Here is a 57,671-nt window from a genome sequence, read left to right on the forward strand (position 1 = left end):
CACCGAAGGTGCGTTGCCGATGGATGAGCCTGAACTGTATCAACGTTGGTATGCAGATCACGATGCGGAGTTTCAGAACCTCGACGCCGAAGAAAGGATGGAGCTGAGCAGGTGGTACGGAATTTGCTCCCGCGACGCAACGAACGAATCCCGCGCGACGGCAATAGTGAAACAACTTGTCTCCGCCCGGAATGAATTCGAGAACGGACCGGGCCGACCTCCCGCGCCGGAGTATTCAGCGGCGATGACCGCCCTGGGAGATCGCGAGCTGGAGGAAACCATCCTGCTCGCGAAAATGGTTCTCAGGAAACCGTCATTCCTTGGACGCCTTAACCCCATGCGCTGGTCGCGCGCCCGAGCGCTCGTACGCCAAATCTCAGGTCTCCACCTCGACCCAAGGGAAGTTCAAACGTTCTTCGATGCGGCCGTGTGGGAGCTGTGGCTAAGACCACAGAGACTGGCGCTCGCTGATATCCTTCGCGAGATCGGCGAAGATGGACTTGTCACCGAGAACATACCCGCGTCTGGGCTGGCGGCGATAGCCGCGCAAAAGGCCACCGCCCTGTGGAAGGTCCAATCGCTCTCGGATGCTATCAAGACCTTTCCCTCCCGGACGCGGATGGAGGCCGTTGTGAAGGCCTCATCGCTTCAGGAATATCAGAACCTGAGGAGTAGCGCCGAACGCGCCTACGAGCGATATGAGGCCAAACAATTCAATCACGCGGCACTCTCAAATGCCGAACAGTGGTTTGAAATCAACTGGGTCGGTGAGCGTGAGGCCGCCATCAATCTTGATGGCACTAACGCCTACGAAATCGGGAAAATTTCCGAGGCGCTGCCGGTGCTTGAACCCTTCCAACGCTTCCGTCTTCGGCAGAACGCGATTCCCGCAAAGGCGATGGAGGTCTTTGCACATTTACGTGGTGTCGCGGATGCGCTCGCGTCGCTACCGGCGCATCAGCTCGAAGAGGATGTCCGACGGATCATTCGGCGAGAAGCCCTTCTCGCGACGAAGGTCCGCCTTGAAACGGAGACCCCTTCCCTGCTGTATGAATCTACGGAAATCCAGAACAAAGTCAGATCGCTCGCGGAAGCCGACGTTCAAATGAGGCGCGTCAATCGAACTCTACTCACAAAGGGCATCGATTTTTCGAGGATTGCGTCTGAACGGGAGTGGGAACCGATAACGAGACTGCGCGGCCAGAGGGCTCAGCGCCTTCGTGAGTTCCTGGAGAAGGGCACGGACCTTGGTCTTATGGAGCTTCGCCCGGTTTGGCTAATGAACCCCGATGTCGCCAGCCGCGTCCTTCCTCTGCGAAAGGGCATGTTCGACATCGTCATCTACGACGAGGCGTCTCAGATGCCTGTCGAATACTCCCTACCCTCATTGTATCGTGGCCAGGTCATGATAGTCAGCGGCGATGAAAAACAGATGCCGCCGACCGCCTTCTTCAATAGCAAGGTCGAGAACGACGAGGCGGATGCATTTGACGAGGATATCGAAGACGATGCCTCGGAAGCGGAGCGTGATTCCTTTAACGAAACCTGGAACCGCCGCGAGATCAAGGATTGTCCGGACCTTCTGCAGCTCGCGAAATCGGTGCTCCCAACCACGACTCTTCAAATTCACTATCGATCCGCGTATCGCGAACTTATCGGCTTTTCAAACGCCTCGTTCTACGCCAACCGATTGAACGTACCGGTTCGCCATCCCGATGAGGAAATCCAGCGCGCCAAGCCAATCGAGGTGATCCGCGTTGACGGCGTCTACGAGAACCAGACGAACAAGGCTGAGGCGGAAAAGGTCGTCGAAACCCTGGCTGAGATATGGAACAGGGGTGGCAAGACACCGACAGTGGGCGTCGTGACGTTCAATCGAAAGCAGGCTGATCTAATCGAGGACGCCCTGGAGGAAGAAGCGGAGCGCGATTCCTGGTTCGGAGGAATGCTCGCGAAGGAACGAGACCGCGTCGAAGGAGGCGAGGACGTCGGTTTCTTCGTCAAGAACGTCGAAAACGTCCAGGGTGACGAACGGGACTTTATCATCTTCTCGTCCACCTTCGGCCGAAACGCGCAAGGCAGCTTCCGCCGCAATTTTGGTGTTCTCGGCCAGAAGGGCGGCGAACGTCGCTTGAATGTCGCTGTCACCCGGGCCCGCTCGAAGGTGGTAATGATCACTTCTATTCCCGTTGGCGATGTGTCCGATATGCTTTCCAGCAGACGACGCCCATCGATTCCACGTGACTACCTGCAAGGCTACCTCGAATATGCAAGAGCCATGTCGGCGGGCGAATTTGAAACGGGACGCGGGCTTCTCGGACGGCTTGTCACGGAGAGGAGTGGAGCGCAGCGGGCTGAGGACGATTCGCTCGACGGTTTTGCTGTTTCAGTCGCCGAATATCTTGATGAGCTGGGTGTGAAGGCCAGCTCCGTCAGCGACGGCAGCGCGTTCGGGCTGGACTTTGCGATTGAAGACCCGATAACCGGTCTATACGCGCTTGCAATCGAATGCGCCGCGCCGCGCCACCACATTCTCGCAAACGCGAGGGCTCGCGAGATATGGCGACCTTCAGTGCTATCGCGTTCAATCCCGCATGTTCACCGGGTGTCCTGCCACGGATGGTATCATTCCAGGAATGAGGAGAAGCACAGACTTCGCGCGGCCGTGGAAGCCGCCCTGCGTCGGGAGGCAGCCGAATGAGTGGGCCAAAGGTCGTCAAGATCATCACGCGAGAGGAACTCATCGCTATCTGCGAGGGGATGATCGCGGCATTGGAGGCGTGCCAGACGCGATGGCTCAAGATCGGCCAGCGTAATGACGTTATCGGCGAGGCCGATGCTTCCGCGTCCGCCGAACGGGTAGAGGCAATCCGTGCACTGTTGTCGTCCGACCGCTTCGAGGAGGTCCAGAAGCAGGTTCCGGCTGAGATCGCGTTCCTTGAGGACGACATTCAACGGCGTATCACGAAAGCGGCAGATGCGGCGGTGAAGGCCCGGATATCCCGTCGCCGGATGGAGGCCACCGCGTATAGCGTTGGATCGAAGCTTAGGGAGCGCGGGTTCGCGCCATCAGACGTCCTGGATTCGCCGGAGAAGCATTCCTCGGATGACCTGTCGTTCGCGATCTCGAAGGCCTTCTCGGTCCTCGCTCCTCCTGACGGTGATCGCGGGATGAGTGAGCGGCAAATCGAAATCGCCCGTGATCTCGGTGCAGGCGAAGCCCGCCAGACACTGTCCGAATGGCTTAGTGCGCAAGAGCAGGACAATGCGGACCCGGAGCTTATCGCGTTGGAACGCATCGTTGAGGAACTTCGAGCTGTCGATCAGAGTGCGGCAAGCGCATTCGACGGGCGAGTGGCCGCCCTCTCCAGAGAAGAAAACCCCGCGCGCAAAAGGCTCGTACGGGATAGCTTTATGCTGGATGCGTCAGCTGCGCGAACCGATGCTCTGCTGAAGGCAAAACTCATGATGAAGCTCGACGCCATGACATCGCGGCTCAGGGCAACAGGCGACCTAGCGGCGCTTACCTCGGCGACGACAATCGCGTCTGCCTTGGAAACGCCCGCGACTCAGGCCGCGCTGAATGATCTGCTTGCCGCAGCTGAGGTCGTTCTAGTTGAAGCGGAAAACCGCAAGGCGGCCGATTACAGGCGGAAGTCGCTTCTGACCGGGCTCTCGCAGCTCGGCTACGAGGTTCATGAGGGTATGGAGACAGCATGGGTCCGAGACGGAAAAGTCGTTTTGAGGAATAGCGCATCGGATACGTATGGTGTGGAAGTTGGCGGAAACCCGGAGAACCTCGTTCAAATCAGGACTGTCGCCTATGACCGCCCGGGAGCTAACCGCACTGCAGAGCAGGATCGGGCGGCAGAAACGACTTTTTGCGATGCATTCTCGTCCTTGCGGGCCGAGCTTGGTGAAAACGGCGGCAATATCACCATCGTTCGAGCCTTGGGTGTCGGCGCTACACCGGTGAAATCAGTGGCGATTGAAGGTACTAGAACGGTCTCTGAAGAAGTTGATCTCCCAGTGGTTCATGGCCGACATCTTTGATCTATAATCGGCTACAAAATTAATTCATTCATATTAAGGGCCTTGCTGTGTGGATGCCTGAGCAGCGGGTCAAATTGATTCCGCAGAAATTTCTGCGAATTCAGAACTACGAAGGTGAAACGGCCTGAAACGCCTTTGTTTTCCGCCACCTCCACCCAATCGGAATATTTGGCTAGTCATATCTGGCCATTGAAGTTGTTGTCAGCGCGAAGTGCTTGAACAATCGCCGTCGCCCGGGCGAGCGATGCCTCAGCGGCACCCAGTTCAATGGATACCGTAAATAGGTCTCGTCCGGACAAGCGTAGAAATTCCCGCAGAATAGCCTCAGAATTTCGGGCGAGCAAAATCAGCTGTGAGCCGTTCGGCCCACGAGAACCAGACAACCAATATTTTGCGGCCCGCTCACTGGCCCCGGTCCACTTCATTATGGTTTTTGCAGCGCGGCCACTTTGACCTAGCTCGAAATTCAAAGCACGCGAGATTGACGGAGCATACTCGCGCCGAATTTCTGCAGCCGTGAACGGAACATCTGTGCCCTTATTCTGAACCATCTTGCCCTCCTCTTCGGGATATACTCCGCGCACTCAGGACACCATAGAGGCAATATTTGACATCTCATGGTCATCGAATGGGGCAAAAAAACAGGCCATGACGGCACCCCCGGTGCGAGAACTCCGGCTGCAACCTATGTTCGGATGTCTACTGAACATCAGAAATACTCGACCGATAACCAGCTTTCGGTAATCCAACGATATGCCGATAGAAATGGCTTCGAGATTGTCCGCTCTTATGCTGACCAAGGAAAAAGCGGGTTACGTTTAGTCGGTCGCGACGCATTGCAGACTCTGCTGGCCGATGTGGAAGGAGATCAGGCGAGTTTCAAAGCAGTGCTCGTCTACGACGTTAGCAGATGGGGGCGCTTCCAAGACCCTGACGAAGCCGCTGAAGTCGAGTTGCGCTGCAAGAGGCACGGAATTCTGGTCCATTATTGCGCTGAGCAATTTGAGAATGACGGCAGTATGGGCTCGTCGATCATCAAAACCGTCAAGCGCGCGATGGCCGGTGAGTACAGCCGAGAGCTATCGGTGAAGGTCTTTAATGGGCAGGCCAATCTTATCCGCCTTGGCTACAGGCAAGGTGGCGCTCCTGGTTACGGGCTTCGTCGCCAGTTGATTGACCAGCATGGCAATTTTAAAGGGGAACTCACACGCGGAGAACATAAAAGTATCGCGACTGACAGAGTTATTCTCGTTCCTGGCCCGAAGAATGAGATTGAGGTCGTCAAGACGATTTACGACCTGTTTGTCACCGAGCGGCGGAGCGAGTTGGAAATCGCATCGCTCCTGAACGGGCAAGGAATCTCGACCGACTGGGATCGGCCGTGGACGCGAGGCACCATCCATCAGGTGCTGATCAACGAAAAATATGTCGGAAACAATGTATGGGGCCGCACCTCATTCAAGCTTAAGCAATCCCACATAAAGAATCCTGAAACGGAGTGGATACGCGCTGACGGTGCATTCACCGGCATCGTCTCCCCCGCGCTTTTCCGACAGGCTCGCGGCATCATCGCCGCAAGGTCTGACCGTCTGTCGGACGAGGCCATGCTTCAAAAACTCGCCGAGATATTCCAACAGCAAGGTTATCTGTCTGGTCTGATAATAGATGAAACAGAGGATTGCCCATCCAGCAGTTCATTTTCTCATCGGTTCGGCAGCTTGTTACGAGCTTATGCGCTGGTCGGCTTTGTACCGGAGCACGACTACCAGTACCTTGAGATCAACCGCGCGCTACGCAGAATGTATCCCAAGCTACTGAAAGAAGTGCTTGAAGGCCTTCGTTTAGCAGGCGGCACGGCTGATCAAGACATACAAACAGACTTGCTGACCATCAACGGAGAATTCACGGCTTCAGTTGTCATTGTTCGCTGCATTCAGACCTCTGCAGGGTCTCTCCGATGGAAAGTGCGATTGGACAGCGCGCTCAAGCCGGACATCACGGTGGTGGTTCGCATGGGACCAGGCAACGCCGAGCCGTACGACTTTTACCTGTTGCCGCTGCTGGACATGCACGAGGCTGTATTGCGACTTTGCGAATTCAATGGCTTATCGCTTGACGCGTATCGCTGCGAAGACCTTTCACGTTTCTATGCGATGGCGGCACGTCGGGTTTTGATGGAGGTAGCGTGATGACCGCGATTCCCGCTCAGAAGGTCGAAATGATCCCCATTGCGCGGATCACAGTCGTAAATCCCCGCATTCGGAATAAGAAGCACTTCAAGGAGATAATCGCGAACATCGGCCAAGTTGGGCTTAAACGTCCCATCACGGTGACGCGCCGCATGGAAGCAGGCGGACCTTTCTATGATCTCGTCTGCGGACAGGGACGGCTCGAAGCCTTCAAGGCGTTGGGACAGCAAGAAGTTCCGGCCCTTGTCGTGAACGCGAACAAAGAAGATTGTTTGGTTGCCAGCATTGTTGAGAACTGCGCTCGACGGCAACACAGAGCAATCGATCTCCTTCAAGACATAGGAGCAATGAAAGGTCGAGGACATAGTGTCCCGGAAATTGCCCGGATGACAGGTCTATCCGGCGAGTATGTATACGCGGTTGTTCGCCTTTTGGAAAATGGAGAAGAGCGTCTGTTGCGCTCCGTTGAAACGGGACAAATCCCCTTCAGCGTCGCGGTGGAAATCGCCGAAGCTGACGACCAGGACATTCAAGCTGCTCTTCAGTCCGCATATGAGAAGAAGCTCCTGCGCGGCAAAAAGCTGATGGCTGCCAAGCGGATTGTCGAACAGCGACGACAACAGGGTAAGGGGTTGAAATACAGCATCAAAGCGAAGTCCCGACCTCTATCATCAGACGCTTTGTTAAAAGCATTTCAAGAAGATGTTGATCGCAAGCGGATTCTGATACGCCGGGCCGAAACTGCCAAGGCGCGTCTTACTTTCATCACCGAAGCTGTTCGAAAGCTCTTAGCCGATAGGCAATTCTCCGACGTGTTGGCTGAGGAGGGTTTGATCTCGCTGCCAGCGGCGCTTGTTTCGAGACTCGAAGGTCAGAGAGGATCAACGCCATGACAGCCTCTCGTGGCGATGCCTCCGTTCCCCTATCATTTGAGAGCACCAGCCTCCGGATTCCGATTGCCGAAATTCTGCCACTGAAGCAACTCTCCGTCTCTGTGCTGAAATCGGTAAAGTATTCCCAAATTGCAGCCTCAATTGCTGAGGTCGGTATTATCGAGCCGCCGGTCGTCATCCGAGATCGCAGCGAGTCCGACAAGTTCCATCTCCTGGACGGGCACATCCGATTGGACGTACTCGCAAAAAGAGGCGAAATAGAAGTGGTCTGTTTGGTTGCCACTGAAGATGAAGCCTACACCTATAATCGGCGAATAAGCCGTTTGGCTACGATCCAAGAACACAAAATGATCCTGAAGGCCATCGAAAAGGGTGTGCCAGAAGAGCGCCTAGCACGCGCACTGAACGTAAATATTTCCAGCATTCGGCACAAGAAGAGTCTGCTCGAAGGCATGTGCAATGAAGCGGTTGAGATGCTCAAGGAGAAGCACGTCCCCCTCAATACAATTGGCCAATTGAAAAAAATGAAGCCGATGCGTCAGATCGAGGCGGCGCAGTTGATGATCGCGATGAACAAGTTCACCGTCTCGTACGCACAATCGCTCGTAGCGGCAACACCTGACGCGATGCTCGTCCGCCCCAAAAAGAAGATCGGCGGCCTAAGCGAAGAACAGATCGCCCTCATGGAGCATGAGGCCGCAATCCTTGATCGGGAATTCAAGACCATTGAACAGGACTACGGAGCTGATCATCTCGACCTCGTCCTTGCCACCGGTTACCTGACACGATTGCTAGGAAGCGTACGGGTCGTGCGCTATCTGGCTCAATTTCATCCGGATATCTTGTCGGAATTTCAGAAAATCGCAGACCTACGCAAGGCTGCTTGATGTCAGATGCCCACCCTATTGCTGCTTCAGCTGTCCCCTTGAGTACCCTCACTATCGGGCAGGCACCGTCCGGCTATTGGATATTCATGAAGAGTGGCAATTGACACCAAAGATGAGCTATCTGGCCGACCATGGCTCAAAAAGACGAAGTCGCGAGTTTCTGGCGAGGGTTGTTCAGACACTTGGAAGCGTAGATGATCCCCTGACAAGGGCATCGAGCAATATCATCAACTCGCGTCCTGGAGGAAGTTCGGGGTGAACCCCAGACAACGGATCGGCAACGATTGGTTTGATCAATAGTGCAAGAAACGCGACGAGACAGCTGAAAGCTGAGGCCGACTTGCTAGCCAAGGACCAAACTCCGAGATAGGCCACAGAAGTTTGGCCCACTTGAGCTATGATGATAATGGCCCAACTGGGCGCTCGCTCGCGGATACATTTGACATGACAAGAGCGGCTATCAGCCTCATAGGGCCAGTCCCTGTGTCAAAACTGACGATCTCAGCCCTCATCCACGCCAATTGTCGGCCCGCTTTTTGAAATCGATCTTCTTCCATTCCTCCTTCCAAAGCGTCAGGTATTTCACGTCACTGGACGAGGGTTCGGGATCGCATTTCTCCACATACACGACGCACGGCATGATGACGGCGTCCCCGATGAGAAGCGCTTCCCCTTGCTCAAGCGCAGGCATGCCCTCGGTGAGATTGCCAAGGGTATCCGGCAATAGTCGGCGGACATAGCTTTGATCATCGGGATTGGTAAGACGCATTGCCAGGAAGTTGGAGCATTGCGAAAAAATAGTCTCTGAAATTTCAGAAGGTCGCTGGCTCGAAATCAGGAGGCTGATGCCGTACTTTCGGCCTTCTTTGGCAATGCGTTCGATTGCAGCCAGGGAAGCCTTGTAGCGGGCAAGACCGCTCTTTGGTGCGTATTTGTGTACTTCCTCATACACCATGAGGAACGGTTGCTCTGTTTTGCTTTCAACGCGCCGGGCATAATAGCAAAAATCGAACATTAGACGGGAGATCAGGGAAACGGTAATGCTGAGCAGTTCAAAGGGGATGCCGCTGAGGTCGATAATCGTGACATTGGTCTCGCCCGCGTCATTGTAGCCAGTGAACTGCCTGAGCACGTCCTCCAATGAGGCCTTCTTTGCCTTTTCACCGAAAATGAACCCAAGCCGCGTGTTCGCAATTTTTGATCTGACCCGTCGTTCGAACTTGTCGATAGTACCGTCGGCATATGGCCCTTTATTAATCTCACTACGTTTGGTCGGCGCGAATTCGCGCAATTCCATGCAGTAGTGCTCGATCTGGGCATCGACGTCAGGGAAATCGATTTCCGTGTTATCCTTAAACTTTATCAGCAAAGAATTGTCAGCGTTCTTTGTCTCTCTGGTGAGATTTCTGAAGGCATTTGCGACGTGATCGATCTCATATGGAAGCGGGCTGTCGAAATTGACCTTCTCTACCTCGGGATTACTGATCTTTTTTGCGATGGTGACAACCTGCCGGAGCAATGCCTCCTGATTGTAGTTGTTGTTGTCCCCTGACTCCAGGAACATGTCCTCCATCTCGTCTTCGTTGAGAAGCCAATATGGCAGGACGAGGTCATCGACCGTGATGACATTCGCCTTCGGAAACGCCGTGGCATATTCTGAATGAAGATCGAATATCAGGATATGGGAGTTGTTGAGGCCCTGGTATTCGCCAGTTTTGGCAGATATCGCCTTCTGCAGAACTGACGACACGCTCGACGATTTGCCCGATCCCGAAGCACCGACAACGGCAATATGTTTGTTGAAGAACCGGTCGCCGTGAACAGGTACGACGATATCACGTTGCCTCGTCAGTGAAGAAAAGCAAAAGCGGTCTTCAGCCGCATAGCAGTCTGCATATATGGCCGCGATTTCCGCTTTCGTCGCCGGGACGACCTTCTTTGGTGGAATGGCCAGTTCGTCACCGCCGCGATTGAACTTTCCGTCCTTAAGGGTCCCGAGAGGATACGCATCGATCATATAGACGCGCTTGTAGTCACTGCCACCGTCGCCTTTCACCTCTTTCATCTCGATTGAAAAGCTTTCGATGATGCAGATGAGGGAAACGTTGTCATTGTCCGAGACTTTGAGAAAGGACCCAACGCGAAGAGATTCACCCGCCGTCTGGAAGTTCAAAAGATCGTCGACGGCCACTCGAACCTTGTTGGGGTAAACGGCGACAACCTCGGCATTGGCGATTTCCTCAGTCATTGTTCGTCCTCAGATAATTTTCGTGATTGTGGAGATGCTGCTGACGGGGATCGAATACATCCGACTCTTTGGACCCGGCAGAGCCATGGCTGCAGGGCGTTCAAGGAAGAAGTCGTAGATGTGGCACAACTTCCGTCCCACCCCATCGAGGGCCTCCAGCAACTGGTCAACGTCGTCGACAAAACGAATTTCGATCTGGTGCTCTTGGGTCTGCGGGCTCTGAACGTGATCGTTGCGGAAGGGCGATCCGCGATATGGGTAACCGTCTACGAAAACGGTTCCAGTATCGAAGAGCTCGTTCTTGACTTGCATGATGAGTTTTTCATCCGCGCCGCGTAGCAGGATGAATGGCGCGTAGCGCTCGGAATTCTGGATGCGGCGCTTCTTAGCCGAACTCCACTTGTTGCCGATTGCCCTGAGCTGGTCGCAAACGACCGAACCCTCTGTTGCCGCATCGCATTCAATGATGAAAGCACGGACAATTCCTGCGCCGTTTGTGGGCGAGAAATAGAGGCGTTTCATATGCTTCGCGTACTCGCTTGCATCCTTCTCTCGGAGAAGCCAACGATTATGGACAGCTTGGGTGCCCTTAAGCAGTTCCTGCAGGGCACGACGGGTTGTCTTGCGGTCGTTGTGATCTTTTTTCGTGGCAAGTGTGGCAATGTAGTCGAAGGCCATTGGATAGTGAAAGCCTTCGGCCTCAAACGCGGAGACATTTTGGTTTTTCCGTATTTCCTCGATAACGATGTTGCGATGTTCAGAAAATTCCTTCGAGATTTGTATTTTGAAGCTCTTGCAGAATGCCTCGATAAGTCCATCTGGCGCGGCCATGTCGTCGAGTAAGGACTTCTTTTCGTAGGATTTCGTACCGTCAGCCGCCTTCACTTCCTTCCGGTATTCCATCACCGATTTGAAGCGCTCGACGGAAAGCTCACCAGTATCGATCTTAACTTCCGCAAAGTGCCCGTACAGCAGGTATTTTCTGCCTGCGCGTTGTGCTTCTTCGAGCCCCTGGAAATGAACAAAGAGCTTATGCAGGGGATCACGCAGCACCGAGTCTGTCAGGTTCTGCTCCGCGTAGTATTTTACCTGGCTGTAAATAACGCCTTCGTCCGTGTAGCGGTCAAAGTCTTCAATGCCCTCAATGACGACGTTTTCGTCTAGGCCCGCATTCAAGATTTCAAGCAAGGCAGCGTCGAGCTGGTAAAAATAGCCCCTGATCGAAGCTGTTGCTTCGCGTTTTTTGTCGACCTCCAGCATCGCGCACCCCGAATCAATCCCCGATTGGGATCATAGGCTAAAGGCCGCGAAAAACGCGAGTGCAGCTATTTGCGCCGATGAGAATCTGTTTGACTATATCAGTTGCACCGCAGTGAAATCCGCTCGGCCATTCGCGATAGGAAATTTGATGCATTATGAACATTTGAATGTCATTCGGGAGGAAATTTGTGCCCAAATCTTGAAGTCAAGTGGGCAAGGCAACCTTAAGCGCGTGTGGAATTTACACATAGACATGGTAATAAGCTTCATAGTGGCTGGTGATACGAAAGGCTTGGCACTTCGTCTGAAGCGAATCGCTGAAATGGACGAACTTCTCCTCTCAACTGAACACCAAAGAATTGTCTCAGCCGCAGAATATATTCTGACTTCTTGGGTGATGCTTGAGCAGACGCATGGCGCTGGCTCCCTGCTCAACTACAGGGACATATTAAAGTGTTCAGCGCCATGGGTGTATGGCGTATCCAACATCGAGAATGCTAAAAACTTTCAGTCCACTAACGTCCGGGACCCTTCTGACCCATTCTGGGCGCTTCAATTTGTGCAAGAGCCTTCGATAGATCGCGCAGCTTGACACCTCTGAAGAAGGTTTTCCTATCTACCTGGACATAAAGTCCTCGGCCTTCTTCGAGGATTTCAGTAAGAATCACAGCACTCGAAAATTTATTTTCGATATCCTTGAGGTTTTCTTTCCATTCATCCGTGGCTTTAGAAAGCTCTTCACCGCTGGGTGTGGCGGAATCCTTGTATCTATCCAAAGCCAACAGCCCAGCAATTTTGCCAGAAAGGCCAGGACCTTTCAGGTGAACCTGGCCACCAATGAGCACTGTATAGACGCCTTCTTGGTCTTCAATTCCTTCGTAAATAACGATCAGTGACATATCGAGTACCCTGCAATTGCACCGTTTGCGGCATCTATCGCAAAACAGTTACCGTCTCGTTCTCACTGAAGGCCGTCATCACCTTCATAAATGGCTAAAAACTAAGCGTCCTGCGCAAAACGTTTCTCACCACACAATTTCGAGCCTCTCATCCGGCGACATGCTCCTATATCTTGCCGCGTACGTGCAGCGGCCATTGGCCCATACCGGTTTTAATACCAGGGTAGCGGTCATCGCAAATTCCTATTAATCGGGGTGGTGAACCGGTGTCGATGATCGCCAAAGCAGGCTCGCGGCGGCGTCTGGCGGAAGGCTAAAGTTCGATCACGAAGTCGGGCCTGAAGCCGTTGATCTGTCGTTCCTGTCGATAGCCCCGAGGATTACAAATCACGCGCGTTTTTCCTTTGGCGTAATCGAAGAATTCGTGGACGTGTCCGTGAATCCAGAAGTCTGGCTTGCCGCGATGAATTATTTCCGACAGATCGGACGCAAAAGCCGCATTACTGGGATGGCCTGCGAAACGCGCCAGCAACGAGCGTGGCGATGGCGCATGGTGAGACAAGACGATGGTCTTTCCGCTCCACGGCTTAGCCAACTCAGTAGCAATAAACGCTCGGCTCTCGTGATGCCGCTGAATCAGTTCACCACTGGTGACGAGCCCGGGCATCCCGTCGCTGAAAGGGTTCGACCGATAGATTTCACGGTAGTCGAGCATGTAGCGACGGCAAAAATTGACGGCGAAATCCCGGCGTTCATTGGCTGACATCTGTTCCGCTTCGACGTCGAACGGAATCTCGTAATCGGTCCAGAGCGTCGCTGCGATGACACGGATGTCGCCGATCTGGATGACCTCATTCTCCAGAATCCGAATATTGGTCCCAACGGTTGCCCGTCGTGCCGACTTCAGAACCTGTTCAATCGAACCGCCGTAGAAATCATGGTTGCCGAGCACTGCGATGATCGGCATTGAGGGAGCAATTTTCTTCTTCAGAAAATCGAGGCTCATTTCAAGGAAGTCGGAAATGTCCCCGGCGCAAAGGCAGATATCGCCTTCTGGAATATCGAATGGTACTGAACTCAAGTCGGCATGCGTTGCATGCAGATCGCTGACGATCCACGCTTTCATCTGTGGTGGCCTTTTTGAGATGTGGGGAATTGGTTGCTGGCGTGGATGCCTGCATCCACTTGAACACGGCGGTCAGGCCGCCGCGTCTATGTCCTTTGGACCGTCAGATGCTCCCGCCATCTTGGCAACTTGCTGGGCTGTGACTTTGCCCTTGGCTTCCAGCTCGTTGGCAATACGCTCGACAAGGTGTCGGTTGTCCCGCATAAGCTGCTTTGCCCTCGCAAACTCGGCCTGGAGGACCTCTTCGACCCATGTGATCACGGTACTATCGACCTGGCGAAGCTTTTCCAGCTCTTCGTCCTTTTTCGCCATGCTATGCCGAAGGCGGCTTCCGAGACCCATGTAGGTCTGCAACAGGGTGGCGATCCGTGTCGCTTGTGCCAGATCGGAATTTGCACCGGCCCCTGCCCCGTCGCTGACGGCACCCATGATGACCTCCTCGGCCGCGATACCGGCGAGCAGGACAGCGATCTGGTTTCGGTAGGTCTGAACGGTACGATAGGCCACCTTCGGAAGCTCGAAATAAGCACCCCCGCCCGGAACCGTCTCGGCGTCGTTGCGGGTATGATCGATAATCATGGCACCATGAAACGTGCCATGTTCAAGAACGGTAACGGCGGTCGTGTGTCCGGCTTCATGAACCGCAAGCGCCCGCCGGAGCTTACCTGTGATCGGGACTAGTTCCGGCAATGCCTCGACAACATCATCCATGGTCACGTTACGTCTCGCTCGTCGTGCAACTCGTTTTGCGTCGCGTGCGACCTTTGCAAGATCGGCCCCGGAAAAGCCGCTGGTCGCGGCGATTAGCCTCGAATGATGCTTCTTAGGAAGTTTTTGGCCAAGCTGCTGTTGAAGGATGGCGATCCTGTCCGTGGCGGTCGGCAGTGGGATGGCAACATGTCGATCCAATCGCCCCGGTCGCAGGATGGCGGGGTCGATCCGGTCAATGTCATTGGTCGCACCGATCATGACGACACCCTCACGCCCGTCGATGCCGTCTAACTGTTCCAAGAATGCATTGACCACTTGGACACTGTAATCCTTGTGGTCGTGCGTGAAGGAGTTTCGGTCGCCAAAGCTATCCAACTCATCCACGAACAAGATGCATGGCGCGCTGTCTTTGGCCTTGGCGAAATCCGCTCGCATTGCCTTAAGCAGGTCACCCAGGTGCCCGTTAGACTGCCATCGAGCCAGCGATGCCGCGATAATCCGAATACCGCATTGTCGGGCGAGCGCGGCAGCAAACTGGGTTTTGCCGACACCTGGCGGGCCGGATAATACAATCCCTGTGTCGACCTCAGACCAATCGATAGTGCCTCGTTGCCAGTCTTTCAGGTCTTGAGCAAGTTCAAGGCCCCAGGTCTTTGCAGCTCCATAGCCGTACATCGCCTCCAGGAGCGGCAACTCGCCCTTGTCCTTCGAGTCGTTGCCATCGAGTTTCGACGCTTTTTCCAAACGAGCCAGAGCAGTCTTGATCGGCCGTCCTCGACGAAGTGCCGCCCAGACATGGTCCAGCGGATATTTCATGGCGACTTCCGCTTCAGCAGCAGTAGCATCGATCTGATAGGCAACTCGGCAACCGATCCGAAAATCCATTACCGAGATCGGCGCAAGATCGACTTCTACATCGATGGCCAAAGACACCTGGAGCGGAAGGTCAGCACCCTGTTCCTTAAAAATAAGGAGTCGGCGCTTATTGTTGTGGTCCGTTTCCAGCCGTTTGATGATTGCCCTCGGCTTATCGGCAGCGGCAATCATCACATAGGCGATGTCGTCTCGATCAACGGAAAGACGCAAGAGTACGGCGGCTGCGCAATTATCGTAGTCTTCACCAGATCGGTCCCGGGGCACGTTCAAAAGGACCACACTGTCATACCCGCCGATAAAATCAGGAGCCTTTCGCAGCGCACGTTTGAGTGTGCAATACAGGGCAACATCCTGCGGGGTTTTCAGATACTGGGATGATTTGGACACGGGTTCTCCTCGCGGTCAGAGCCGCAAACGCAGAGCAAGATGTTTGAGGGGGTCAGCCGCGATAGCGGCGAACTACGGTCTCGGGGGAGATCAGAGCATCGTCGAGGTCGACGGCGACGGCACGGGAAAGGATCAAGCTGGCCAGACCAGGTATCGCTGGAACGCTTCGAAAAGCGGGAAGGCATTCAGCAACGGTCAGAGTGCCCTGATCTTCCAGAGCGGCCAATAATCGCACACGATCATCAAGGCCTACTTCGTAACCTGCGTAGCGGAGGAGTTCTTTTGCGTTTCGAAGCCGAATGGCGGGCAGATCATCACGCTTCAGGACTTGAAATTCGTGACCAGCCGAGCGAGCGCCGTCCGGGAGCCAGGTTGGCATCTCTTCAGATTGTTCATTGGCTTGGATAATGGTTCGGCACCCTTCCCGTTCCGCAATCAGATCGGGAAAATAGGTCTCGCCGTCATGATGGAACGATTCACCGAGACAAGACCACGATGTGACGCTGTCGTCGACATCCAAAAGGCAGGCGATGTCGCGCGCCAGTTGGTTGCGAAACGCGGCGGGGCCGGAACACCGAACCGTTTGCCGGGGATAGAAGATTTTCGTCGGAATTGATGACGCGCCACGGGCGACAATCGGCAGGATTTCCATCGGACCACTCGAATACGGTAAATTCACTGCCTCCAGTGGAGGCGGCGGATCAGATCGATATTCGTATGGTGCGAGCCGTTTTCATCATGGACAGAACGTTTAGTGAACATGCTTCGACGGGTCAAGTGGCAAATCCCGAAAACTCGCTTATTGCCAATCTCTGAATTAGTCATGTCGCGACTGAGCGCGGTGCAGAGGGTCACGAGATATCGGTAATTTTCATACCTGCAAGAACTTGGTTTTAAGACATGATGTAACGGAACCGTACAAATCGCGCGGTCGCGTCGTCGGCGTTAACCATGTTTCTGGGAAAAAGCGAGACAGATCGGCAAAAAGCCGTCGGCCTCTTCCCGACGGTACCGGCGGTGTGCATTATTGAAGCATCGAAACGAACGCGAAAGCGATACTGATGCGCATAGGTCTAGAAATAGCAGGAAGGGTGCGGGTTTACCGCGACAACCTCTAGCTCGGCCTAATCTGCCGAGCCATAGGCTGCGGCAAATCCCTCCCATAGGCGCAAGGTCGTCAAGGAGGTCGTTCGTGTCGAAAACTTCACCTACGGAAAATCGGCTCAGCTTGTCTGGTGACAAGGCTGCCGATCTCGTGCCCGCTGCAGGTCTTTTCGGCTTGCCGGTGGTCGCGCCTTTCTGTGCGATTGTGCGAGCTATTGTCGACCATGTGCCTGACAATAGCGGCCTCCGCGTGCAGCATTCTTCCTTCGTCATCACCCCGATAGCGGGCTTCCACCTATCTCATTCCCGCTGATTTTCAGCGTTGAGCAGTGGTTTCCAGAATCGAAATAGCAGCGCAATTGCGCGCGGACGGGTGTTGAAATGAAGACGAAGCGCGTCTTGCGTTACATGATCGAGGTCGATCATGGCATCGACAATTATGTCGAGGACCTTCCCTCCTCCGACCACCAGGAGTTCATTCCTGCCGGTCGTATGGTGCAGATCGAGTTCCGCGACGAAAATGGCATGATCCAGACCGATGAGGTCTGGCTTCCTCCTGGTCCGTCGACGGCGACGCATCTTCCGCCCGCCCGCACGAAGGGCCATAGCCGTGGCTACCTCGTTGATACACGCACCAACCGTGCGGTAAGCTTTGCCAGCACCTACGAGTTTCACTGTGCGCTTGATCTCCTCATCAATAAAGCGGTCGTGGATATCGAGGATCAGCCCCCTGCCCTGCATTACATCGACGCGGAAGGGGTCAAGAGGCATCATCGCTTCGACTATCGCGCAACGCTCATGAACGGCGTTCAGCTCGCTTTTGCGGTCAAGCCGCTCGACCAGGTCGAGTCGTCAAAGATTGAAGATATCCTTGAGCGGCTCAAGCCAAACCTTCCGGGTTTTGCGAACGCTGCCTTCCTCGTGACCGACAGGACCCTGACCCGAGACCGGGCCTGGAACGCGAAAGCAATCCTGCGGGCGTTGAAGGTGCGTGATGAACGGGATTGCACTCGGATGCTGGCAATCATCGCGAAAATCCAGGGTGTGTTTAGCGCCTATGCAGTCGCTCGAACCTTTGAGCGTTTCGCTGACGGTCTGAACGCGATCTGGTGCCTGATCTACGACGGCATCATCGAGTTGGCCGAACCCGACCGGAAGCTCGTCGATGCGCCCTGGGTTCGCTTCTGTAAAGCGGAGAGGTGAGCTTCTCATGCTGGACAGTAAATCACGCCGACCCCGCCCACCGTAACGCGGTGACGTCGTCCCCGGTCTGAACGCCGGATTTGCTGAAATAGCTGAGTGAATTTGCCCGTCTCTGCGCGGAACGGACAACTGCGTCCAAAAAATGGAAAATGACATGAATATGTTGGTTCGCCAGGATCAGACCTACCAGGTGAAGTTCTTTGAATTCAAGCGTGGTGATCGCATTGAAGACAAACATCGCATCTTCAGCTGGGTCAGCACGTCGACCACCGGCTATTGGTTTCAGCGTGTCGATGACGTGGCTCCGCCGGAATTTTATTCGTTCGAAGAAATTTCCCGGGGCTTTGATCGCAAACGCGATCCGATGGGATATTTGCCGTGCCGCCGATCCGCGCCTGAAGGGGACGGTGCGGCGAACGAACTTCTCAGTGGCCTGAAGCCGCAGCAGCAGACCGAAGTTCTTGAAAAGCATGCCTGGTGCATGCGGTTCCTGGCAGCTGAAGCCGCCGACCCGCAACTGTCGCGGTCGGACGCCAGCCTGGAGAAATACATCGCCGAGACCCAGGACAAGCTTGAGAAAGAAGCGGATGCGGCTCACAAGGCGCAAGGGAAAACCCATCGGACCAAGGTTGCGCTTCCTTCGCCGCCGTCGGGTCGTAGCTTGCGCCGCTGGGTTCAGCATCTGGAAGAAGGAAATTTCGACCCTGTCGCACTGCTGAACAAGAACAGTGCCGCCTACCGCAAGGACTACTTCACGCCCGATGAGCTTGAGCACATCAACAAGTATGTCCGGATGGCGGGGTCGAGTGACCGGTTGCCGATTAAGGAACTGCATCGCCTGCTGGGAGAGGCCATCGACGCGGCGAATGTCGAGCGCAGGCTCAAGAACAAGGAATATGGGGCTGTTGTCCTGAAGGACTTGCGCATCCCGAACATCGACACGTTCAGCGACCGCATCCACAAGCTTCCTCGCTCACACGTCGCTCTTGGGCATCGTGGTCGGGATCACGCCCATAAGCATTTCAGTGTGATCATGGGTGGCGTCGATGTGCTGCGCCCTCTCGAACGGGTGGAAATCGATGAGTGTATCATCGATCTGCAGACGCCCTTCATCCAGGCTGAAGAGTGGAACCGTCTCACGCAAAAGGAACGGGACCTCATTGAACGCATTCGGCTCTATGCGACGGTCGCCTATGATGTCGCGACGAAGTGCGTCGTAGGACTTCGTTTTCACCATTCGGCACCCAGTGCGGCGAGCGCCGTCGCTACGCTGGAAATGGTAACCCGCGACAAAACCGAACTGGCGAAGAGTATCGGGTGCGTAACCCCTTGGGACATGGATGGAGTTCCCGACGAGGTGCCGGTCGATTCTGCGACCTGGCTCGCCAGTGCCGAGCTTCGCATTGCTACCAACGACATCGGTGCCGCGCTCTTTCAACCCAGGGCTGGTGACGCATCCGCGCGTGGATCGCTTGAACGTTTTATGCGCACGCTTAATCGCCAAGCCCTGTTGTTCTTCACCGGCCGCACCTGGGGATCGTCGCAGGAAAAGGGCGACTACGACGCTGTGAAGGAAGCAAGCATTGCTTTCGACCAGGCCGCCGAGCTGATGATGCGGTTCGTTGTCGATGTCTATCATAACACGCCGCATGACGGCTTGAACGGAGAGAAGCCACGCGATGCATGGCTGCGCCTGCGCAAGTTTCACAAGCCGACACCACCCTTGTCACCGCGTGTTCGCCGCAGCGTCTTTGGGATCAAGCTCAAACGCAAGATTTCCCGGAGCGGCGTCCGCGTCCTGGGCATTCAATATTCGTCCAGCAAGCTTCAGTCGTTTTTCCGCGCCTGTGACCAGGAGGTCGAAGTCAGGTTTGACCGGTTTGATCTTGGCGCAATTTCGGTTCGTCTCCCGGAAGGCTGGGTGACAGTGCCTGCCGTGCACGACGAAGTTGCCGGAATGACGCTCTGGAAATGGCTCGCGTTCAATCAGCGACTCAACCTCGTCAATAAGAAGAACGCCGAAGTGTCGTCGGAAATTGTCCGAGACACCAAGAATTGGCTTCGCGAGCAAGCGTTGTTGGCCCGAGCTGAAGCCGAACTCGGCAGCGCCGTCCTGACGGAGCGCGACATCCTCCGCTTTGAGAAAAAAGCGGCATGGTCGGTCACAATTGTCGAGCGTCAACGCGAAGAGGCGCAACAGCCCGGACCTGTCGAAATGGACGTCTCTTCGCTGATCAAGGCGTGGGACCTCCACGGCATCCAGCAGGCAGCGCAACAGGCCGCCAAACCCGTTCCTGTCGTCGAAAACGCTCCGAAGCCTTCTGGTCGCAACAAGCTCGATCCCAGTTTCGATCTCTGATCATCGCCGGGCAGATTGCACCGCCCGGCTGTCATTTCCGATCTTGTCAACATTACTGTTCTGAAGGAGAACGCCCATGAATACTTCGCAAACTCAAAAAGCGGCAATCGCCCGCGTCCGGGCGTTCATGTCGCAAGAAGCTCTGTCGAAGGCAGACCGTGTCGCCAGGATCAACGGCCGTTATATCGGTCTGTCCCGCGACCAGAGGCTCAATAAGGCGTTCAACGCGCTGGTGGAGAGCATTGCCGTCGTCGATCTGGACGACGTGGCGAAGCCCGATAAACGCCGGATCGTAGCGATCTGTGGTGATTCCGGCGCGGGCAAGACGACGGCCCTCTTGCGCCACATTGCAAATACGCCTGCGATGCAGCCATATATCGATGAGGAAGGTAACACCCGGTCCCCGGTCCTGATGATGACTGCGCCGAGCCCGTCTACACCCCGGCTAATCGCTTATGAAGGATTGCACAAACTCGGCTACCCGATCCGCAGCACCGTGAGCGAAAACGAGATGTGGAAGGTTTTCCGGGATGTCCTGAAGGCTCACGGTGTGATGTGGCTCGTAATCGACGAAGCCCAACATGCTGTTGATGCCTCGAACATCCTTGAAATCACCAAAATTGCCAACAGTCTGAAAAACCTTGTTCAAATGCCGGACTGGCCGCTGCGCATCGTCCTCGCTGGTGTCGAGCCGCTCCAGCAATTCCTTTCCATGAAGCAGTTGGCCAATCGGTCAACGATCATCCATTTCGACAAGATGGCCGGTTCCTCGGGCGAAGAGATCATTGCCGAGGTTATTCGGACAATCGTGTTCGACCACGCCGAGTTGACGACAAAGCTCCTCGATGAGAGCGATCTTCGCGAGGATGGTGAGGGTGAGGCGAATGACTTTGTCAAACGCCTGATCCATGGGGGAGACCAGGACTTTGGAACGATTGTGCAGATGATCCGTGGTGCCGTCGAGGAGGCAATAAGCGCTAACGGCAACGAAATTGCTAACGATCACTTTGCGAAATGGTTCGAAAACAACACCGGCTGCGAGGATGACAAAAACGTTTTCCTCGTAAAGAACTGGAAAGACGTCGAGCCGTACGAGCCAGCCCATCGTGAAGTGGACGCACGTGTGAAGAGGTTCTTGAAGTTCCGCAAGCGGTAGGACATGTGCTGTGAGTAGCCTCTTGTTGAAAGTTCCCCTTCACCCTCACGAGACATTGGCAAGCTATTGCTCCCGGATCGCGGCTATGAACGGAATGGAGAGCGCGACTGAGTTCGCCTCTCATTTTGGGTTTAACTTTGGTCGATTGGTCGACGGTTATCAGGCAGATATTGGGGTGTTTTCTCGGCTGGTCGGAAGCCCCCAGGGCAATCTGGAAACCGGGGTGGTGATCCAGACCAAAGGTTTTGTGAAAACCTCCGGCGGGACTTTTTCGCGGGAATTTCTCGATACGGATCGGTGCCGTTTCTGCCCCACCTGCGTTGCAACCGATGTAGGGCCGACATACCGACTGCATCGCGCCTATGGCCGGGTTGAGTGGATGTTGAAGTTCATCCATACCTGCCCCGATCACGGGATTGGTCTGAGCAAAGTTTCCGGCCATCGGCTCAAGGCAGCCGACTTTTCCGCACAGTTACGGACTCGGCTAGACGATCTTGAGCGCCTTGCCAGAAAGCAATCGTCTCGAAGACCGATGCGGCTCCAGAACTACGTCATTAACCGATTACGAGGGGGCGAGCCCGAAGGAATCTGGTTGGACGAATTTCCTTTGCAGGCGGCGGCGCATTTCACGCAATTGCTTGGAGCCATGTCTCGTGACGGTCGCGAACCGGACCTTGAGGAATTTGAGGACAAGGATTGGATCGAGGTCGCCGAGATCGGATTCGACATAGTGTCTCGCGGTCGTCAGGCGGTCGAAACGACACTTGAGCCGTTTTTCGATTTTAAAACCGTTCGCCGGAAAGTCTCGCTGTCCATGCTTTTAGGTCGGCTTCCCGTCGAGCTTCTTCAGCGGTTGGAGCAACCGGGATATCGGGACCTTATCAAGGTTTTGGAAAACGCAGCTCGATGGCGATATCCGACGCTGATCTCGGAACTTCCGAACTGATTACATTATAGGAAATGTCATGAGCCGGGTCTGCGACCCGGCTTTTTTTGTGCCTGAAATTCTGGGCCAAGCTACGTTCCGGTTCGGGCCACGGGCGTTCTGTTTTTGGCTGGAAACAAGGAGTTTTCAGTGCTCGTTGGGCCATAACTCCTTCCGTTTTTACAATAAAAGTGCGAACGGCTCTGGCAGTAGCCTGCGGCGCATTCGATGCTGCGCGAAAAACGGCACCGTGGTGAGACGATACCGCCGTTAGCAGCGAGATAGTTAGGCTGCAGATGCCGATGCTGTGGTCGCGCGTTGAACCGCCACTTGAAGCTGTTCTTGGGTGAACGGCTTTGTCATGCGGCACAGTTTCGCGAGTCCATGATCGTTCGGCAGCTCGGCATAACCGGACGCAAGGATCACCGGCAGGCCGGGAAACGAAGAAAGGATGAGACGCGCCAATTCCGCACCGGTCATGCCAGGCATGGCGTGGTCGGTTATGACGAGATCGAACCTCTTGTCCGAAGCGAGCATTTCGAGCGCGATCGCCGCTGACCCCGCCTCAACAGTGGCATGTCCCAGATCCTCCAGCATCGCCGACGTACCCATGCTCACCAGCAAATCGTCGTCGACCACAAGCACTCGTAGAGTAGATGACGGACTGGCGGCAGATTCCTGCCGGTCGGATTCTGCAGAAGATGCGGCTTCAACATTTTGGGCGACCGGCAGCCACAAGGAAACCGTTGTCCCCTCTCCCTTGATGCTCCGGAGGTCGAGAACGCCTCCGGATTGCGCAGCAAGACCGTGGACCATAGACAGTCCGAGTCCCGTTCCCTTTCCAAGGCCCTTCGTAGTGAAAAATGGTTCGGCCGCGCGAACCGCGGTGGTTTCGTCCATGCCTTCGCCGTTGTCCGATACCGAGATACGCACATAACGACCGGCAGTCAGACCGGCCGGACGCAGATCTTCGTTCTCCTCAGCCGACACCACGACCGTCCCGCCTCCCGCCATCGCATCGCGCGCATTTACGAAAAGATTGAGGAGCGCGAGTTCGAGCTGATTGCCATCAACGACCAACCGGGGGAGACCTGTCGGAATTTCTTTTCTGATGTCTATGCTGGGACCCAGCGCTTTAGTCAGAAGGTCTTCGATGTTCTCGAAGAGCTGACTGAAATCGATCGCTTGCGGCTTTAGCTCCTGGCGACGAGCAAATGCTAGCAGACGCTGCGTCAACGCGGCTCCACGTTCGGCGGCTTGCAACGCGTTGCCGATAAGGCGCTCGCTCTTTTCGTCAGGGGCCAGCCGCTTCCTCAGCAGGTTCAGGCTTCCGAGCACCACCATGAGTAGGTTGTTGAAGTCGTGGGCTACACCACCGGTCAGCCGACCTATGGTATCAAGCTTTTGCGCCTCGAAAAGCTGTGCAAGCGCCTCTTCCCGCTCGCGTGTTCTTTGTTCGATCCGCTGCTCCAGCTCTTCGTTTAGCTGGCGCAGTTGTGTCGAGGATGCCTCGAGTTCTGCCGTCCGTTGGTGGACCCTTGCCTCCAGATCGGCGTTCAGGAGTTCCAGTTCATGGGTCTTTCGATAAAGATCGATGAAAACGCGGACCTTTGCACGCAATACCTCCGGGACGATCGGCACGGAGACGTAATCCACCGCGCCAGCTTCATATCCCCGCAGGCGATCCGGCTCAGCCATCATCACCGCCGAGACGAATATGATCGCGGTGTTTTGGTAGCGGGGATGTTCCCTGATCATGCTGACCAGCTCGAAGCCGTCCTGCTCTGGCATGCAGACGTCGACCAGGATCACTGCGATTTCGTTGCGAAGCAGATGCTCCAAGGCCTCCCGCGCGGATTGGGCCTTGATGAGGTTTTCCCCCAGATCCTGGAGAACAACCTCATAACTCAGTAACTTTGCCGGCTGGTCATCGACGAGGAGAATGTTGACAGGGTTCATGGCCGGATCCTCAGCGGTGAAGCCACATGCGCAGAGCAGACAGGAGTTGCTCGGTATTGACGGGTTTGGCCAGATAGTCCGACGCGCCCGCCTCAAGGCACTTCTCGCGGTCACCTTTCATCGCCTTCGCCGTCAGTGCCAGGATCGGCAGACGTCGAAATCTCGGATCGGAGCGGATGACTTGCATCGTCTCGAAACCGTCCATTCCAGGCATCATGATGTCCATCAAAACGATGGCGAGCTGGGGTTCCTTGTTGATGACGGCGATCGCCTCGTTACCGGTCGTGGCTGTCAGGACCTTCATACCACGGCGTTCAAGCACGCTGCTGAGTGCGAAGATGTTGCGGGCGTCGTCATCGACCAGCAACACCGTCTCGCCCACAAGGTTCTCGTCGGAACTGTGAAGTTCCTCCAGCATTGCCTGCTTGGCAGAAGGCATGTTCGCCACGACGCGATGCAGAAACAGCGCCGTCTCATCCAGCAGTCGTTCCGGCGATTCCACACCTTTCACCACCACGCTCTGCGCCATGGTGTGGAGTTGCGCATCCTCTTCGGGAGAGAGTTCGCGCCCGGTGAACACGACGACTGGCACCTCGCCGATCGCTTCGTCGTCGCGCATCCGTTCCAGCACCTCAAATCCCGACATATCAGGCAAAGACAGATCGAGTACCACGCAGTCAGCGGGGTCCTGCTTGAGTGCGGCCAGAGCCTCGGAGCCGGTACCCACGCTGGCAATATCGATATCGTCATGACCAAGAAGTGCCGCGACGCTGATACGCTCCGCCTCATTGTCCTCAACTAGGAGAAGGCGCTTTCGCCTCGCCTGCGAATAGGACTTCAGACGGGAAAGCGCTTTACCGAGGCCTTCCGGCGTCGTGGGTTTGCTCATGAACGCGAACGCACCGCGGGTAAGCCCGTGTTGCCGGTCCTCGTCTAGGCTGATGATCTGAACCGGAATGTGCCGGGTCTGCGCATTCTGTTTGAGCTGACTGAGCACCGTCCAGCCCAGCATATCAGGCAGGAAGATATCGAGCGAGATCGCCGCCGGTTGGTATTTTTGCGCCAGGTTCAACGCATCGCTGCCGCGCATCGCCGCCAAAACCTTGAAACCGTTGTCTCGGGCAAGGTCGAGCAGCACCCGGGCATAGTGCGCATCATCCTCGACGACGAGCAGCACAGCGTCCCCCGGCAAGATATTCCCGCGGTCGTCTTCGATCTGTTCGACTGGCTTGTCGGCTCGCCTGCTCGCTGCGGCTTCGGCGAGTTGGACAACATTGCTGTGAACAGACATGGGTTTTGGGGCGGCGGCGCCCGCTCCCACGTAGGTCAGCGGCAGATATAGGATGAACGTGCTGCCGACGCCCGGGCTGCTGCGGAGTTGAATCTCGCCACCAAGCAGGTTCGCAAGCTCTCGGCTGATGGCGAGACCAAGCCCTGTGCCGCCATATTTGCGGCTCGTCGATGCATCCGCCTGCTGGAATGCCTCGAAGATGATCCGCTGCTTTTCAGGCGGGATGCCGATGCCGGTATCGGCAACCTCGAAGGCGATGACCGACGGGGCATGCTTAAGGGAGGGATGATCGGGAGACCAGCCTCCGGCCACTGTCGCGATCCTGAGGGTGACACCGCCTTGAGCGGTAAACTTGAAGGCATTCGAGAGCAGATTCTTGAGGATCTGCTGAAGCCGCTTGGAATCGGTGATGATGCTCTTTTCGACGTCCGAGCCGACCTCCAGCGCGAAGGAGAGCCCGCGGTTTTCGGCTTCATGCCGGAACGGCCGCGCCATTACCTCGAGCAAATTGGTGATGAATATTTCCTCGACATCGACCGAAACTGTTCCCGATTCAATCTTGGACAGGTCGAGGATGTCGCTGATCAGGTTCAGCAGATCGGTGCCGGCGCCGTGGATGGTTTTTGCGAATTCCACCTGCTTTGGCGAGAGGTTTCCTTCGGGGTTTTCCCCGAGCTGCTGGCCGAGGATGAGGATGGAATTGAGCGGCGTACGCAGTTCATGCGACATGTTGGCCAGAAATTCTGACTTGTATTTCGAGGTTAGCGCCAGCTCGGCAGCCTTTTCCTCGAGCGCCGTGCGGGCCTGCTCGATTTCCTGGTTCTTGGCCTCGACCTCGACATTGCGCTCCTCGAGCTGCTGTGCCTTCTGCTCAAGCTGCTCGTTCGTCTGCTGGAGCTCGCGCTGCTGGGTCTGGAGCTCGGCTGCGAGCTTCTGGGACTGCTTGAGCAGTCCCTCGGTCTGCATGGTTGCCTCGATGGAGTTGAGGACGATCCCGATCGAGGTCGTCAGCTGGTCGAGGAACGACAGCTGGAGATCGGTGAACGTGCCTGCCGAAGCCAGTTCGATCACCGCCTGGACCTGCCCCTCGAAATGGACTGGCAGGACGATTGCGCTCCTTGGAAGGGTCGAAAACACCCCCGAGCTTATCGGTACGACGTTGGCTGGGAGATCTGTAATCAGTATCCTTCGAGCGTCGCTTGCGCACTGGCCGACGAGCCCCTGGCCAAACTCAAGGCGCATGGGATGTGCTGCCTCGATACCCTGTGCGTAGACCGACAACAGCGAAAGGGTCGGCTGATGTCCCTCGACGCCATCCACTTGATAGATGACGCCCTGGTGGGCACCAACGAGTGGGACGAGCTCCGACAACAGCATCTTGCCGACGAGCGTCAGGTCGCGCTGCCCCTGCAGCATGTTGGTAAACCGGGCCAAGTTCGTTTTCAGCCAGTCCTGTTCCGTGTTGCGCTCCGTCGTTAGGCGGAGGTTGTCGATCATCGTATTGATATTGTCCTTAAGCTCCGCCACTTCTCCGCGAGCTTCGACCTGGATAGATCGCGTCAGGTCGCCCTTGGTGACCGCGGTAGCTACCTCGGCGATCGCGCGAACCTGCGTGGTAAGGTTTGCGGCGAGAAGGTTGACGTTGCCGGTCAAATCCTTCCAGGTGCCAGCCGTGCCCGGCACATTGGCCTGGCCACCCAGCCGCCCTTCGACGCCCACTTCGCGCGCCACCGTCGTCACCTGGTCGGCGAAAGTCGCAAGCGTGTTGGTCATGTTGTTGATCGTCTCGGCAAGAGCGGCAACTTCGCCCTTCGAGGCAACCGTCAGGTTCTGCTTCAAATCGCCGTTGGCAACGGCGGTCACCACCTTGACGATGCCGCGCACCTGTTCGGTCAGGTTGGCAGCCATGACATTGACCGTGTCGGTCAAGTCCTTCCAGGTGCCGGCAACGCCCGGCACCTGTGCCTGGCCCCCGAGCTTACCTTCGGTGCCCACCTCACGCGCGACGCGTGTGACTTCGCCTGCAAAAGCGTTGAGCTGATCAACCATCGTATTGATGGTATTTTTCAGTTCGAGGATCTCTCCCTTCACATCGACCGTGATCTTGCGCGACAGGTCGCCACGCGCAACCGCCGTTGTGACTTCCGCGATATTACGGACTTGGGTCGTCAGGTTGGCTGCGAGCAGGTTGACGTTGTCCGTCAGGTCCTTCCAGGTGCCGGCAACCCCGGGAACGACCGCCTGACCGCCGAGACGGCCGTCGGTACCCACCTCGCGGGCGACACGGGTAACTTCGCCAGCGAAGGAACGCAGCTGGTCCACCATCGTGTTGAGCGTATCTTTCAACAGGAGAATCTCCCCGCGCACGTCGACAGTAATCTTGCGCGACAGGTCGCCGTTGGCAATGGCTGTAGCCACCTCGGCGATATTTCGCACCTGCGCCGTCAGATTGCCTGCCATCGAGTTCACGCTGTCGGTCAAGTCCTTCCAGGTGCCGGCGACGCCCGAAACCTGCGCCTGACCGCCGAGCTTGCCTTCGGTACCCACTTCGCGCGCGACACGGGTGACTTCGCCGGCGAAGGCGTTGAGCTGATCGACCATCGTGTTGATGGTGTTTTTCAGTTCGAGGATTTCCCCCTTCACGTCGACGGTGATCTTGCGTGACAGGTCACCGCGTGCAACTGCCGTGGTGACCTCAGCGATGTTGCGGACCTGCCCGGTAAGGTTGGATGCCATGGAATTGACGTTTTCGGTCAGGTCCTTCCAGGTGCCGGCGACACCCGGAACCTGGGCCTGACCGCCGAGCTTGCCTTCGGTTCCGACTTCGCGGGCCACGCGCGTCACTTCCGAGGCGAACCGGTTCAGCTGATCCACCATGGTGTTCAGGGTTTCCTTGAGCTCCAGGATTTCGCCCGATACCGTCACGGTAATCTTCTTCGACAGGTCGCCATTGGCGATCGCTGTCGAGACTTCCGCGATGTTGCGAACCTGCGCGGTCAGATTCCCGGCCATCGAGTTCACGCTGTCGGTCAGATCCTTCCAGGTGCCGGCGACGCCCAGAACGTTCGCCTGTCCGCCAAGCCGTCCCTCCGTACCGACCTCACGCGCGACGCGTGTGACCTCGCCGGCGAAACCGTTGAGCTGGTCGACCATCGTGTTGATGGTTTCCTTGAGCTCGAGAATTTCGCCCGACACCGTGACCGTGATCTTTTTCGACAGGTCGCCCTGCGCCACGGCGGTCGCGACTTCGGCAATGTTGCGGACCTGGGCGGTGAGGTTCGATGCCATGGAATTAACCGAGTCGGTCAGGTCCTTCCAGGTGCCTGCAACGCCTCGCACATTGGCCTGTCCGCCGAGCTGCCCCTCTGTTCCCACTTCTCGGGCGACGCGCGTCACTTCTGACGCGAAGGCATTCAACTGGTCGACCATCGTGTTGATAGTTTCCTTTAGCTCGAGAATTTCGCCTTTGACGTCGACCGTGATCTTTTTGGAGAGGTCGCCATTGGCGATTGCCGTCGAGACCTCCGCGATGTTGCGCACCTGAGCCGTCAGGTTGCCCGCCATCGAGTTGACATTTTCGGTCAGATCCTTCCAGGTACCGGCGACGCCTCGGACATTCGCTTGTCCTCCGAGCCGGCCTTCGGTTCCGACTTCGCGGGCGACGCGCGTTACTTCAGAAGCGAAGGCGTTCAACTGGTCGACCATCGTGTTGATGGTTTCCTTCAGTTCAAGGATTTCACCCGACACGGTGACCGTGATCTTCTTCGACAGGTCGCCGTTGGCGATCGCGGTCGAAACTTCGGCAATATTGCGTACTTGCGCGGTCAGGTTCGAGGCCATGGAGTTGACGTTGTCGGTCAGATCCTTCCAGGTGCCGGCGACGCCCGGCACCTGCGCCTGGCCGCCGAGTCGGCCTTCGGTGCCCACTTCACGGGCGACGCGCGTTACTTCGCCGGCAAAGCCATTCAGCTGGTCGACCATCGTGTTGATGGTTTCTTTCAATTCCAGAATTTCCCCCGACACATCCACGGTGATCTTGCGAGACAGGTCGCCGCGCGCCACGGCCGTGGTCACCTGGGCGATGTTACGTACCTGAGCCGTCAGGTTGCCGCACATGGCGTTGACCGAGTCGGTCAGGTCCTTCCATGTACCAGCCACGCCGGGCACCAATGCCTGGCCGCCGAGCTTACCCTCGGTCCCTACCTCGCGTGCCACGCGCGTCACCTCCGACGCGAAGGAGCGGAGCTGATCCACCATCGTGTTGATGGCTTCCTTGAGTTGCAGGATTTCGCCCCGCACATCGACCGTGATCTTCTTGGAAAGGTCGCCGTTTGCCACCGCGATCGTGACCTCGGCAATGTTTCGCACCTGGGCCGTCAGGTTGGAGGCCATCGAGTTGACGCTCTCCGTCAGGTCTTTCCAAACCCCCGTCACCTCGGGCACCTGCGCCTGACCACCTAGCTTCCCGTCCGTGCCAACCTCGCGCGCCACGCGCGTGACTTCCGAGGTGAAGACGCTGAGCTGCTTGATCATCGTATTGACGATATCGGCAGAGCGCAGGAACTCTCCCTTCAGCGGCCGACCGTCGACATCGAGAGGAACCGTCTGGAGGAGATCGCCTTTGGCCACGGCCGTGATGGTTCGGGTGACAGCCGTCGTCGGCCACAGGAGATCATCGATAAGCTGGTTGATGGAACCTTCCATTTCCGACCAGGAGCCGTCCGAAAGCCCGAAGCGGACCCGCGTACTGGTCCGCCCTTCCCGGCCGACGACCTGCCCCACCTGCTCGAGCTGCTGTGCCATGCGCTGGTTGGCTGCAATAATGTCGTTGAGCGCATCGGCGACTTTTCCTGTCAAGCCGGTGAGATCGGACCGCATCCTCACTGAAAAATCGCCGCGCCGCACCGCTAGAAGAACATCCAGAAGTGCACTGGTTTCGTCTGCCGCGATCGCGTCTACATCCGTATCGCCAGGTTGCTCGGAGCCAACAAGATCACGCTGCACGTCACCGCTTCGATTTGGCATGAAGCCCCCCATCAAAAATAATGAATAGAATTAGGGCTCTCTCGGCAAATTGCCATGGCCACTGCTCGAAGCAATTGATGCCATATTCGGCAGTGACGCAATCGTCGAGGCGGCACATGCTGCCAAAGATATCGGGCTCGGCACGAGTTTTATTCGATGCACTTGGTGGGCATCCGGATCAGAACCCTGCTTCTTTCCGATTCCCTGCCGAAAGCACCGTCAAAGCGTCCTCACCGATACGGTAAGGACGCGGAGGCAGCTGTTGCAGGTTGCTGCGGTCAACGAAATCCGGTCGGACGCTATTCCTTCACCGCGCCCGTCATCGAGGAGACGTAGTAGTCCACGAAGAACGAGTAGAGGATTACCACCGGGAGCGAGCCGAACAATGCGCCCGCCATCAATGATCCCCATTCGAAGACGTCGCCGCGTACCAGCTCGGTCAGCACGCCGACCGGGATAGTCTTGTTTTCCGAAGACTGAATGAAAGTAAGCGCATAGATGAACTCGTTCCAGGATAGCGTGAAGGCGAAGATCCCAGCCGAGATCAACCCCGGCACTGCGAGCGGGAGGATGATCTTGGTGAGAATCTGCCACCTGTTGGCCCCGTCCACCAGCGCGCTTTCTTCCAGCTCGAACGGGATCGAGCGGAAATAACCCATCAGCAACCAGGTGCAGAAGGGAATGAGGAAGGTCGGATATGTGAAGATCAGCGCAAGCCGCGAGTCGTAGATCCCGAGCTTGAAGACAATGAAGGCAAGCGGGATAAAGAGGATCGACGGAGGGACGAGATAAGCGAGGAAAATCACCAGACCGACGGAACGCGAGCCCGTGAAGCGCACGCGCTCGATTGCATAGGCGCCGAATACGGATGCGAGCAGCGAGAGAAAGGTGGAGCAGACTGCTACCAGCATCGTGTTCCATAGCCAGCCTGGATAGGATGTCTCGAGGAACAGGTATTTGATGTGCGCTAGTGTCGGCCCAACCACCCAGAACGGGCTGTAGTTGCTGTAATCGGTCAGTTGTTCGTTGGGTTTCACCGCAGTGACTGCCATCCAGTAGAACGGAAAGAGCAGAACGAAGACGAAGACGGCCATTGGCAGGTAGAGCGTCACGATCCGCCGCGGCAAGCGGTTCAGATAGCTCATGCCCTCGGCATTGTCGGTAACGACCTGATCGGCTGTGCTTGAATTTGTCGACATCGTCACTCTCCCTAGTCCTGGCCGCCCTGCTGCCATTTGCGGCGTTGCAGGCCAAAGAAACTGAACATGATCGCGCCGAGCAGGAAGGGCACCATGGCGACCGCGATTGCCGCACCCTCGCCGAGCTGCCCGCCGGGAATGCCGCGCTGGAACGACAGTGTCGCCATCAGATGCGTGGCATTAACAGGCCCCCCCTTGGTCAGCACGTAGATGAGCTGGAAATCCGTGAAGGTGAAAAGCACCGAGAAGGTCATCACGACGGCGATGATCGGCGTCAGCATCGGCAGCGTCACATAGCGGAAACGCTGCCAGCTCGTAGCGCCGTCGAGCGAGGCGGCCTCCTGCAGCGACGCCGGAATGGTCTGCAGGCCCGCCAGCAGCGAAATAGCCACGAAGGGAATGCCGCGCCAGACATTGGCGATGATGACGGATATGCGCGCGTTGACGGGATCGCCGAGGAAGTTGATCGGCTCGTTGATCAGGCCGAGCTCGATCAGCGACCAGGAAACGATCGAAAACTGGGAATCGTAGATCCACCAGAACGCGAGCGCCGACAGCACTGTCGGTACCACCCAGGGAAGCAGGACGATTGCCCGGAAGAAGGACTTGAACGGCAGGTGCTGGTTCAACAGAAGCGCCAGCCAGAGACCGAGCGCAAATTTCAGCACCGAGGCGACGAAGGTGTAGAGAATGGTGTTGAAGACCGACAGCCAGAAGACGGAATCGTCCATCAGGAACTGGTAGTTCTCCAGCCCGATGAAGATGCCGTCGCGGCCGATCCTCGTATCGGTAAAGCCGAGCCAGACGCCGAGCCCAAGCGGATAGGTGAGAAAGCAGACGAGGAACACTGCCGCCGGCAGCATGAACAGGAAGCCGAGCACATTGTTATTCTGCAGGAGCGAGGAGATCGGCCTGCGATCACCTCCCGAATTCACGGTCGACATTGCTTATCTCCAGATTGCGTTTGAACTCCCTGAGGACTTTGCGGCATGCCGAGGACCGACATGCCGCATGCTTTGGAGCGCAGATCAGACGCGATAGTAGCGGTTCGCCCGACGCTCAGCTTCTTTCATTGCATCTTCCGCCGACATCTGGCCGGTGACTGCAGCCGCATACATGTCGACCAGAACGTAGTCGGCCATGGTCGCTGCGGAGGCGTAACCGAGCGGGCCGGCGTAGCCGTTCGGACGCAGCGTTTCAGAGGCACGTGCATAGGGCGCGTGGATCGGATCGGCGGTCCAGATCGGGTTCTTTGCGAAAGCCTTGAGCGGCTGGCAGCAATAGGCGCTGGAGCCCTGGATCCAGGCGTTCATCTGGTCGGCTTCCATCATGAACTTGATGTAGGCCTTCGCCGCCTCCGGATATTTGGTATGCTTGAAGAGCAGCAGTGAACTCGTCTGATGCAGCTCGACGCTCTTGCCCACCGGGCCGATCGGAAAATTCGTCGAACGGATGTCCTTGACGATCTCGGCGAGCTTCGGATCGTTCTTTGCAGCGTAGTACACGGAGACGCCGTTGGCGATGAGCGATACCTGGCCTGCGAGAAAGGCCCGGTTGTTATTGATGTCCTGCCAGCTTTCGGTGCCCGGAATGAATGTCGCATAGAGCTGCTTGGCGTAGTTGATCGAAGCAAGCGTTTCGGGGCTGTTGATTGTCACCTTGCCGCTTTCGTCGACCATTTTGCCACCATGGCTCCACAGCAGCCAATGGGCGTAGTTGTTGCCGTCACCGACGGCCTTGCCGTGAGGGAAGCCTGCGGGCGTGCCTTTCGCCTTCATCGCCTTGCAAAGCTCGAGGAGGCCTGCGGTATCCTTGGGAAATTCGCTGAAACCGGCGGCCTTCACATGGCTGTCGCGATAGACCACGGCATTGCCGATCGCCGCAAGCGGCATGGCGATGAATGTGTCGCCGCGCGAAGCATAGCCCTTCACGCCATCGTACCAGCCGCCATACTTGTTGCCCAGATAGTTGGCGAGTTCGGTCAGGTCGACAAGTTTGTCGGGATACTGGTGGGCATCATCGAACCAGCACATAACGAGGTCAGGCCCCGAACCGACGTTGGCCGCGACGGCTGATTTTGGGCGAATATCTTCCCAGCTTTCCTTGTCGATACGCACCTGGACGCCGGTTGCATCCGTGAATTTCTTGGTATTGGCAAGCCAGGCCTCCTCGTCGCCTTTGACAAAGGGCGTCCAACGCAGCAGACGAAGGCTTGCCCCGCTTTCCGGCTTGTAGGCCGGCTCGGCCTGCGCAAAGGACGGGCGGATGCCAAAGCCGGCGGCGCCGGCGACGGTAGCCGAGGCAGCAAGAAAGTCACGTCTCTTGATCGTCATGATATTCCTCCTCTTCAAAAACGCGGGAGCGAACTCTCCGGCATTCACCTCCCGCTTGGTGAACGGCGGTTCCTTGCATCCCGTGAGCGGGATGCTTGCCGACCTGTGATCGACGGGAGAGCTCCTCCACCCCCGCGCCGCCGCAGGACAGGCGTCAGTCGGTCAACCTCCGGCCGGTTTCGGCATCGAAGAGATGAACATGCGAGGCGTCGATCGCGACGCGCAGGGTTTCGCCCGGCCGCGCGCTGACGCGTTCGCGGAAGACGCAGCTGACATCGCTGCCGCCAAGCTTGAGGGTGAGATGGGTCTCGTAGCCGGTCGGCTCGATCACCACGATCTCGCCGGGCAGGCCATTTGCGTCGAGAGAGATATATTCCGGGCGGAGCCCGTAGACGAGGTCGCGGCCCATGGCGCCGGCCGGCGGATTGGAGACCGGGAGCGCCGTGCCATCCGATGCCCTGAAGCTTGTCGGATTTTCGGGATCGAGCCTGCCCCTGATCATGTTCATCGCCGGCGAGCCGATGAAGCCGCCGACGAAGAGATTGGCGGGCCTGTCATAAAGCTCAAGTGGCGTGCCGACCTGCTCCACAACGCCGTCATGCATGACGACGATCTTGTCGGCCATGGTCATGGCCTCGATCTGGTCATGGGTGACGTAGACCGTGGTCGTCTTCAGCCTCTGGTGCAGTTCCTTGATCTCCGCGCGCATCGCAACACGCAGCTTCGCATCAAGGTTGGATAGCGGTTCGTCGAACAGGAAGACCTCCGGATCACGCACGATGGCCCGCCCCATGGCAACACGCTGGCGCTGGCCTCCCGAAAGCTGGCGCGGATAACGGTCGAGCAGTTTGTCGAGGCCGAGGATGCCCGCGGCATATTTCACCCGCTTCTCGGCTTCTGTCTTGGGCGCCTTGTTGAGCATTAGCGAGAAGCCCATGTTCTGCTGCACCGTCATATGCGGATAGAGCGCATAGTTCTGAAACACCATGGCGATGTCCCGGTCCTTGGGCGGTAGCGTGTTGACGACCCGCCCGCCGATCTTGATCTCTCCGCCGGAAATGTTCTCAAGCCCGGCCAGCATCCTCAGGAGAGTGGATTTGCCACAGCCCGACGGGCCGACCAGGATCACGAATTCCCCATCGGCGATATCGATGTTCACGCCCTTGATGACCGGAAACTGACCGAACGATTTCCGAACGTCCGCGAATTGAACGCCTGCCATACTCCCTCCTCCCAGATTTCGAGCACTACATGCTATGTATTTGTATCAATTTACATCTTACCGGCACCATAGGCTGGCTACCCGCGCCCCACAAAGGGCATTTGAGTCGCCATTACCGTCATCGTCAGCACGTTGGCGCTGAGTGGAAGGCTCGCCATATAGACGACTGCGTCGGCTATGTGACTGGCATCGATTGTCGCCTCAGCGGCCAGGGAGCCGTTTGCCTGCATCACACCGGCGGCCATCTTTTTCGTCATGTCGGTGGAAGCATTGCCGATATCGATCTGGCCGCAGGCAATGTCGAAGTCGCGCCCATCAAGTGCCGTCGATTTCGTCAGTCCCGTGATCGCATGCTTGGTCGCCGTATAGGGCGCCGTGTTCGGCCGCGGGGTCGTGGCCGAAACCGAGCCGTTGTTGATGATGCGGCCACCGCGTGGGTTCTGGCTCTTCATCAGCCGGAATGCCTGTTGCGTGCAGAGGAATGCGCCGGTGAGATTGGCCGCGACGATCGTGTTCCAATGCTCGAAGGAAAGCTCTTCCATGGGCACGTTCGGGACGTTGATGCCGGCATTGTTGACGAGCAGGTCGAGCCGGCCGTGTTTTTCCGAGACCGCGTCGAACAGCGCCCTAACCGCCGCCGGCTCGCCGACATCGGCGGGCACGGCAAGAAACTCGGCGCCGGTCTCCTTGCCGAGCTCACCGGCGGCCTTCTGCAGCACGTCGGCTCGCCGTCCGGATATCACGACCTTGTAGCCGGCCGCACCCAGCGCCTTGGCGATAGCGCGCCCGACACCCGTACCGCCGCCAGTCACCAGCGCGATCTTTGAAGACGCAACGCTCATGCTATCCTCCCACCGAGTTCGTCCTCGATATGCACCTGAAGGATCTGATCGAAATCCGTCTCCGCCTTGAAGCCGAGCGCTGAGGCCCGGCTCGCATCGAACTGCGTCGGCCAGCCGGCGACGATGCGTTCTATCACGGGGTCTGGCTCGCGCTTGATCAGAGCGACGGTCTTATCGCCCGCAATCCGGCGCAGCGCCTCGATCTCCTCGGAAACGAGCGCGGAAAGCCCAGGCATGGTCAGGTTACGCCGCGGCCCGACCTTCGCCGTATCGAGTGTCGCGGCATGCACGAAGAAGCCGACGGCTGAGCGCGGGCTCGCAAACCAATGCCGCACGTTATCATTGACCGGCAGCACGGCTTCCTTGCCGACCAAAGGCTCGCGCAGAATATTAGAGAAGAAGCCGGACGCCGCCTTGTTCGGTGCGCCCGGGCGCACGCAGATCGTCGGCAGTCGAATACCGATACCGTCGAAAATACCGCGGCGGGAATAATCTGCGAGCAACAGTTCGGCAATCGCTTTTTGGGTGCCGTAGCTGGTCAGCGGCGTGGAGAAGAATTCGTCCGGAATGACGTTCGGGAAGGGTGTGCCGAATACCGCGATGGAGGATGCGAAGATCACCCGCGGCACGTAAGCAGACCTGAGGCCTTGCTGGCGGATCGCATCGAACAACGCCCGGGTGCCATCAAGGTTGACCGCATAGCCCTTGTCGAAATCGGTCTCCGCCTCGCCGGAGACGATCGCGGCGAGATGAAGGATCATATCCGGGCGGGTCTCGATCAGCTTTTCTGCGACGCCGGTCCGACCAAGATCGGTCGTCTGGGTTGTTGTGACAGACTGAAGCGCCTCCGGTATAGGGGGCTGAAAGGCATCGACCAGCGTCAGGCGGCTGATCGCGCTGCCAAGCACCTGCGGCTCGCGCGCAATTTTTTCGACCAGCTTGCGGCCGATCATGCCCGCTGCACCCAAAATCATCACATGCATGTCGGCTATTCCTCCCAGTGCCGTCAGTCTTCCTTCGTCGAGATCGTCTCGATGCCGCATCGAAATCCGGCCCGTTTCCCATTCGAATTCCGTGCAGTCGTCATGCCAGGCATGACGTCGTCGTCTCCTTCACCGGTAGTCCTTCAACCATTGGAGACCCGCGTCTGTTGAGGTAGCCGGCCGGTACTCGGCCCCTACGGGGCGGTCGTAGCCTAGCTCTTCCAGCAGACGGAAAATGTAGCGGTAATCAATCTCCCCATGATCCGGCTCCCGCCGGTCAGGCACCGATGCGATCTGAATATGCCCGATGGAATTCAGATACTTTTGCAACCTGCGGGTCAAGTCACCTTGCGTGATCTGCAGGTGGTAGCAGTCGAACATCAGTTTGATATTCGGCGCGCCGACCGCGGCGATGATTTCCAGCGCCTGTTCGGACGTCTGCAGAAAATAGCCGGGCGCATCATGATGATTGAGCGGCTCGATCAGAATGGTAATTCCGGCTTTGGCCGCGAGCTCGCACGCGTGCCTGAGGTTGGCGACGAAGGCCGCCCGCGCCGTTTCGCCCGAAGCCTTGCCAGCCATGACATGCACGTTGAGCGTTCCAGTGGCGGCGGCATAGTCGATCGCCTGCTCGCTCGCCTGGCGGGCCTCATCCTCGCGTCCCGGCACGGCCGCAAGTCCGTTGTCGCCCGCTTCGGCATTGCCCCGGATGGTATTGAGGCCAAGCATGGTCAACTTGGTTTCCTGAAGCGCCTCGCATACCGCTGTAGCCGAAACATCGTAAGGGTAGTGGCACTCAACCGCATCGAAACCCGCCGCTTTGGCAGCCCGGATTGCATCGGGGAGCGAAAGCTCCTGCCATAGGAAACCGAGATTGGCGGAGAACCGTAACATGCTCAATCCCACTCCACGTCATAGGTTCGGACGAGATCGGCAATCTGCGCCTGGCTGAGCAGAGAGGGATTGGCGCCGCGCGTCAGCATGGCGAGCTTCGCCGTCTCCTCAAGCTCCTCGATTGCATAGATCGCTGCCTCGAGATCCTTGGCAGATACGACCGGACCATGGGCGGCGAGCATGACCGCGCTTCGCCTGCCGGCAAGGCCGCGGATCGCATCGCCCATCGCAGGATCCCCGGGCATGAAATAGGGGAGCAGCTTCACCTTGCCGAGCTTCATGATCGAATAGGCGGTGAGCGGCGGCAGCATGTTGTCGGGATCGATATCCGAAAGCAGCGACAGCGCCACCGAATGAGAGGAATGCAGATGCACCACGGCACCGGTCTTGTCTGGCCGGGTTTCGTAGAAGGCCGCATGCAGCGGCATCTCCTTGGTGGGCTTGTCGCCTCCGATCAATCGCCCGTCCGGATCGAAGGAGGAAAGCCTTGCCGGGTCGAGCCGGCCGAAAGAGCTGCCGGTCGGCGTCACCAGCAACCGCCCGTCGGAAAGCCGCGCAGAGATATTGCCGGACGAACCGGCCGTCAGACCGCGGTCGTAGAGCGACTTTGCCATCAGGCAGATATCTTCCCGCAGTCGCGCTTCCTCGCTCATGCGGCCTCCAGCAGTTTGAATGCATCCTCAAAGAACGCTTCCCCACCGAAATTGCCGGATTTCAGCGCCAGGGCGACCCGCTCGCCTTCCAGCTCCGCGAAGGTCCAGGGCACGCCGGGCGCAATTTCCGGGCCGATCTCCAACCGTTTGATGCCGAGCGCCTGGATGACTGCCCCGGATGTCTCGCCGCCAGCGACCACGAAACGACGCACGCCAGACTGGAAAGCCTGCCGTGCCAGATCCGCGAGAACCTGTTCCACCAGTTGGCTCGCCTTTTCGAAGCCAAGCTTCTCCTGCGCCTTGCGCACTTCTTCCGGCTCGGCGGTGGCGAAGATCAGTTTCGGTTCTTCGGCTGAACGCCGTTGCAGCCAAGCTTCCGTAGGGCCAACCCCCTCCCCTGCCAGCGCAACCGGATCGAGCCGCAGGCTGGCGCTCTTGCCCGCGTAATAAGCGACTTGCTTGCGGGTCATGGCCGAACAGCTGCCCGAGAGCACCAGCTGGCCCCCTTTCGGCAAGCTATCCGAGCTCCTCGCAGCAGACGGTTCGACGACACCCTGCTCAAGATAAAGGCGCGGCAATTTTCCCGCAATGGCACTGCCGCCGGTGAGAAGCGGCAGGTTGGCGGTCGCAGCGGCAATCGTTTCGAGATCCTGATCCGACACCGCATCGGTGATGACATGCATGACACCTTCGGCGGCAAGAGTCTCCAGCCTTGCTTGTAACGCCTCAGTGCCCTCCGCCACCACAAGGCGATTGGCAAGGCCAACCTTTTTATGGACTTGCGGCGCGAGCAGTCGGACAAGGCTCGAATCCCGCATTGGCGTCAGCGGGTGATCCCTCATCGGGCTTTCGGACAGAAGCTGTTCGCCGACGAAGAGATGGCCCATGAAAACGCTGCGGCCGTTCTCCGGAAAGGCCGGGCAATAGATCGTCTGTGTAGCGCCAAGCTCTGCCATCAGCATTTCGGCCACCGGGCCGATATTGCCTTCCGCCGTGCTGTCGAAGGTCGAGCAGTATTTCCAGAAGAAGCGCGTCGCGCCGGCCTTTTTCAGCCAGGCGTAAGCCTGTCGTGTTTGCGCGATCGCGTCGTCGACCGGTACTGTGCGGGATTTCAGGGCGACGACTTCGAACGCGGCAGCATCTGCCACCCCTTCGGTTTCGGCAGGCACACCGATCCGCAATGAGACCGGCAGGCCGCTACGCGCGAGCAGCGCCGCGAGATCGGTTGCGCCGGTAAAATCGTCCGCGATGCAACCGAGCACCGTTGCCATCAGCCCTGTCCCTCCACGCCCGGCAGGATGGCGCCGCTCTTGCGCGCTAGGATTTTTACGACTGCCGCATCGTCCTCCAGGCCGAAGCCGGCGTCTGATGCTTCGACGAAGAGATTCAGCGCGGTTGCGGCGAGAGGCGTTATCGCCCCGGTCCTCTTCGCCTCTGAGGTGACGATGCCAAGATCTTTGACGAAGATATTGACCGCCGAACGCGGCGTGTAATCGCCTGAAACAATATGCTCGCCACGGTTTTCGAACATCCAGGATGAGCCGGCGGACACCCGCAGCACGTCGTAAAGCGTCTTCAGATCGATGCCGCTTTTTGCGGCGAGCGTCATCGCCTCGGCAGTCGCGGCGATGTGTATGCCAGCCAGAAGCTGGTTGATCATCTTGACCTGGGAGCCGGGACCGGGCCGATCCCCCAGTCGGAATATCTTCGCCGAGACCGCATCCAGTGCTGCTTCCGCCCGTGCATAAGCCTCATCCGACCCGGACGACATCACCGTCATCTCGCCCGAAAGCGCCTTTAGGTGACCGCCGGATACCGGTGCGTCGACAACAAGCATACCGGCGGCCTCCAGCCTTTCGGCGATCGAGATGGTGGCGCTCGGAGCCATGGTGGTGCAGAGCAGGAAGACGGTGCCAAGGGTTGCCGTTTCCAGTGCTCCTTGCGGGCCGAACAGCACGTCCTCCGCTTGACTGCTGTTGACGACGAATACGAAAATCACGTTGGCTGCTTTGGCCGCATCGGCGGGCGTGGTGCAGGATTCCCCACCCGCATCCGCAAAACGTTGCAACACATCCGGACGCACATCGCATCCGTGGACCGCAAAACCCGCTTTGAGAAGCGAATGGGCCGCGCCCCAACCCATGGAGCCCAAGCCGATGACCGCTGCCGTTTTTTCGCCCTGCATGGCTCCTCCTAAGACGCCAAGCCACATCCCGATATCTATGTTAGCGATACCGGTATCGGTAACATGAGCCATTTTTATGCCCTATGTCAACTGCGGATGGCTTTACTTCGTCGCCATACGAAATATGACTGTGTTGGGCGCGAGCTTAAATGGCTATTCGATCGGGATTCTCTGGGATGCGCAAATCCACTCTAGAAGAGGTCGCCGCCGCGGCGGGTGTGAGCAAGATGACCGCGTCGCGTGCACTTCGCGGCGTGGCCGATGTATCCAAGGAGACCCGCGAAAAGGTGCTGCTGGCGGCAGAGCGCCTGTCCTATGTCGGCAACCGGCTTGCGCTTTCACTGTCATCGCAGCGAACAAACCTCGTCGCGGTGGTGGTGCCCAGCATGTCGAACATCGTCTTTCCCGAGGTGCTGGCAGGTATCTCTGCGGGGCTCGAGGGATCAGGCATGCAGGCAGTTTTCGGCATATCCGACTATGACACGGCAAAAGAGCATACCATCATCCGGGACATGCTCTCATGGCAGCCTTCAGCGATTGTTGTCACCGGCCTCGACCAGCCACAGGAGACCGTTCGGATGCTGCAGAACGCTGCCATTCCGGTCATCCAGATCATGGATCTCGACGGGACGCCGATCGATTTCAACGTCGGGCTCTCGCACGGCAAAGCCGGTGAAGACATGGCAAGAGCATTGCTCGCGGCCGGGCGCAGACGGTTCGGCTATATTGGAAGCGCCCTGAACCGGGATCTGCGCGCCTGCAAGCGCAAGGCAGGCTTCGAACGTGTGTTGAACGAGAACGGCCTTGGTTTCGTCGAACAGCAGATCGACGACGCCTTCTCCTCGATTGCACTTGGAAAGCATCTGACGCAGCAGATGCTTGCGCCTGCCCCGAATTTGGATTGCATATACTATTCCAACGACGACATGGCGACTGGCGGTCTATTTGCCTGCATGGAACTCGGCGGTTCGGCGCTTGGCGATATCCTGATTGCCGGCTTCAACGGACTGGATCTCGCACTGGCGCTTCCGGCTAGGATCGCCACATCGAGATCCCCTCGCCGCACTATCGGCGAGACCGCAGGAAAGCTGGCGCGGGAGGCGGTAGCCGCCGGCCAGCCATCGCCTCAGAAGGTATTTTCCTTCGTTCCCGAGATTACCGGTGTCTCCGCCCTGCACCCTTCGCGGCTATGACGGACGCTCGACACGACTTCGCTCCTCCCAGGCCCGCGACCTTAACGCCTCCGGCAATGGCGTACGCGACGTCAGCCTTCCCGTGCCTGTGGGTCAGCCCAAAGACATCGATGTGTTGTGCCGGCAACATTTACCTAAGATAAAGCTCTCCCGGATCGGCTCATATTAGGTTTTCTTTGACAGACATGAGTCTCCGCTCCAACCTCGAACAATGGCTGGGGCGGCTTCGATATGTTTTCTTCCTACGATACCCTCGACAATGACGACCTGACGTTGCTGCGCCGGGTGCTGGAGGACGTCTGCGCGGACAAGGGCCTTCAGCTCGACGGTGATGAGGCGAAGACTATCGCTCGGGAACTCGTGAATTGGTATCTGTTTGGTGTAAAGCACCCGGATCAACTTAAAGAAATGCTCAGACCCCTCACGCCGACAGGATGCGCAGAAGTGGAACGCGCCGATCCTGTCTAGGTGACAATGCCGGTAATACAACCCAGGAGTTTACGCGCTTCGACGCGCCGAGAACAGTTCTCATCGGGCGGGTCGGGCTTCGTCTTGCTCGCGGCAACAGGCGCTGTCCGCATGGACTCGACGCTTTAGTTGCCTGCGCCGATCTGCATCATTCTTTCGATAGTCAGTGGCTTTTGAGGTGGCTTCCGCTTGAAGACAGCCTTCACCAGCAACACAAAGGCCACCGCAATAGAGGCCTTAATTAGCATATTCAGGAGACCTCCGCCGAGCCGCTCAAAAAATTTGGGCGCGGGCATTCACCTCCGTACTTAAGTTATCGCTACTTCAACCACAAAGCGATAAAAAACGATAGGCCGGCGATCACAACGGTGTTAAATACAGGACCTATCGAGTCCGGAAAAGTTTGGCCGCATTGGTGGCGCTCCTTAAGGCTCCGTGGTTAGCCGCCGCGTCTGAAGGAGAAGTAACGCCGCGCCCTCCCCTGGCAGCGGCGTTACGTCGGGCTCCACAATTAGCTCGCTAAACGGCCCGGCAAAGGTTCACCGGGCCGACGGGTTGGCATGACGATTTAGTTGATCACATGGACGATCTTGCGGGTGCCGGGCTCGACCAGCACTGTCTTGCCGCCGACCACCGCATAGCGGTACTTCACATCGGGGACATCGACCGTGTGGAGCTCAACCGTTTCAGGAAGCGCCGTACCGATGCTGACGGTGACGTTCGGCACGTCGATCGACTTTACCTTCTGCTTGGTGACATATTCCTTGATGACGGTCTCCTGCTCTGGAGCGATCACCACTGTCTGGGCCGCCGCAGCGAATGCGCCTGCAGTCAGAGCAAGTCCCGTTACAGCGGAAATCATGATCTTTTTCATCTGGTTATCCTCGTGTTGTTGCTGATCGAACTCGCCTCGCGAGACGTTGGAACAACATCCGGATGAAGCCCATGTTCCAGCCATGGACTTCAGTCCGAGGTCGCCATGGGACCAAAGGCCTCAGGCAGCAAACGAAGCTTAGGACCTAAGCCCAAACATGCCGATTAGGAGGAACCGGACCCGTGACCTGACGTTCTGGATCCCCGTTCGGCAGACGAGGAATGCCGACCTCCCCGACCCCTTCACCAATCCACTATTGGCTAATTCAAACAGGACGTTCATGGGACATACGAACAAGAGAAGTGGCTTCGGGCTGCCGATATTCACGGTGTTGCTGGCGATGGGCGCGATTTTGGCCTTACTGGTGCTATTCCAGGAGCCGCCTGCCTCCGCAAGAGTATTCGTCCCGGAGGACTCGCAACAGGTCAAGTAATGGCCAGAATTACTGCAGCAACGAGAGCAATGGCCGATATGCAGCCGAAGTAGGCGATCCCCCAAGACCGCGGCCATATTCCCCATACCCTGATCCTCAGGATTACCTCGCTCCAGAACCCTACGCTGTCGGCGGCAGTAGGTCATGCCGGTGCCGAAATCTACGGTTCCGCCGAAAGGATCACCGCCAAGATGCACAGGACGAGGATGAGCGGCAGCGCAAAGGCACTGCGGGCGACCCAGGCTCTGGATCCACCCTTATGCAGACACGGCATGGTGATATAAGACCACTTCCTCATCCCAGGTCCTTACCTCCTCGCGTTCCTGTCGGAGGCTCTGTTATGGGCTGAATGATTGTAGCCGGACTGAGTTCCACCCTGAGACTTAAGACCCTGACAGACGGGACCTTCGGCCTCGGATCCCACGGACCAAGGTCCGGGCTGCAGGGAATTAGGTCCCATCTGGGGAACATGGCCGCCACTTCGCATATTGGCACCTCGACAGATGGAGTCGAATATGGACGAGAGCATTTATCAGGCACGTTGGCTGCTGTTCACCGTCATCATTCTCGCAGGAGGACTTCTGGCTGCGGGTGTTGCGGCCGGATAGATGTCGTCCCTGCGGAATTGACCGAAGACAGAAAACACTGCCTATGGTGAGTTGACCGGAAACCCGCGTAACCCGCTGAAAGGCACCAGGAGTAAATCATTGTTCTCTCGCAGGCATCTACTGGCCGGATCCTTCTCCTCGACGTTCGCTCTGACCGCAACCTCTGCCCGGATCTCACTCGGAGGCCTCGCTCTGCTGGTTACGGACCACACCGCCATGGCCCAACAGGGTGGCGGCAATGGCGGAGGAAATGGTGGCGGCAAAGGGGGTGGGAACAGTGGTGGCAAGGGCGGTGGAAATGGAGGCGGCAACGGCAGTGGCGGGGGAAGCCGCGACGGGAACGGCAATGGCAATGGGGGCGGTGGAAACGGCAAGGGCGGGAAATCGTCCTCCGCGTCTTCGCGGGGCACTGGAAGCCCCGAGCCTGGTACACGGGGCGGCAGGACAGCCAGCGGCACTGAGGCATCAATCGGAGTCCGCCACGGGAGCGGCATCGAGGAAGAACTTGCCAACGACCGATACGTGATGCGGGATAACCGTGGCCGCACGATCATCAACCGGGCAGCGACTGCGGCAGACCGGGCAAGGATTCGATCCCTGGCAGGAAAGTGATCACGTGGTTTGGGTGGGCATCGCGGGTGCTGAACGGCGTCGCAGTTCCAGCCAATCTATCGCCGCCTGTGTCCTGTTGGTCGCGCCGACCTTGTGCAATATCGCGGTCACGTGGTTCTTGACCGTCTTCTCCTGAAGACCCAGCCACTTCGCGATAGCCTTGTTGGTCATTCCCGACGATATGAGATCCAGGACTTCAACCTCGCGAGGGGATAGTCGCGCCGTCTTCCATACGCCGCTCAGGCTCGGTTGAACGGTGTTCAGCTTGGCGCTCACGTCAGGGGCCACATATCTGCTGCCGTTGCTCACTATCCGTAACGCATCCGCCAGTGCGCTTGCGCCGACCCCCTTGGGGACATAACCCCAGGCACCGAGCGACATGGCTCGGCGGATATCTTCGCCCCGTTCGGAGACCGTCAGCATCACGATCTTCTGGTCGGGATTGTGTTCGATGATCGGGCTGATCGCCTCCAGACCATTTCCAGGCAAGGAGATATCGAGCAGCATTATGTCCGGCTTCTCCCGTCTGGCGATCAGGATCGCATCGTCCCGCGTATCGCCTTCCGCGACCACCCGAAAGCCGTATTCCGTCAGTGTCCGCGACAGCCCTTCCCGCATCAACGGATGATCGTCGACCACGGCAACGCGCAAGGACTCGTTCATACGATCTCCAATTGGCAAAGCTTGTTCTGCCCTTTGAGGCTGGTCTCGAGATTGGAGATGCGGATATCGTGGCAGATATGCCGACAAGCATGAGGGCCACAGTGAGGGCGGGACCGGCTGCGCGAGCAGCGGAAGTTTTCAAGGAAATACATGACTGAATGGACGCAACGGCAGCTACGATTGTGGAAGAGCCGGTGTAACTAGCGCCCCCCGATACTCCTTCAACGGCCAATGGGAGATTTATCCGCACCTTCGGCTGCCAGGCGGTCAGCGAGCTATGTCACACCAAAGCGGCAGAGGCCCGTCCCCTCTATTTCAAGGCGCGTACTGCAGCGACAGAACCGCGCGTAGTGTCCGCGGAGTAACCCGAGGAGCCGTGATGGTAGTTGCCACACCGGTAGCTGGCCATTTCGCTCATCCGTGGTGTAGTCTGCAGCCGGCAACGAAGTTGTAGAGATGCAGATCCCGATCAAACCTATCTTTGTTTTCCATACGGCTGCTCGTGCGGGCAGTATTTCAAGGGCGGCCCAGGAGCTGAGCGTCACGCCGTCCGCCGTCAGCCAGCAGATCCAGACGTTGGAATTGCAGCTGGGAGTGGCTCTGCTTGCGAAAGCCGGGCGCGGAATAGTCCTGACCGAAGCCGGCGAGCGCTATTTCTCGATGATAGCGGATCAGATGGAACAGATCTCGGAGGCGACGGCGACCATCAAGGGATTCCGCTCGGTCACCAGTCTGACGATCCGGGCGACGCCGACATTATCGAACAAATGGCTCCTCCCGCGACTGAACTCGCTTCTGGACATGCATCCTGATCTCGAGGTGCGACTTGACGGCACCAATGAGCCGACCGATTTTCGTCAGGAAATCGTCGATATCGAACTTCGCCATGGCGACGGACGCTGGCCGGGTCTGTTTGTCGAGGGTGTGGCTGAAGAGGATTTCCTCCCGGTCTGTTCACCTGGATACGCCGCGGCTGGCACGCTTCGGCCGGAGGATCTTCCCCGATATCGTCTGATCCACTCGGCCAAGTCGCAGGCCCAGTGGACCAGCTGGTTTCCATTGGCGGGCGTGACCCCTGGCGACCGATGGCAGCGGGTATTGTTCGACCGCAGTCACATGGCTATCGACGCCGCGGTGAATGGCATGGGGATCGCGCTTGAAAGTACGCTGATGATGGGAGCAGAGCTTTCCTCGGGACGCTTGATTTGCCCCGTGACATCGCCTCCGCCGCTGCGTCTTGTTACACAATGGATCGTTTGCCCGTTTGAGCATCTACGCCGGCCCAAAGTGCGAACTTTCCTCGAATGGCTGCGAGCGGAACGTGATGCCTGGCAAGCCAGCCAGCAATCGCCCGAGGTGACACATCTGCGGCGCTAGTTCCGGCGCCGAGGCGGTTCCACCAATCCATCCTGTTGCGTGACATCCGGAACTACGCCGCTGACGGATGGGCAAGCATTTCCATCCTGCTTTTCTACATCAGAGCAAACCGTCAGTGGCTTCAATACATCCCTAGGAAACGGATCGGTCCCAAGGTCAGGATCGGGAAAAGCACCAGGGCAAAAATGGCAAGGGTCAGAACGGTCATCGGAGCCAGGGATCCCTTGATAACGTCTTCGACCCTCATGTTCGCCACCTGAGCCGCTGCGAACAAACAGACCCCAACGGGCGGCGTCACGAGGCCCAGGGTGAGCGTCATCACGGTAACAACGAGGAAATGGATCGGGTCAATCCCGATGGCCTGCACCGGCGGCATAAGCACGGGGATCAGAATGAACATAGCCGGAATTGCTTCCATAAATATGCCTATGATCAGCAGGAACACGAAGATGACCAACATGCCGGTCAGCGGACCAAGGTTCATCGCGTGCAGAAGATCGGCGACTTTCTCCGGCAGGCCGTCATAGGTGAAGACCCAAGCGGCGATCTGTGACGTGGCTGCAATGAAAAGAATGGTTCCGGAGATTCGGGCCGTGGAAATCAGGATTTCCGGCACTTCGCTCACTGGAAGCGTCCGGTAGACGATGATCCCAAGCACGGCAACATAGACCACGGCGATCGCCGCAGCTTCCGTCGGCGTGAAAAGACCGCTGACAATGCCGATGATGAGGATCAGTGGTGTCAGCATGGGAAGGATCGCCCGCAATCCGGTGACGACCACCACACGGAAATTGAACGGGGACGGAGGATTGTAGCCGTAGTAGACCGAATAGCAGTGATTGAAAACGAGGAACGCCAAAGCGATGAACAGGCCAGGCACCAGGCCGGCCACCAGCAGCGTGCCGATCGACACATTGGCGATCGACCCGGCAATGACGACCAGAATCGACGGCGGGATGATCGAGGAAAGCGTTGCGGTGCAGAGCGTCATTCCGACCGCGTAACCCTTCGGAAATCCGTGCCGCTCCATGGCCTTGATCTCGATAGCACCCACCGAGGCGATGTCTGCCACCGAAGAACCGGAAACGCCGGAAAAAATCACCGAAGAAATCACGTTGACATGGCCAAGGCCTCCAGGAAGCCAGCCGACGATCGCTTCCGCGAAATCGAAGATGCGTTCCGCGACCCTGCCGCGCTCCATGACGGTGCCCACGAGAATGAACAGCGGGACGGCGACCAAGAGAAACGAGTTCATCGAAGAGAACATGGTTTGCGACAGGAGGTCGAGCGGCATGGGGGTGAACAGCAACAGTGTCACCACGCTTGCCAGCGCGAGCGCGACGGCCAGCGGGACACCCAGCATGCTGAGCCCGAAGAAGGAGATGAGGAGAAAGAGCGACATGAGTCAGTGTCCTGCGGTCATGGAAACATCGGCATGGGCGCTTTCGCCAGCCGGCAAGCCGAGTTCAGGGAGCGCGATCAGTTCGCGGCGCGTGCGTAGCGATTCAACGATCGCTAGGATCGCGATGACGGCGGAAACCGGCATCACCATCCCGATGACCCACATGGGAATGGGCAAGGTCGCAGCCGTCTCGTTCATCATGATCTGCTGCTGGACGAGCGTCAGCCCGGTCCAACCCATGAGGCCGAAAAATAGGACTGACGACGCCACGTAGATCGGTACGGCCAGATGATGGAAGATGCGCTGGCCCATGACGAGGAAAACGACGACACGCGCGCTTTCGACAGTGCGGAAACCCGCCGCCAACCCCAAAAACACCATCCAGATGAAAAGGAACCGGGTCGCTTCCTCCGTCCATGGCAACGGATGACCGGTCAGTCGTCCAATCACCTGCAGCAGGACGACGATCAGCACGCCGGCGCAAGCTGCACCGGCAGCAACATCGGCAACGATCTTCACGAATGTGCCGAGAAGGGAACTTAGAGGAGCTCGCATGATGGGCCCTTTCCAACGGGTGCTAAGGCCGATGACGCCGGCACCTTGTCCTCGCGGCAAGGTGCCGGCTAGCAGTCAGTTCGTGGTGATGAAGGTACGGGTGCGCTCGAAGAAGGACTTATCTTTCACGAGGGCGGAGAACTTGTCCGTCAGGCCGGCCGCCACATCGACGAAGGCCTTGCGCTGGTCTTGCGTCAGTTCGTTGACCTCCATGCCGTTCGCCTTCAACGTCGCCAGAGACTTCTCGATGTCCGCCGCATCATTGGCGGCCTTCCAGGCTTCGGTCTCCGTCGCCGCTTCGTTCAGTGCAGCCTTGAAGCTGTCGCTCAGGCCCTTGTACCGGGCCGGGTTCATGCCAAGCACCCAGGCATCGGCAATGTGGTTGCTGATGGTGGCGTATTTCTGCACTTCGTAGAGTTTTGCGCTGACCGGGACGTTCACCGGGTTTTCCTGGCCGTCGACGACCTTCAGCTGAAGCGCATTGTAGACCTCGGCAAAAGCCATCGGTGTCGGCGCAGCACCCATGGCTCCGAAGAACTCGACCCACAGCGGATTGTTCGGCACGCGCAGCTTCATGCCCTTGAGATCCGCCGGCGACGTAATAGCCACCTTGGAGTTGGTAATCTGCCGTAGTGGACGGGACCAGAGATCGACGCCCTGGATACCGATCTTGCTCAGATCCGACTGCAGTTCCTGCCCAAGATCGCTGGCAAGATAGGCGCGCAGCTGGTCGATATCGCGAAACTGGTAGGGAATGGCGATCGCCGTGAACTTCGGATTGAAGGTCGCGTAGAGCGAGGTGGAGTTCAAAAGCATGTCCAGCGAGCCGCCCGCCAGTTGCTTGACGCCAGCCGAGGGGTCGCCGCCATACAGCGTACCATTGGGGAACACCTTGATGGTCAGTTCGCCGTTGGTTTTTTTCGATACGAGTTCGGCGAACTTCTTGGCGGCAACGGTAATTTCGGATGTATCCGGGTCCGGGGTGGACAAGGTCAGTGTTTCAGCGTGTGCGATCGACGCCGCCAGCATTGCCACCGCTGCCACTGCGCTGCGGATCGTGAAATATTTCATGGTTGTTCCTCCCGTTGATTTTCAAAGTGAGCGCCTCATCGGCATGCTCACTTTGGGTTCATGCGTTGCAGTTCGCGGATAATCCCGCTGTGATCCAAATCGCCATCGCCATTGTCGACCATGGCTTGGAACAGTCGATCAACCTCCTCGCTGACCGGTAGTGTCAGGCCGCGGCTCCGTGCAAAACCGAGAGCCGTGGACGTATCTTTCACTTGGTATTTTGCTGGACCGCCTGGCTCGAAATTTCCTTCCACCATACGTAACCCGTGTTGACGGAAGACGGTCGATTCAGCGAACCCACCCAGCAAAGCCTCTCGCACCCGAGCCGGGTCGGCGCCGCCGCGCTCCGCGAGCGTGAGAGCTTCGGCAACGGCGCAGATCGTGGAGGCGACGATCAACTGGTTTGCGAGTTTTGTCAGGGCGCCGCTTCCCGACGGCCCAACATGCGTCACTCTTCCGAGGCACGCGAAGATGGGTCGAAGCCTGTCGACGACCACCGCATCGCCACCAGCCATGATGGCAAGCGTTCCTTCCCTGGCTCCCTTCTCACCGCCTGAAACCGGCGCGTCGAGGCAAGCTATCCCGCGCTCGGATGCCGCTTTTGCGAGCACGACAGCTGTCTCTACGGGTATCGAACTCATCACGACCAGCGTTGCTCCAGCCTGCATCGTGGATATCACCCCGTTTGTGCCGACCAATACCGCTTCGCAAACAGGCCCGGAGCTCAGCATACAGATCACGACATCGGCTCCGGCGACCACCTCGCAAACATTGCGGGCAACAGCCACACCATTCTGCTGCAGAGCCTCGGCCTTTTCCGAGGTCCGGTTCCACGCCGAAACCGCGAACCCGGCATCGGCCAACCGGCCGGCCATGGGGGCACCCATAATGCCCGTGCCGATGACAGCAATGCGGATAAGAGTGTCCGACATCGAGCTGGTCACCTCCCCGATCATGGATACTGTCGTTGGCAGAAGCGGACAGGCCGCTCCTTCACGACGAGTGGCGGAAACGCGTCCCGGAAGCGCCCCAGATGAGGCGTTTCCAGATGAGCATCAAAAGCGGCGCGGCTGTCATAGACTTCGTAGAAGACAACCGTGTCTTCTAAACCTTCCGGGCAGATGACGTCGAATTGCCGGCAACCGGGTTCGTCTGCAAGCGAATGTTTGGCATCGTCGCGGGCAGCTTCCAGAAAGGCCTGGAGCTGACCGGACCTGATCTCGAATTCCGCAATCACTACAAAAGCGTTCTGAGCCATCGTCTGTCCATACTCACTCTGCGGCAATCTTGCCTGGACGGAAGTGCTCTTCCATTTGCTGACGAAGCCGGACGACGTCGAGGTCGTTGACGATCTCGACGTCATCGAAGGAAACGATCTGATCCTTCCTGATCGGCCGCTTGAGCTTGACGTTATGGGCGAGACCGATCGGCAATGCCTTGAGATCGAGGCTGCGTGTCGCCGGGATTGCATTGGCCCAGACCGCGTAACCGCCCTCGCCGTCGAGCATCTCGCCCGGCTGCATGTCCTTCTTCGCCGTCGCGACGGCATCGCCTCGAAATTCCCTGGAGCAGCCGGTCGGTTCGTTGCGCAGTACGGCCGACAGCACGCTTACAGAGGTTTCCAGACCGATGATATGGAAAGGCCGCCACATAGACGCATACCAGCCGGACGGATCGGTCAGCAGGCCATACTGCTTGAAGCAGGCGCGCGCATATTCGTTATGCGCCTTGAAGGTGACGAAGACACCGTAGCGGATGTTGTTGAACACTTCCCGGCCATCCGGCTCCTGGCTGGCGGCGATATCGACGAGACCCGAGCGCGCCATCCGGCCGCCATCAGTCGCCGGACGGAAGACGCGAGCCAGATCGTGCAGACCGGCCGGCGGGAAGGCCAGGCCATCGTCTGGGCAATCGAGCCCCGTCCCGTTGGCCACCGCTGCCATCTCGATCGCCGCCTTGGTGCCGTCCGTGAAGGAATTGTACATCTTCGGATTGAAGTCGCCCTTGGCGACCTCTTCTTCGCTCCAGCCGAAGAAACCCCAGACTGTGTCGGGCGTCGAGTAGCGGTAACGGGGTTCGAAATTCATGCCTTTACCGGCAGCGGTCACCTCGAAACCGGTGGCACGAGCCCAGTCCACTAGCTCGCAAATCAGTGCCGGCTGGTCACCGTAGGCCATGGAATAGACAACCCCGGCAGCGCGGGCTTTTTCGGCAAGGATCGGACCGACCATGACATCGGCTTCGACATTGACCATGACGACATGCTTCCTGCCTGCGATCGCGCCGAGAGCATGGCGCGTTCCGGCAATCGGATGGCCGGTCGCTTCGATGACGCATTCGACTTCGTCGCAGTCGAAGATTTCGTTGACGTCGCTGGTCACGTAGGTCTGGCCGTTCTTCAGTGCTTCGCCGCAGCTTTTCGCTTCGTAACGCTCCTTTGCCCAACCGACACGCTTCAAGGATTCACGTGCCTTGCCAACGTCGAGATCGGCGACCGCGACCATATGGAGGCCGCTGATGCGCTGGGCCTGCGCCAACACCATCGAGCCGAACTTGCCGGCTCCGATGAGCGCCACCCGTACCGGACGACCATTGGCGGCGCGGAGCGAGAGAAGAGAAGAAAGATTCATGAGGCGTCCTCAGCTAGGGAATGAATGTGAGGAGTGCCCCGCTGACTTCAGCGCGCATTGGATCAGGGGACAGCGAGGCATGACACCTCGCCGACCGCGTGTGGTCCGAATGCACCTTGAATTCCTCCGGGGAAGCGCGGCTCCAACCGCCACTCCCAGCCGCCTCCCGAGCGGCTTATGAGGTAGGGTATGGCAATGGAGGGCTTAGCTCAATTTAGAAAGTCGAACAAATACGTTAGTTTTTCTAACGCTTCTTCGAGCCGGATTGAGGCAGTGGTGCCAAAGTTCCTTAGATCGAAAAACGATAACGCCACTGCGTTAGCCTATTCGAGTCCCCTCATCGTTGAACAGGTGAATGTACTCGGGCGGGAAAGACACCATGATCTCCCCTCTGACAGCCAGTGCCTGCCGATCCAGGGTAAAGACCTTGAAGGGTATTCCATGCAGCGAAAGGTGCAGGATGATGCCGAAGCCGGTTGGCTCTATGAGCTCCACCGCGGCGCGCCGGCCGCTACCGTCGCTGGTGATCACGACGTGCTCTGGCCGGATGCCGAGGGTGAGGCCGCTTCCCTCTTGGATGGATGTGGGGAGGCGAGCCTCGATCCCGCTTCCGTCCTTCAATTTTACGGAGCCACCAGCATAGGTCGCCTCGAGAAAGTTCATTCCCGGAGAGCCAATAAAGCCGGCGACGAACAGGTTGGCTGGCCGGTCGTAGAGTTCGAGAGGGCTTCCGACCTGCTGCACCACGCCGCCATGCATGGCAACGATGCGATCCGCCAGTGTCATCGCCTCGATCTGGTCGTGCGTCACGTAGATGGAGGTGGCTTTAAGATCGCCATGCATCTTCTTGATTTCGGCCCGCATCTGCTCGCGCAGTCGCGCATCGAGGTTGGACAAGGGTTCATCGAACAGGAAGGCTTTCGGTTGTCGCACGATGGCCCGGCCCATCGCGACACGCTGGCGCTGGCCACCGGAAAGCGCTTTCGGCCGCCTTTCGAGCAGTGGTTCTAGCCCGAGCTTGGAAGCCGCGCTGGCGACGGCCACGCCGATCTTTTCCTTGGCCATCTTTCGCAAGCGCAGGCTGTAGCTCATGTTGGCGGCGACGCTCATATGCGGATAGAGCGCATAAGACTGGAACACCATGGCGATGTCCCGATCCTTCGGATGCAGGTCGTTGACACGGTTGCCGGCGATGCGGATCTCGCCCTTGCTGACGCCTTCCAGCCCGGCGATCATCCTGAGCAGCGTAGACTTGCCGCAACCCGACGGTCCGACCAGCACGATGAATTCCCCATCACGGATATCGAGGTCGATGCCATGCAGCACGGAGACGTGGCCATAGGACTTTTCGAGTTTTTCGATCTCAATGGATGCCATGTCACTAACCCTTGACCGCGCCGGCCGTCAGGCCCTGGACGAGATACCGCTGGATGAGAAGGAAAAAGAGTCCTGCCGGGATGAGAGCCAGCACGCCGGCTGCCATCATCTGACCGAAGTCGACCGAGAATTTCGACACGAAGGTCAAGAGCCCGACCGGGAAGGTTGCCGCTGCATTGCCGTTGATCAGCATCAAGGCGAAGAGAAGCTCGCTCCAGGCGGCCGTGAACACGAAACCGAGCGTCGCCGCGATGCCCGGCAGCGTCAGCGGCAGGATGATTTGCCGGAAGGCGGTGAACTTGGTGGCACCGTCGATCATCGCCGCCTCCTCCAGATCTTTCGGGATGCCGTCGAAGAAGGACTGCATCAGGAAGGTGGCGAACGGCACGTTGAAGGCCGAGTAGACAATGATCAATCCCGTCAGGCTGTTGGTAAGGCCGAGCGGCGAGAGGATCTTGAAGATCGGCGCGACCAGCATGACCAGTGGAAACATCTGCGTCAGCAGCATCAGCGCAACGATCCAGTATTTCGCCCGGAAGCTGAAGCGGGAAAGCGCGTAACCGGAAAGCGAAGCGCAGACGGTTACGACCACCGCAGTCGACGCAGACACGATCAGGCTGTTCTTGAAGAAGGTCGGAAACGCGCTGTGCCGCAAGACGAATGCATAATGATCGAATGTCGTGCGCGACGGCCACATGCGGACCCCCTCGGAATAGAGAAGATCGTTCGGCGTCACCGAAACCTTGAGCAGCCAGAACAGCGGGAAAAGCGCAAAGACGATGTAGCAAAGGATCGCCATGCGATGCGCGATGATCGGCAGAAGGGACTGCTTCATGGGTTCAATCCTTGTTCAGCAATGTCTGCCGCAGCAGGATGATGAGCATCGAATAGGCGAGCAGGAGGACGAGCAGCACCAGCGCGATCGCCGATGCGTAGCCAAAATCGAGCGCCTTGAAGGCTTGGGTGAAGATGTAGCTCGCGACGATTTGGGTGCGGTCTGCCGGGCCGCCGCCCGTCATGACGACGATCAGGTCGGCAAAATTCGAGATCCACACGGTGCGGAGCAGCACGGTAATAGCGATCGTTGGCGCCAGGAAAGGCAGGGTGATCGAAAAGAAACGCTGAAACCAGTTGGCCCCGTCGATCGATGCGGCCTCATAGAGATCGCGCGGGATCGCCTGCAGCGCCGCAAGCAGGGTGATTGCGAAGAACGGGATCCCCCACCAGACATTCGCGATGATCGGCCCCCACATGGCATATTGCGGGTCCGAAAGGATATTTCCCGGCTGAGACATCAGACCGAGCCCGAAAAGCCAGTGCGGCAACGGCCCGATCACCGGGTTGAAAAGCCAAGCCCAGTTTAGACCGGCGAGGAAGGAAGGAACGGCCCATGGAATGAAGACGAGCGCCTGGACGAGCCCCCTGCCCCAGAACGGCTTGTCCAGGAGAAGCGCCAGGACGAGCCCGAAGGCGAACTGCAGCGCGACGGAAGCACCTGTCCACCACAGGGTGTTCTTCAAGGCTCCATAGAAGGCGGCATCCTTGGAGAGTTCACGAAAGTGCTCGAGACCGATAAACCCACCGGAAAACGGATTAAGGAGCTGAATATCGCGGAAGGCATAGGAAATCCCGATGACCAACGGCACGAGCATGACAACGATGATCAGGATTAGCGACGGCGCGCTATACAGATAGGGTTCGGAAGCATCGGCAAGACGCCTCAGCCATGGCTTTCGCACAGAATGGCCGTTTATGGAGCCGGTAGCAGTCATCATTGGCAGGCTTTTCCCGTTCGCGGCTTTTCGCCGTCTTCATCATTGCTTGTTCGGGAAGCCGATAGCGCTTCCGCTACCGACTTCCCGCACCGGATTATTTTTTGAGGTGCTTCTGCTGGGCTTTGGTCAGATATTCGGCCCACTGGTCGGCGAGTTGTTTGGGCGTGATGTCTCCGAGAAGCGCCTGCTGCGATGTCTTGATCGCGAGCGAATCCTTGAAGAAGGCAAATTCCTCGAGATAGGTCGGCATCACCGTCGGCACCGTGTTCGGATCGGCAAGCTCCTCGAACCAGCCCTTGAACTGGTCACCCGCATAGAACGGATCCTTCTCGGCGGAAGTATAGGCCGGCAGCGCGCCGATCTTCTTGTTCCATTCGAGATTGCCTTCCTTTCCTTCAAGCGTCGCGATCAGCTTCCAGGCGAGATCCTTGTCCTTGGTCGTCGAGAACATCGACCAGCCTGCATAGCCGATCGTGGGGAAGGACTTACCGTCCGGCCCCTTTGGAAGAGGAATGACTCCGAAGTCCTCCGTCTTCATGCGCTCGGCAATCGCGATCAGAGCATCCGGATCCTGATCGAGGAAGGCGCAGGTGCCGGAATAGAAGCCGGCCACGACTTCGTTGAAGCCCCAGTTGACGCTGTCCTTCGGCGCGTAACCCTTCTTGTAGAGGTCGACCATCCACTCGAGGCCCTTTGCCCAGCCTTCGCTGTTCATGGTCGAGGTGCCGTCTTCCTTGAAGTACTTGTTGTCACCCGCCATCGAGGCGGCGAAGATCATCCAGCCGTTCAGGCCACCCGGGCCACCGCGCATGCAGTAGCCGTATTTGCCCGGCAACTTGGAGACGGCTTCGGAGGCCTTGGTGAACTCCTCCATGGTCTTCGGCGGCGTCGCGACACCGGCATCTGCCAGCAGCTTCTTGTTGTAGAACATGGCGCGCAGGTAGAAGCCGTAGGGCAGCATATAGGCGGTCTTCTTGACGTCGCGGCCGAGTTCGAGCGCCCGTGGCGTCAGTTCCTTGGTCTGCTCCCACTTCGCAAGATAGGGCTCAAGGCTCTCCAGCATGCCGTTGTTGGCGTAGAGCGACAGCCAGGTGTCGGGCATCTCCATCACATCAGGCGTATCGCCGGCGGAAACCATGGTCGCGAATTTCTGGAAAGCCTCGTTCCAAGGCAGAGAGATGATCTCGACCTTGGTGCCGGGATTGGCGGCCTCGAACTTGCCGACGATCGATTTCAGCGTTTCGGTGCGTTCCGGGCTGGTGATGACTTCAACCAGTTTGAGTGTGGTATCGGCCAGCGCACTGCTGGCCATCAGCGTTGCCAAAAGCGCGGTCGTTATCAGTGTTTTCATTTGTCTTCTCCCAGTTGTTGTCGGTTGATGCTTTAAGTGGCGACGGCGATCGCCTCCTGAAGATCGCTCCACAGAGCCTCGGTTCCCTCAAGGCCGACATGGAGGCGGACTGACCGCGCATGAATGCCGAAAGCATGCGCGGAATTCGGCTGGGCCTTCTGCTGCAGCACCACCTCGCCCGGTACGATCAGGCTTTCGTGGCCGCCCCAGCTGACGCCGAGCTTGAAGAGTTTGAGATGATCGGCAAAAGCGCGGATATCGACACCATCTCGGAAGATGAACGAGAAGAGGCCCGAAGTTCCGTTGAGGCCGGCCGGAAGTCGGTTCGCGAGGCCTGGATGGCAGACTTGTTCCACCACGTCGAGTTCCTGCAGACGGCGGGCAATCGTCAGCGCCGCAGCCTCATGCGCCCTCATGCGG

At 57.9% G+C, this 57,671-nt stretch carries 46 protein-coding genes (2 of these 46 only partly in view); 14 read left to right on the top strand and 32 right to left on the bottom strand.

The features are described 5' to 3' along the window. Both C5L13_RS08790 and C5L13_RS08795 read left to right on the top strand, forming a co-directional pair. Positions 1-2,701, top strand: the 3' portion of a protein-coding gene (locus C5L13_RS08790) for an AAA domain-containing protein (RefSeq protein WP_245571194.1). The gene continues 1,301 nt to the left of window position 1, outside the view; 2,701 of the gene's 4,002 nt are visible here — the last part of the coding sequence; the start codon falls outside the window, past its left edge; it ends in the stop codon at positions 2,699-2,701. A 59-nt stretch (positions 2,702-2,760) separates the two neighbouring features. Then, positions 2,761-4,053 carry a hypothetical protein gene (locus C5L13_RS08795; protein ID WP_158693415.1) on the top strand — a complete coding sequence of 431 codons (1,293 nt, stop codon included), beginning with the start codon at positions 2,761-2,763 and terminating at the stop codon, positions 4,051-4,053. 176 nt (positions 4,054-4,229) lie between these two features. Here the strand turns inward: C5L13_RS08795 and C5L13_RS08800 are convergent, their stop codons facing one another. Further along, entirely contained in the window at positions 4,230-4,604 is a 375-nt protein-coding gene (locus C5L13_RS08800; RefSeq protein WP_105382893.1) for a hypothetical protein, read from the bottom strand. A gap of 66 nt (positions 4,605-4,670) precedes the next feature. On the opposite strand from C5L13_RS08800, the gene C5L13_RS08805 reads away from it, so the two are divergent. Genes C5L13_RS08805 through C5L13_RS08815 form a run of 3 tightly spaced genes read left to right on the top strand, consistent with a single transcriptional unit; the run spans position 4,671 to position 8,022 of the window. Further along, entirely contained in the window at positions 4,671-6,242 is a 1,572-nt protein-coding gene (locus tag C5L13_RS08805; protein WP_105382894.1) for a recombinase family protein, read from the top strand. Continuing rightward, positions 6,242-7,135 carry a plasmid partitioning protein RepB C-terminal domain-containing protein gene (locus C5L13_RS08810; protein WP_105382895.1) on the top strand — a complete coding sequence of 298 codons (894 nt, stop codon included), beginning with the start codon at positions 6,242-6,244 and terminating at the stop codon, positions 7,133-7,135. The genes C5L13_RS08805 and C5L13_RS08810 overlap by 1 nt, the downstream gene beginning before the upstream one ends. Further along, positions 7,132-8,022 carry a plasmid partitioning protein RepB C-terminal domain-containing protein gene (locus tag C5L13_RS08815; RefSeq protein WP_105382896.1) on the top strand — a complete coding sequence of 297 codons (891 nt, stop codon included), beginning with the start codon at positions 7,132-7,134 and terminating at the stop codon, positions 8,020-8,022. The genes C5L13_RS08810 and C5L13_RS08815 overlap by 4 nt, the downstream gene beginning before the upstream one ends. Positions 8,023-8,530: 508 nt before the next feature. Here C5L13_RS08815 and herA read toward each other — a convergent pair. The 6 genes from herA to C5L13_RS08845 form a co-directional block, all read right to left on the bottom strand. Further along, positions 8,531-10,270: an anti-phage-associated helicase HerA gene (gene herA / locus C5L13_RS08820; protein ID WP_105382897.1), complete on the bottom strand. Its 1,740-nt coding sequence runs from the start codon at positions 10,268-10,270 to the stop codon at positions 8,531-8,533. Positions 10,271-10,279: 9 nt separating this feature from the next. Beyond that, positions 10,280-11,530, bottom strand: coding sequence for a DUF4297 family anti-phage-associated protein (locus C5L13_RS08825; protein WP_105382898.1), 1,251 nt, complete (start codon positions 11,528-11,530; stop codon positions 10,280-10,282). Positions 11,531-12,045: 515 nt separating this feature from the next. Then, positions 12,046-12,429, bottom strand: a complete 384-nt coding sequence (locus tag C5L13_RS28700; RefSeq protein ID WP_158693416.1) for a hypothetical protein — start codon at positions 12,427-12,429, stop codon at positions 12,046-12,048. A 313-nt stretch (positions 12,430-12,742) separates the two neighbouring features. After that, positions 12,743-13,555 (bottom strand): metallophosphoesterase, encoded by an 813-nt coding sequence (locus C5L13_RS08835; protein WP_105382900.1) that lies wholly within the window; start codon positions 13,553-13,555, stop codon positions 12,743-12,745. 72 nt (positions 13,556-13,627) lie between these two features. Next, complete coding sequence (locus C5L13_RS08840; protein WP_105382901.1) at positions 13,628-15,529, bottom strand: AAA family ATPase; 1,902 nt, start codon at positions 15,527-15,529, stop codon at positions 13,628-13,630. A gap of 52 nt (positions 15,530-15,581) precedes the next feature. Continuing rightward, a complete protein-coding gene (locus tag C5L13_RS08845; protein ID WP_105382902.1) occupies positions 15,582-16,181 on the bottom strand; it encodes a hypothetical protein in 600 nt (199 codons plus the stop codon). 540 nt (positions 16,182-16,721) lie between these two features. Here C5L13_RS08845 and C5L13_RS28705 point away from each other — a divergent pair. The 5 genes from C5L13_RS28705 to C5L13_RS08865 all read left to right on the top strand — a co-directional run bounded on the left by C5L13_RS28705 (position 16,722) and on the right by C5L13_RS08865 (position 22,297). Then, on the top strand, positions 16,722-16,946 hold the full coding sequence (locus C5L13_RS28705) for a hypothetical protein (protein ID WP_158693417.1): 225 nt from the start codon (positions 16,722-16,724) through the stop codon (positions 16,944-16,946). A 68-nt stretch (positions 16,947-17,014) separates the two neighbouring features. Next, a complete protein-coding gene (locus C5L13_RS08850) occupies positions 17,015-17,836 on the top strand; it encodes a hypothetical protein (protein WP_105382903.1) in 822 nt (273 codons plus the stop codon). Positions 17,837-17,990: 154 nt separating this feature from the next. After that, positions 17,991-20,195 (top strand): Mu transposase C-terminal domain-containing protein, encoded by a 2,205-nt coding sequence (locus tag C5L13_RS08855; RefSeq protein ID WP_158693418.1) that lies wholly within the window; start codon positions 17,991-17,993, stop codon positions 20,193-20,195. A gap of 76 nt (positions 20,196-20,271) precedes the next feature. Next, positions 20,272-21,351, top strand: coding sequence for an ATP-binding protein (locus C5L13_RS08860; protein ID WP_105382905.1), 1,080 nt, complete (start codon positions 20,272-20,274; stop codon positions 21,349-21,351). Between the two features lie 10 nt (positions 21,352-21,361). Further along, positions 21,362-22,297 carry a TniQ family protein gene (locus C5L13_RS08865; RefSeq protein WP_105382906.1) on the top strand — a complete coding sequence of 312 codons (936 nt, stop codon included), beginning with the start codon at positions 21,362-21,364 and terminating at the stop codon, positions 22,295-22,297. A gap of 264 nt (positions 22,298-22,561) precedes the next feature. Here C5L13_RS08865 and C5L13_RS08870 read toward each other — a convergent pair whose 3' ends face one another. The 12 genes from C5L13_RS08870 to ltnD all read right to left on the bottom strand — a co-directional run bounded on the left by C5L13_RS08870 (position 22,562) and on the right by ltnD (position 40,862). Beyond that, on the bottom strand, positions 22,562-24,235 hold the full coding sequence (locus tag C5L13_RS08870) for a response regulator (protein ID WP_105382907.1): 1,674 nt from the start codon (positions 24,233-24,235) through the stop codon (positions 22,562-22,564). A 10-nt stretch (positions 24,236-24,245) separates the two neighbouring features. After that, a complete protein-coding gene (locus C5L13_RS08875) occupies positions 24,246-30,551 on the bottom strand; it encodes a HAMP domain-containing protein (RefSeq protein WP_105383137.1) in 6,306 nt (2,101 codons plus the stop codon). A gap of 299 nt (positions 30,552-30,850) precedes the next feature. Beyond that, a complete protein-coding gene (locus C5L13_RS08880) occupies positions 30,851-31,750 on the bottom strand; it encodes a carbohydrate ABC transporter permease (protein WP_105382908.1) in 900 nt (299 codons plus the stop codon). Between the two features lie 11 nt (positions 31,751-31,761). Continuing rightward, positions 31,762-32,694, bottom strand: a complete 933-nt coding sequence (locus C5L13_RS08885; RefSeq protein ID WP_105382909.1) for a carbohydrate ABC transporter permease — start codon at positions 32,692-32,694, stop codon at positions 31,762-31,764. An 84-nt stretch (positions 32,695-32,778) separates the two neighbouring features. Continuing rightward, on the bottom strand, positions 32,779-34,083 hold the full coding sequence (locus tag C5L13_RS08890) for an ABC transporter substrate-binding protein (protein WP_105382910.1): 1,305 nt from the start codon (positions 34,081-34,083) through the stop codon (positions 32,779-32,781). 154 nt (positions 34,084-34,237) lie between these two features. Beyond that, positions 34,238-35,305, bottom strand: a complete 1,068-nt coding sequence (locus tag C5L13_RS08895; RefSeq protein WP_105382911.1) for an ABC transporter ATP-binding protein — start codon at positions 35,303-35,305, stop codon at positions 34,238-34,240. 77 nt (positions 35,306-35,382) lie between these two features. After that, positions 35,383-36,147 carry an SDR family oxidoreductase gene (locus tag C5L13_RS08900; RefSeq protein ID WP_105382912.1) on the bottom strand — a complete coding sequence of 255 codons (765 nt, stop codon included), beginning with the start codon at positions 36,145-36,147 and terminating at the stop codon, positions 35,383-35,385. Continuing rightward, positions 36,144-37,130, bottom strand: a complete 987-nt coding sequence (gene denD / locus C5L13_RS08905; RefSeq protein WP_105382913.1) for a D-erythronate dehydrogenase — start codon at positions 37,128-37,130, stop codon at positions 36,144-36,146. The genes C5L13_RS08900 and denD overlap by 4 nt, the downstream gene beginning before the upstream one ends. Positions 37,131-37,259: 129 nt before the next feature. After that, complete coding sequence (locus tag C5L13_RS08910; RefSeq protein ID WP_105382914.1) at positions 37,260-38,024, bottom strand: hydroxypyruvate isomerase family protein; 765 nt, start codon at positions 38,022-38,024, stop codon at positions 37,260-37,262. Positions 38,025-38,026: 2 nt separating this feature from the next. Continuing rightward, positions 38,027-38,677 carry a 3-oxo-tetronate 4-phosphate decarboxylase gene (gene otnC, locus C5L13_RS08915; protein WP_105382915.1) on the bottom strand — a complete coding sequence of 217 codons (651 nt, stop codon included), beginning with the start codon at positions 38,675-38,677 and terminating at the stop codon, positions 38,027-38,029. Beyond that, the gene (gene otnK / locus C5L13_RS08920) at positions 38,674-39,948 is read right to left on the bottom strand and encodes a 3-oxo-tetronate kinase (RefSeq protein WP_105382916.1); all 1,275 of its coding nucleotides are present in this window, start codon (positions 39,946-39,948) and stop codon (positions 38,674-38,676) included. The genes otnC and otnK overlap by 4 nt, the downstream gene beginning before the upstream one ends. Further along, positions 39,948-40,862: an L-threonate dehydrogenase gene (gene ltnD, locus C5L13_RS08925; RefSeq protein WP_105382917.1), complete on the bottom strand. Its 915-nt coding sequence runs from the start codon at positions 40,860-40,862 to the stop codon at positions 39,948-39,950. The genes otnK and ltnD overlap by 1 nt, the downstream gene beginning before the upstream one ends. A 176-nt stretch (positions 40,863-41,038) precedes the next feature. On the opposite strand from ltnD, the gene C5L13_RS08930 reads away from it, so the two are divergent. Further along, entirely contained in the window at positions 41,039-42,055 is a 1,017-nt protein-coding gene (locus tag C5L13_RS08930) for a LacI family DNA-binding transcriptional regulator (RefSeq protein WP_105382918.1), read from the top strand. 231 nt (positions 42,056-42,286) lie between these two features. Then, positions 42,287-42,523 (top strand): hypothetical protein, encoded by a 237-nt coding sequence (locus C5L13_RS08935; RefSeq protein WP_105382919.1) that lies wholly within the window; start codon positions 42,287-42,289, stop codon positions 42,521-42,523. Between the two features lie 568 nt (positions 42,524-43,091). Here the strand turns inward: C5L13_RS08935 and C5L13_RS08940 are convergent. Continuing rightward, positions 43,092-43,397 carry a DUF1236 domain-containing protein gene (locus C5L13_RS08940; RefSeq protein WP_105382920.1) on the bottom strand — a complete coding sequence of 102 codons (306 nt, stop codon included), beginning with the start codon at positions 43,395-43,397 and terminating at the stop codon, positions 43,092-43,094. Positions 43,398-44,676: 1,279 nt separating this feature from the next. On the opposite strand from C5L13_RS08940, the gene C5L13_RS28710 reads away from it, so the two are divergent. Then, a complete protein-coding gene (locus C5L13_RS28710) occupies positions 44,677-44,964 on the top strand; it encodes a hypothetical protein (RefSeq protein WP_158693419.1) in 288 nt (95 codons plus the stop codon). An 86-nt stretch (positions 44,965-45,050) separates the two neighbouring features. Here the strand turns inward: C5L13_RS28710 and C5L13_RS08955 are convergent, their stop codons facing one another. After that, the gene (locus C5L13_RS08955; RefSeq protein WP_105382923.1) at positions 45,051-45,713 is read right to left on the bottom strand and encodes a response regulator; all 663 of its coding nucleotides are present in this window, start codon (positions 45,711-45,713) and stop codon (positions 45,051-45,053) included. A 456-nt stretch (positions 45,714-46,169) separates the two neighbouring features. On the opposite strand from C5L13_RS08955, the gene C5L13_RS08960 reads away from it, so the two are divergent. Then, complete coding sequence (locus C5L13_RS08960) at positions 46,170-47,090, top strand: LysR substrate-binding domain-containing protein (protein ID WP_105382924.1); 921 nt, start codon at positions 46,170-46,172, stop codon at positions 47,088-47,090. Positions 47,091-47,211: 121 nt separating this feature from the next. On the opposite strand, the gene C5L13_RS08965 is transcribed toward C5L13_RS08960, so the two are convergent. From C5L13_RS08965 to C5L13_RS09015, 11 genes are all read right to left on the bottom strand, one after another. Then, positions 47,212-48,492: a TRAP transporter large permease gene (locus C5L13_RS08965; RefSeq protein ID WP_105382925.1), complete on the bottom strand. Its 1,281-nt coding sequence runs from the start codon at positions 48,490-48,492 to the stop codon at positions 47,212-47,214. A 3-nt stretch (positions 48,493-48,495) separates the two neighbouring features. Further along, entirely contained in the window at positions 48,496-49,047 is a 552-nt protein-coding gene (locus tag C5L13_RS08970; RefSeq protein ID WP_105382926.1) for a TRAP transporter small permease, read from the bottom strand. Between the two features lie 75 nt (positions 49,048-49,122). Further along, complete coding sequence (locus C5L13_RS08975; protein ID WP_105382927.1) at positions 49,123-50,118, bottom strand: DctP family TRAP transporter solute-binding subunit; 996 nt, start codon at positions 50,116-50,118, stop codon at positions 49,123-49,125. Positions 50,119-50,165: 47 nt separating this feature from the next. Next, positions 50,166-51,050 (bottom strand): NAD(P)-dependent oxidoreductase, encoded by an 885-nt coding sequence (locus tag C5L13_RS08980; protein WP_105383138.1) that lies wholly within the window; start codon positions 51,048-51,050, stop codon positions 50,166-50,168. Positions 51,051-51,070: 20 nt separating this feature from the next. Further along, on the bottom strand, positions 51,071-51,376 hold the full coding sequence (locus C5L13_RS08985; RefSeq protein ID WP_105382928.1) for a putative quinol monooxygenase: 306 nt from the start codon (positions 51,374-51,376) through the stop codon (positions 51,071-51,073). A gap of 13 nt (positions 51,377-51,389) precedes the next feature. Continuing rightward, positions 51,390-52,748, bottom strand: a complete 1,359-nt coding sequence (locus tag C5L13_RS08990) for an NAD(P)H-dependent oxidoreductase (protein WP_105382929.1) — start codon at positions 52,746-52,748, stop codon at positions 51,390-51,392. Between the two features lie 318 nt (positions 52,749-53,066). Continuing rightward, a complete protein-coding gene (locus C5L13_RS08995) occupies positions 53,067-54,125 on the bottom strand; it encodes an ABC transporter ATP-binding protein (protein WP_105382930.1) in 1,059 nt (352 codons plus the stop codon). A 4-nt stretch (positions 54,126-54,129) separates the two neighbouring features. Continuing rightward, a complete protein-coding gene (locus tag C5L13_RS09000; RefSeq protein WP_105382931.1) occupies positions 54,130-54,960 on the bottom strand; it encodes a carbohydrate ABC transporter permease in 831 nt (276 codons plus the stop codon). Positions 54,961-54,964: 4 nt separating this feature from the next. Further along, positions 54,965-55,900: a carbohydrate ABC transporter permease gene (locus C5L13_RS09005; RefSeq protein ID WP_105382932.1), complete on the bottom strand. Its 936-nt coding sequence runs from the start codon at positions 55,898-55,900 to the stop codon at positions 54,965-54,967. A 94-nt stretch (positions 55,901-55,994) separates the two neighbouring features. Beyond that, positions 55,995-57,251, bottom strand: a complete 1,257-nt coding sequence (locus tag C5L13_RS09010) for an ABC transporter substrate-binding protein (RefSeq protein WP_105382933.1) — start codon at positions 57,249-57,251, stop codon at positions 55,995-55,997. Positions 57,252-57,283: 32 nt separating this feature from the next. Further along, on the bottom strand, positions 57,284-57,671 hold the 3' portion of the coding sequence (locus tag C5L13_RS09015) for a PLP-dependent transferase (RefSeq protein WP_105382934.1). It continues 779 nt past the right edge of the window; 388 of the gene's 1,167 nt are visible here — the last part of the coding sequence; its start codon lies off the right edge, out of view; its stop codon occupies positions 57,284-57,286.

It is taken from the genome of Neorhizobium alkalisoli (assembly GCF_002968635.1).
Taxonomy (GTDB): Bacteria; Pseudomonadota; Alphaproteobacteria; order Rhizobiales; family Rhizobiaceae; genus Neorhizobium; species Neorhizobium alkalisoli.

What these genes read in the sequence shown, in the direction of transcription:
- C5L13_RS08795 (WP_158693415.1), top strand. Translation starts at nt 2,761, where the DNA reads ATGATCGCGGCATTGGAGGCGTGCCAGACGCGATGGCTCAAGATCGGC.
- C5L13_RS08800 (WP_105382893.1), bottom strand. Translation starts at nt 4,604, where the DNA reads ATGGTTCAGAATAAGGGCACAGATGTTCCGTTCACGGCTGCAGAAATT.
- C5L13_RS08805 (WP_105382894.1), top strand. Translation starts at nt 4,671, where the DNA reads ATGGTCATCGAATGGGGCAAAAAAACAGGCCATGACGGCACCCCCGGT.
- C5L13_RS08810 (WP_105382895.1), top strand. Translation starts at nt 6,242, where the DNA reads ATGACCGCGATTCCCGCTCAGAAGGTCGAAATGATCCCCATTGCGCGG.
- C5L13_RS08815 (WP_105382896.1), top strand. Translation starts at nt 7,132, where the DNA reads ATGACAGCCTCTCGTGGCGATGCCTCCGTTCCCCTATCATTTGAGAGC.
- herA (WP_105382897.1), bottom strand. Translation starts at nt 10,270, where the DNA reads ATGACTGAGGAAATCGCCAATGCCGAGGTTGTCGCCGTTTACCCCAAC.
- C5L13_RS08825 (WP_105382898.1), bottom strand. Translation starts at nt 11,530, where the DNA reads ATGCTGGAGGTCGACAAAAAACGCGAAGCAACAGCTTCGATCAGGGGC.
- C5L13_RS28700 (WP_158693416.1), bottom strand. Translation starts at nt 12,429, where the DNA reads ATGTCACTGATCGTTATTTACGAAGGAATTGAAGACCAAGAAGGCGTC.
- C5L13_RS08835 (WP_105382900.1), bottom strand. Translation starts at nt 13,555, where the DNA reads ATGAAAGCGTGGATCGTCAGCGATCTGCATGCAACGCATGCCGACTTG.
- C5L13_RS08845 (WP_105382902.1), bottom strand. Translation starts at nt 16,181, where the DNA reads ATGGAAATCCTGCCGATTGTCGCCCGTGGCGCGTCATCAATTCCGACG.
- C5L13_RS08850 (WP_105382903.1), top strand. Translation starts at nt 17,015, where the DNA reads ATGAAGACGAAGCGCGTCTTGCGTTACATGATCGAGGTCGATCATGGC.
- C5L13_RS08855 (WP_158693418.1), top strand. Translation starts at nt 17,991, where the DNA reads ATGAATATGTTGGTTCGCCAGGATCAGACCTACCAGGTGAAGTTCTTT.
- C5L13_RS08860 (WP_105382905.1), top strand. Translation starts at nt 20,272, where the DNA reads ATGAATACTTCGCAAACTCAAAAAGCGGCAATCGCCCGCGTCCGGGCG.
- C5L13_RS08870 (WP_105382907.1), bottom strand. Translation starts at nt 24,235, where the DNA reads ATGAACCCTGTCAACATTCTCCTCGTCGATGACCAGCCGGCAAAGTTA.
- C5L13_RS08875 (WP_105383137.1), bottom strand. Translation starts at nt 30,551, where the DNA reads ATGCCAAATCGAAGCGGTGACGTGCAGCGTGATCTTGTTGGCTCCGAG.
- C5L13_RS08880 (WP_105382908.1), bottom strand. Translation starts at nt 31,750, where the DNA reads ATGTCGACAAATTCAAGCACAGCCGATCAGGTCGTTACCGACAATGCC.
- C5L13_RS08885 (WP_105382909.1), bottom strand. Translation starts at nt 32,694, where the DNA reads ATGTCGACCGTGAATTCGGGAGGTGATCGCAGGCCGATCTCCTCGCTC.
- C5L13_RS08890 (WP_105382910.1), bottom strand. Translation starts at nt 34,083, where the DNA reads ATGACGATCAAGAGACGTGACTTTCTTGCTGCCTCGGCTACCGTCGCC.
- C5L13_RS08895 (WP_105382911.1), bottom strand. Translation starts at nt 35,305, where the DNA reads ATGGCAGGCGTTCAATTCGCGGACGTTCGGAAATCGTTCGGTCAGTTT.
- C5L13_RS08900 (WP_105382912.1), bottom strand. Translation starts at nt 36,147, where the DNA reads ATGAGCGTTGCGTCTTCAAAGATCGCGCTGGTGACTGGCGGCGGTACG.
- denD (WP_105382913.1), bottom strand. Translation starts at nt 37,130, where the DNA reads ATGCATGTGATGATTTTGGGTGCAGCGGGCATGATCGGCCGCAAGCTG.
- C5L13_RS08910 (WP_105382914.1), bottom strand. Translation starts at nt 38,024, where the DNA reads ATGTTACGGTTCTCCGCCAATCTCGGTTTCCTATGGCAGGAGCTTTCG.
- otnC (WP_105382915.1), bottom strand. Translation starts at nt 38,677, where the DNA reads ATGAGCGAGGAAGCGCGACTGCGGGAAGATATCTGCCTGATGGCAAAG.
- otnK (WP_105382916.1), bottom strand. Translation starts at nt 39,948, where the DNA reads ATGGCAACGGTGCTCGGTTGCATCGCGGACGATTTTACCGGCGCAACC.
- ltnD (WP_105382917.1), bottom strand. Translation starts at nt 40,862, where the DNA reads ATGCAGGGCGAAAAAACGGCAGCGGTCATCGGCTTGGGCTCCATGGGT.
- C5L13_RS08930 (WP_105382918.1), top strand. Translation starts at nt 41,039, where the DNA reads ATGCGCAAATCCACTCTAGAAGAGGTCGCCGCCGCGGCGGGTGTGAGC.
- C5L13_RS08935 (WP_105382919.1), top strand. Translation starts at nt 42,287, where the DNA reads ATGTTTTCTTCCTACGATACCCTCGACAATGACGACCTGACGTTGCTG.
- C5L13_RS08940 (WP_105382920.1), bottom strand. Translation starts at nt 43,397, where the DNA reads ATGAAAAAGATCATGATTTCCGCTGTAACGGGACTTGCTCTGACTGCA.
- C5L13_RS28710 (WP_158693419.1), top strand. Translation starts at nt 44,677, where the DNA reads ATGGCGGAGGAAATGGTGGCGGCAAAGGGGGTGGGAACAGTGGTGGCA.
- C5L13_RS08955 (WP_105382923.1), bottom strand. Translation starts at nt 45,713, where the DNA reads ATGAACGAGTCCTTGCGCGTTGCCGTGGTCGACGATCATCCGTTGATG.
- C5L13_RS08960 (WP_105382924.1), top strand. Translation starts at nt 46,170, where the DNA reads ATGCAGATCCCGATCAAACCTATCTTTGTTTTCCATACGGCTGCTCGT.
- C5L13_RS08965 (WP_105382925.1), bottom strand. Translation starts at nt 48,492, where the DNA reads ATGTCGCTCTTTCTCCTCATCTCCTTCTTCGGGCTCAGCATGCTGGGT.
- C5L13_RS08970 (WP_105382926.1), bottom strand. Translation starts at nt 49,047, where the DNA reads ATGCGAGCTCCTCTAAGTTCCCTTCTCGGCACATTCGTGAAGATCGTT.
- C5L13_RS08975 (WP_105382927.1), bottom strand. Translation starts at nt 50,118, where the DNA reads ATGAAATATTTCACGATCCGCAGCGCAGTGGCAGCGGTGGCAATGCTG.
- C5L13_RS08980 (WP_105383138.1), bottom strand. Translation starts at nt 51,050, where the DNA reads ATGTCGGACACTCTTATCCGCATTGCTGTCATCGGCACGGGCATTATG.
- C5L13_RS08985 (WP_105382928.1), bottom strand. Translation starts at nt 51,376, where the DNA reads ATGGCTCAGAACGCTTTTGTAGTGATTGCGGAATTCGAGATCAGGTCC.
- C5L13_RS08990 (WP_105382929.1), bottom strand. Translation starts at nt 52,748, where the DNA reads ATGAATCTTTCTTCTCTTCTCTCGCTCCGCGCCGCCAATGGTCGTCCG.
- C5L13_RS08995 (WP_105382930.1), bottom strand. Translation starts at nt 54,125, where the DNA reads ATGGCATCCATTGAGATCGAAAAACTCGAAAAGTCCTATGGCCACGTC.
- C5L13_RS09000 (WP_105382931.1), bottom strand. Translation starts at nt 54,960, where the DNA reads ATGAAGCAGTCCCTTCTGCCGATCATCGCGCATCGCATGGCGATCCTT.
- C5L13_RS09005 (WP_105382932.1), bottom strand. Translation starts at nt 55,900, where the DNA reads ATGATGACTGCTACCGGCTCCATAAACGGCCATTCTGTGCGAAAGCCA.
- C5L13_RS09010 (WP_105382933.1), bottom strand. Translation starts at nt 57,251, where the DNA reads ATGAAAACACTGATAACGACCGCGCTTTTGGCAACGCTGATGGCCAGC.